Genomic DNA, 57,671 nt, shown 5'->3' on the forward strand with positions numbered 1-57,671 from the left:
TCTCTCTCTCTCTCTCTCTCTCTCTCTCTCTCTCTCTCTAGTAAAATAATGCTAACCCCCAAATGTTCAGGAGAAAAAATGTAGTGGTGTATTGCATTATTTTGAATGTAAAGCATGACTGTTTTGTTTGTCTGGAGAGTGCATATAAATCCCCCTTTTATAGCATAATTGAACTATAATTCGATTCTTGTCCTTCTTATCTTTATTTCTACTTTTATCTTTTATGTGAACAAAGGAAATTGATATTGGTTAAAGAATCACACATAATTGATAGAATGTTTTATAAAAATCGTACATTCGATCGGATAAATGTCTTGGAGTCGTGCATTGTTGCGATGATAATGTGTACCGATAAGAACAAGTTGCATTATGAGGTATAAAATTGTATTTCTAAAATCATATAATGCGATATTTTTGCTTTTTCCCTTAATTGGTCCTCTGATAATATCAAAAAAATAAGCCACAGAAATTTACCTCTGTGGCTTTTATAAATGTGAGTGTTTAGTTTTTTTTGCAACGGACAGAATAAAGACGGTATTTACCAATAGCATTATAACGGGTTATTTTTGCTTGGTCATAAAATATCCCTCGCATCCATGCAGCTCCGGTCGTAGGATTAAAAATACTAGCTGTCCAAAAATAAGTGTTTTTGCCGTAGAGACTGCTTTGATTATCATAAACATCCCCTGTTATATACACATCGAAGCCCCCTTCTTGTGCTTTCTTCGAATTGGCATAGCTTAATGTGGAACTAGAAAGTTCTACCAGAGTTTTCGACTTCATGACAGTAGCAATGTTAGTTCCTTGATTCATAGCTGTTTCATCGCCGGGAGTCCAACTTCCGTTAGCCGTAACGGGACTTTGTGTAAGACTGGCTGCATTCTCGACTAAATATTTCTCTAGCTCATTCCATTCTCTGTCGCTGGGTAAATGCCAACCACTGGGGCAAATTCCTTGAACGCGGCCATTTGGCTCTGTGGTTTCAATTTCATTTTCTCCTATTGGTTCTCCAAAATTGGAGGACTGACCTTGGTTTACCCCTCTGTTGCAATTATCTGAACCGACAGCTGTATCCCAATTATATAATAATCCGACCTCCTTTCCTGCCGCAATATTCATATCATAAGTTCCTGACGAACCGGCTATGGTAGAGGAAATTGGGTAAGTGTAGACAACATTTGGGGTAAGATCTATTTCTACCATTTTTGATTTGTTTTTTAAAACATTACCATCAGAGGTAACTCTGGTTGCCAGATTCTGTGTCATCCATATTCCGGCTTCGCCGAATTCGGCATAGTAATAGGTTTTATTTTCAATATGGTCTATTCCATTATCATAGGACATGGTGAAGGTACCGACCGTACGCCCGCCAACCACTGTTGTTCCATTGTCGATAATTGTGCGGACATCCTTTTTTTCCTGAATTTCTTTTTTACGCCAAATGGCCATCCATTCTTCTCCATTCCAAGTATATACCCCCGGATACATTATTTTTCCATCTACACAACCATTGCTGATACTATATACAGTTAACCCTGTGTGTGCAGCCCATGTTCCGGCCGGGTTGTCGGCAATGATATTTGTACCCATTGTCAGTGAATTCAGATCTTTCAATTCTACCCGGGGAAGCCCCAACCCTTTTACAGATGTTTTTATATTAGTTGACTCATCTTCTTTCAGATCAAGTAATGCACCCAAATTGGGATCTTTGTCGCTGCCGATAGTTACTTGCGCGGAAACAAAGGAAGGAGCCACTATGCATAAGCACATGAAGCCATAAGTTAAAATCTTTTTCATAGGTTTTATAATTTTGTATGTTTGTTTTGTGGTAAGCCGTTTGATGGATAGGTAGATAGAAAGAGATACCTTATTTCCACCCATAAAAAATTCTAGAGCCCGTTTTCTCAAACAATTTGGCAGGGAATGAAGACAAATAATGCTATCTCCCAAATAATCAGGAGAAAAAATGTGGTTGTACGTTGCATTAATTTGCCCGTGAAGCATGATTATTCTGTTTATCTGAAAAGCAGACAAAGTTCCTTCTATGTAGAAGAATATTTGAACTATAAATCTATTTCTGTCTTTCTCTTATCTTTTATACTAACAAAGGAAATTGATACTAATCAAAGATTTGTACATAAATAGTAGGGTGTTTTCATAAAAATCGTATATATGATCTATAATTTCTGTTGAATTATGGGTAGAAAGGAGCTTTTTTTGATTTTTGGCAAAAAAGACTTTATGGGATGTCATAATGTTATTCTATAAAAGTCAGATAATACGATATTTTAGTTTTGTGTTCTTTTAGTTTTGATGAGAAAATTATCAAAAGAATTTCATTTCATCGATTCCTGTCGATTCGATATTTTATAGTGTAGCAGGTGTGTTAAAGCCCTGATTAGTGTCAATATCCTTATTTCATCTTACTGAATAAAAAATCCCCCGGAAATAATTGAAGTTCCAGGGGATTTAAAAACTTTATCGTTTATCTACTCTATTTTGAGCTAAAATAAGCTGTTTATTTGGGGCGTACATATACCCATACTGTTTGTCCTCCCACACAGCCGTTAGTCATCTCAAATTCTACATAATATGAAACAGGCATATTAGTAGTGGTGGTGTTGATATATGTATGATTGACGATATAACCGGAACCGCTTGCCGCAGGATATTCAGGATGCTGAGATATAGCTGAACGTTCCCATTTGATTGATCCGGGCTTAACCAGCGAATCTGGTACGTTAAACTTAGCGGCAAACGAAAACGATTGACCACTATTTATATAAAACGGATTCTGCCAGTCGTAATTGGTGAGACTAAGTACCGATACCAAAGTTAGATTTAGTTTCTGAGTATTGGTACATCCGGTAGCACGATCTTTAAGTGTTACTGTATATGTTACAGTAATAGGCACTGTTTCACTATGAGACTCAGACATTGCATTATATATATATTCTGTGATCTCGTCACCGGTACCGCTAGCTGGACCGGTATCAGTGGTTCCTGCCTTTTTAACATAAGGAGGTAATGCTTCACGAGACCAGGTGATATCACAAGGAGTATCAGTTGTTAGCCTATATTCAAACCACGAATCCGTGCAGGAGGTTACATCTGTTTTACTGGTTAGCTTAGGCAAAGGATTAATAGTAACAACTACGGCCCTACGCGGCCCTTCACAATTTTCCGCCGAAGTCAGAGATGCATGGTAAGTTCCGCTTGTATTTATAGCTGTTGTACTTGCTAATGGAGATCCCCCTGAAGCTGCCGCATACCATTTCACAGTCCCGGTTCCTGTAGCCACCAGCGATGCTACCGTTGTGCTGCCACAGAAACTTTGTGCAGAAGCTGTTGGTGCTGCCGGTATTGTATTGATGGTAACTGCTACTGCCCTACGTGCACTTTCGCATCCCGCTGCCGATGTCTGACTTGCATAATATGTCCCGCTTGCCGTTATAGCTGTTGTTGTCGCTAAAGCTGTACCTCCGTTGGCTGTTGTATACCACTTGATATTGGTACCGGTAGCAATCAGGCTGGCTATAGTGGTCGGGCCACAGAAGCTTTGCGTAGAAGCCGTTGGTGCAGTTGGCACTGTATTTATAATAACTGATACCGGAGTACGTGCACTTTCGCATCCCGCTGCCGATGTCTGACTTGCATAATATGTCCCGCTTGCCGTTATGGCTGTTGTTGTCGCTAAAGCTGTACCTCCGTTGGCTGTTGTATACCACTTGATATTGGTACCGGTAGCAATCAGGCTGGCTATAGTGGTCGGGCCACAGAAGCTTTGCGTAGAAGCCGTTGGTGCAGTTGGCACTGTATTTATAATAACTGATACCGGAGTACGTGCACTTTCGCATCCCGCTGCCGATGTCTGACTTGCATAATATGTCCCGCTTGCCGTTATGGCTGTTGTTGTCGCTAAAGCTGTACCTCCGTTGGCTGTTGTATACCACTTGATATTGGTACCGGTAGCAATCAGGCTGGCTATAGTGGTCGGGCCACAGAAGCTTTGCGTAGAAGCCGTTGGTGCAGTTGGCACTGTATTTATAATAACTGATACCGGAGTACGTGCACTTTCGCATCCCGCTGCCGATGTCTGACTTGCATAATATGTCCCGCTTGCCGTTATGGCTGTTGTTGTCGCTAAAGCTGTACCTCCGTTGGCTGTTGTATACCACTTGATATTGGTACCGGTAGCAATCAGGCTGGCTATAGTGGTCGGGCCACAGAAGCTTTGCGTAGAAGCCGTTGGTGCAGTTGGCACTGTATTTATAATAACTGATACCGGAGTACGTGCACTTTCGCATCCCGCTGCCGATGTCTGACTTGCATAATATGTCCCGCTTGCCGTTATGGCTGTTGTTGTCGCTAAAGCTGTACCTCCGTTGGCTGTTGTATACCACTTGATATTGGTACCGGTAGCAATCAGGCTGGCTATAGTGGTCGGGCCACAGAAGCTTTGCGTAGAAGCCGTTGGTGCAGTTGGCACTGTATTTATAATAACTGATACCGGAGTACGTGCACTTTCGCATCCCGCTGCCGATGTCTGACTTGCATAATATGTCCCGCTTGCCATTATAGCTGTTGTTGTCGCTAAAGCTGTGCCTCCGTTGGTTGTTGTATACCACTTGATATTGGTACCGGTAGCAATCAGGCTGGCTATAGTGGTCGGGCCACAGAAACTTTGCGCAGAAGCTGTTGGTGCTGCTACATCGGCAGCTACATTTACTGTTACTGTAACGGAAGCTGGTGAGTAGCAAGCCATCGAATAATCCTTAGCATAGTACTTGCCTTCACCTGCTTGAGTGATGGCGGTACCGGTAATATTGGCATTGGTCGTTGCATTATACCATTTAAGGTTGCTAGTAGCTGATGATACAAGATCATTGAGATTGGTAGTTTTGCCATAACACAAGTTTACGGTATTGCTTATTAATGTAGGTTGAGTAAGGTCTACTACAGCTACTATTACTTCGGTACGGTTCGATATACCACAGCTGAGACCTGATTTATGTTCTAAAGCAAGGTAATAACTTTTGTTGGCATTCAGAATACCGGTATTCAGGCTTGTACCCGTTGTGGCAGTTCCCCCACTCGGCTGATCATACCATTTGACCTCATACTCAGGGTCATCTGGAGTATAAGTTAAGGTGGTTGAAGTCCCTATACAGATTTGTTGTCCTCCAAGAATGGGATTAGCCGGCTTATAGATTGGCGGCAATGCGCCTATAGGTTCCCATTTGGAACCATTCCATACAAAAACACCCTTGCCAAATGGTTCGCAAGGATTCACGTTATAGACTGTTAAACCTATATGAGTGGAATTAAGTGTGAGATCGGTATAGTTATCAGGAAACATGGGGTAGAGTCTGCTTTCGTTTGTCAGGTTGACACGAGGAAGCGCAAGTCCCCGGGTTGAGTTGGCATTTACGGACGACTCCTCTTTTAAATCCAAAATCGATCCTTTATTGGGAGGAACATTGGAGCCGACAGTAACCTGTGCATTAATATTTAAGGTTAAGATAAGTAGTATAAGAAAATATAATACTTTTAGTTTTGTTCGTTTGTTAATTTTCATAAATGTTAATATTTGATATTAGGTTGTTGTTACAGTTGTGATAAGCATCTTTAATTTTCGATATATCTGACAAATAATTTTTGATCTTTTCTATATAAAGAAGAACAATGCCAATTAGGGATCCCACACTATATTGTAACAGCTTACTATCTACGATTTTCCCAAACTGTAGAGTAAAAGGTGAAGACAAAACAAGACCAAATAAATACTGACAATATTGAATCCCTAATGGCTTTGTGTAATTTATTTTTCTGGGTAATCTATAACAGTAGACAATTTGTTTATTAGTATATACAATGGAAAAACAATAATCTTTTATGTAAGAATATGGCCTTATAAGCAGATGTGCGAGATGAATAAACACCTGTAAATAAGCAGCTATCGTAAATATAATTAAAAGTCGAAAATATAAAAGAATAGCATAATCGACAAAATCAGATACATATAGCCTTAATGCCACTTGTCTGATAAATTCATGTTGTATAAATAATAGTATAGCAAAGAATAACAATTTTTGATAAGGTCTTTTCATTTTTAAATAAATAGTTTATTCGATATCTGTCTTCTGATACGAACTTCGGTCAAAATTAGTTTTCTTCGACATAGAAAGGTTTACTTATCTGCAAAACATTGTATCAAATCCGCAAAAAAAACAATGCGAATGTTTTGCAATAAGCTGTAGGATAGCTAATTGAAAGGTGTTGCTTGTGATGTAATCTTAATAGGTTATTTGGGGGATGATGGATTATAGTTTAATGCTATTTTGCGAAACTCTTTAGGTGTTAAATCATATTTTTGTTTAAACAGGCGATAAAAGGTAGTCTTATTATTGTATCCGGCATTTATGTATATATCTTCTATGGATAGATCTGTTTTCTGGCTTAATAAATGACAGGAGTAGTTGAGTCTGAAATCGTTAATATATTCCATAAATGTCATATTCTTACCAGCTTGTATCGCTTCGGTCAGGTATTGCCTGTTAGTCCCTATTTGCGCAGCAACAAACTCCCGGCTTATGGAAGGGTCCAGGTAGGCTTGCGACTCGTTCAGATAAAGCTCTATCTTATCAAATAAAGCTAGATGTGATCTTTCTTTTTCGTTGTATATAATGATATTTTTAAGGCCTTCTTTCTGTTTATCCTGCTCTTTATATTGCAGGAATAGTTTTTTGTTTTTACGCTTTAATATAGCCGAATACCTTATTACGATGATGGCCGTGATGAGTAACAGAAGGCAGGTAATTACCAGCGAGATAATGATATTATGCGTATTTTTTAATTTCAGCGCGTCTTGCTCCGCTTTGCTTCTCAGGCGATCTGTCTGGTATATTGTTTGTAGTTCGTTCAGTTGCTGATGCGCATCCACGATGGCCAGCGAATCGGAATAAGTAGAAATTTTAGCCTTTAGCTCGTAAGCATCCTTGAAGTTTTGTATGCCGGTCAGTATCAATATCTTTTGATCCTGAGATTTCACATAATTGGGGATGTTGGATGTCTCCCGGAAATAGGTTATAGTGGGCTCAATACGATCGAGGGCTTTCTGGTAATTTTTGGTGATGTAATAGTATTTGGCCCATATACCTTCTATATAGTAATAATAGCCATTAGATTTGTCTCCTTCGATAATAACATCAAGTGAGTCCAATGCTGCCTTGGCTTCATCTAACCTTTCCAAGCCTATAAAATTGTTTGCTTTATTAAGGTTTAATAATATCAGTAATGCTTGGTTGGTATCACTATTGTAATACTCTTTTATATAGGTCTGGGCAGAATCGCAATACGCCAGCGATTGTTCATATTTTTGGAGATCGGTAGTCATCTGGGCACCTCTCAGGAATATATAAGGCAGTTGTCCTTTTAGCTGAATATCATATTCACATTTTATCTGCATCATTTTATTAAAAGCAGACTCGGCCTCTTCCATCCGTCCCATAATATTGTAGATATTGGATATCAGTTCGTATGTATAAAGTTCATTCAGCTTATTATCATCTATCTTTTCCAGGAGCTCCGTAGCTTTGTCCAAAGCTGTCTGCTTACTTTTATATTGCATCTCCCATTCTATAAGAGCTATATCCACATTGAAAGACTGATCTTCTTCATCCGTTTTTCCAAAGTGGTATTTTGCTTTTTCTGCAAAAATATATATACTATCCTCCTGTAGCGTGTTCATGGCTGTCAACATCATGTACTTATAGGCAAAGCCTATATAGAGATCATTATCATGACTTTCAGCTTCTTTTTTGAGCAAGTATGACTCTTCAAAACCTTTAGAAGTGAACAGAGAATTTCTACAAACATTCTGGAGCGAGTCTAAGGTAATATTATTAGATTCTCTTGTTTGAACTTTTTTGTGATCACAACAGAAAAAAGTATAGCACATACAAAGTATGCAAATGTATTTGTAAAGTGTCATATAAGAATTAGGCTTCTACACCTCAACGTGGTGCCGATTTGTATTAGTTTGTCTTTATTCTACGAAGATAAAAAAAATAATCAGAATATAGCCGTTAAGTTTTTTATATGAAGCAAATTCATTGGAATTAACTTCCGATAAAGATTCTTATCGGGTTAGAACTACCGGTGTCGTCTATGTTGTAGCTGAAGAGTCATATCGTTTCATTCGAAATTGGCGAAAATGAATCAAAATATTCATACTTATATAAGTTATTATAGGGGTAAGGGAGCTATGGATATGATAAAAAACATAAACTCTTTAACGAATTTGCTCTCTTTATCACTCTATAAAGAAATACTAAAAAAAGCGTTACCTTCGTTTTTTATATAAAATAGGATATTTAATGAGGCATCTTTATCTGTTTATTTTATTTATGATAAGTCTCTCCTCCCTTGCTCAGACAGGAAAGAAGGAGGTCAGGGGCTATGTACAAGGTGCCATATTAGACCAGAAAACGAAGGAGCCGATTGCATCTGCAACCATACGTTTGCTGAATCAGAGTGATAGTGTTTATATTCAGGGTGTTGCATCGGATGATAAAGGCAAGTTCAGACTTTCGGCCTCTCCTCATAAATATATACTTGAAGTTTCATTTATAGGATATAAGAGTTTTTTACAAAATTTTAATACTACAGCAGAGAATCCTAACTATTCAGCAGGGGATATCTATTTGGAGGAGAATACGATTGAATTGGGTGCTGCTGTAGTGGAAGCGCAGGTACCCAGTATCCTGGTGAGAGGTGATACCATCGAATACAATGCAGGTTCATATTCATCGCAGGAAAGTGATATGCTACAGGATATGTTAAAGAATATCCCCGGGGTAGAGGTGGATGCGAATGGTAATATTACAGCTAACGGGAAGGCTATAAGTAAGATATTGGTGGATGGTAAAGAATTTTTCGGGAATGATATACCAATGGCTCTCGCCAATCTGCCAGCCAATATGATAAAGAAACTACAGCTATACAAGGAACAATCCGAGACGGCGAAAGTGACAGGATTTAGGGATAAAGACCCCGAACAGGTACTGAATCTGGTTGTAAAAGAAGAATTGAAGCAAAGTACTTTCGGCGATGTCAAAGGCGGGTATGGTACAGACGACAAATATGCCAATAAGATATTGGTAAATCACATGCGTGGCGATAATCAATTATCTTTTGTAGGAGACATGAATAATGTGAGTGATGATGAGTATATGTCGGGGATGGATAATGGTATAGATAAGAATAAGAATGTGGGTATGAATGCTTACATGCAAGTGTCGGAGAAATTTAAAATAGGGGGAAATGTAAGGTACTCTGACAATGAGAACCTGATGGAAACCAAAACAAATACCCAGACATTCCTCTCTACGGGTGATCGTTTGTCAAGGCAGGATATGTCGTCGACCAACAAAAGGGATAATATGAATGTGGGAATGAATATACAGTGGAGACCCGATACTCTGACCACTATTTTTGCCCGTTCGTATGTTAGCTTTAACAATACGGAGAGTGATCAAACGTCGACAAACTTCTCTTATGTGGCAGAAAAGGATACAACTTCCGGGCAATCCGCCAATCGGTCGAAAGGAGACGGATACAGTATAAATAATTACTTTACCATTGGCCGTAAGCTAAATAATAAAGGGCGGACTGTCAGTTTGTCCTTTAACAACACCTTGCGAAAAGAGAATAGTAAAGGAACCAATTATTCTTATACTACTTATACGGGAGATGCGGGAGATAAGGTAATAGACCAGCGTACCAATACTGACAATAATACCAATAGCTACAATGTATCTATGTCCTATGTAGAGCCGCTTGGAAAAGACTATCGTTTACAATTATCCTACTCTTACGGATCAAATGATTCCGAACGGATACGGGATGTACGAAAAAGAGATGCTGAAGGTAACTATACTCTTATAGATTCGGCTTATGCGCGAAATACGAAGAATACATATATCAATCAGAACATCAGCCTCAATTTTCAGGCTACAAAAGAGAAATACAGATATACAATTGGTTTCAGTGTAGATCCTTCACATTCCCGCAGTAAGATCAGCCTTGGCGATTCTATTATTGATACCCTGAGGCAAAGCGTGGTAAATTTTTCTCCCAGCCTCAATTTTTCTTATACTCCGAACGAGAGGACAAATATAGATTTCAATTATTCGGGTTCGACAAGCCAGCCCGGAATCAGTCAGCTTTCTGCCGATACGGTTATTGTAAATGCCTTGTCGAAATATTACGGGAATCCGAATCTGAAGCCAAGCTATAGCAACAACTTCAATGTCTTTTATCAGAAATCGGATTATGAGTCAAGCCGCTTCCTGATGCTTATGGCGGGATTCAATTATACATTCAACAATATTGTAGACTATACATTGATAGATGAACAGGGGAATAGCATTAATACATACAGGAATGTGAGTGGAAATATGGGGGCAAACATAAATTTCATGTATAATACGCCCTTGAAGAACAAGAAATTCACTGTAACCAATAATTCGACGGGGAATTATTATAAGAATATAGGTTACACCAATGGCGAAAAAGCAATAACGCATAATGTAGTACTTGCAGAACAGGTGTCTGTCAGATTTAAGAACGATAAGTTTGAAACCAATCTGCGGGCAGGCGTGTCATATAATATGACAAGGAATAATCTTACCGATTTACAGGATAGGAATACAACGAACTATACGCTCAATCATTTTGCCCTGTGGAGGCTTCCGTACGACTTTATTCTTACCAGTAGTATCAATTACTCTTATTATTCGGGATACGAAGATGACTTCAAAAATAGTGAGATGTTATGGAATGCATCCATCGCGAAACAATTACTGAAAAAGAAAAGGGGTACGATAAAAGCACAGGTTTTCGATATATTAAACGACAGGAATAATATTACCCGTTATGTAAGTGGTAACTATATGTCCGATTCACGCTCGAATACGATAAACCAGTATTTCTTGCTGACCTTCTCTTATAAATTCAATATAATCAAGGGGAAGAAGGGAGGAGATGAAGTGGACGAAGTATATGAGGGTGGATATTATTAAGGCTGAGCAATAGAGTGGATATACAAAAGCCTCCCCTAATGTCTTTACACTAGAGGAGCCTCCTTATATTAGATTTTTTAGAAATCAACATGATCGGGATCCGGGCCGATGCGTTTATTCTTATTTAATGAATTGATTATTCCAATCTCCTCTTCTGTCAGTTTAAAGTCGAATATATCGAGGTTTTGAGCCATTCTTTTTTCGTTGGCAGATTTTGGTATGGTTACCACCCCTCTTTGATAGTCCCAGCGAAGGATGATCTGGGCAGGAGATTTTGAATATTTTACAGCTAGATCTGTTAGTATCTTTTCTTCGAATAAACCGGTCTGATTTGCAGCAAACTGACTCCATGCCTCTGCCTGGATACCTGCTTTTTTGCAGAAGTCCAGATCGTTTTGCTGTGTGAGGTATGGGTGCAATTCTATTTGATTTACAGCAGGTACTATTGCTGTCTCTTTTAGTAAAGTTTCGAGATGATGTTGCTTGAAATTACTTACCCCGATAGCTTTTACTTTGCCGCTCTGGTAAATTTCTTCGAATTTCTTCCATGTTTCAACAAATTTACCCTCTACCGGCCAGTGTATCAGGTACAAATCCAGATAGTCCAGATTGAGCCTTTTCAGGCTGGCTTCGAATGCTTCCTTTACTTTTCCATTCCGTTGGTCGGCGTTCCACATTTTAGTGGTGACGAAGATTTCTTCCCGTGGAATACCTGAATTTTTGATTGCTTTGCCTACTGCTTCTTCGTTGTGATAATACATAGCCGTGTCAATATGCCTGTATCCTACCTTTAGCGCGGTTTCTACTACTCTTTGTGCCTCGTTGTTGTCTTCGATGCGGAATACGCCCAGGCCAATCCATGGCATTTGTATACCATTATTCAGTTTTACTTTTTCCATTGTTTTTAACTTTATAGATCATTGATCGTGATAGTAATTTAACAATTGAAACTCCGATTAAGTTTAGATAATTTTATCTATGCAGATATGGCTTTTAGCTCTTTGACGTCTTGGAATAAGCAATAAGCAGACAGGTAAGTTGGTGCGAGTTTTTAGTTGTAAAGGTGTTATCTTCCCGATTCTATCATGTTCACGGGATAAAAAGAATATTAACAAAAAGATAGCAGAATTCTCTTATTTTGTAAATTTTCATTATCTAACTCGCAATCCTGTTGCTTATTGAATAATTATTTATATCTTGCATAATCTATTTTAACATACTATATAAACTAATATCATGTCAGACAATTCTGCTAAAATCAAATTCTACGGTGGAGAAGATATCCCACTGGAGTTGCACAAAGTGCGTGTAGTACAGAAATTACATTTAGTTCCCATCGAACGTCGTTTGGAAGCATTATACGAAGCCGGATTCAATACATTCAGGCTCGATACAAAGGATGTATTCCTTGATATGCTTACCGATAGCGGAACAAACGCGATGAGCGACCGCCAAATGGGAGCCATGATGATTGCCGACGATGCTTATGCTGGTTCGCAGAGCTTTGTCCGCTATCAAAAAGCCGTTGAAGATGTTCTCGGCAAGAAGTACTTATTGCCGGTGCATCAGGGACGTGCAGCCGAAAACATTATTTCCAATGCTTTTATCCGTAAGGGTAGTATTGTGCCTATGAACTACCACTTTACAACGGCGATGGCGCACATTACCCAATATGGAGGCAAGATAGAAGAATTGTTGTATGACGAAGCCTACGTAATAAACAGCAAACACCCTTTCAAAGGGAATATGAATCTGGAAAAGCTGGAGAAGTGTATTACAAAACATGGCGCGGCAAATATACCATACATCCGTATGGAGGCCTCCACAAACCTGATTGGTGGGCAACCTTTTTCTATAGAGAATCTACGGGGAGTTCGCGCTATTGCCGATAAATACGGGATCAAACTTGTATTGGATGCCAGCTTACTTGGCGAAAACGCATGGTTGGTAAAACAGCGGGAAGAAGAATTTAAGAGTAGTTCGATGGCTGAAATTATACTTTGTATGACAGGCCTTGCTGATCTCGTTTACTTTTCGGCCCGTAAATTAAGCTCATCCCGCGGAGGTGGTATTTGTACTAATAATCATGCGATATTCAAAGAATTGGAACCACTTGTTCCTCTCTTCGAAGGATTCCTTACCTATGGCGGTATGTCGGTCCGGGAAATAGAAGCAATAGCAGTGGGTTTGTACGAAACACTGGATGAAAGTATGATTTGCCAAAGCCCTCAATTTATCGCCTATTTAGTGAATGCGCTCGATGCCAAGGGTATCCCTGTGGTGACTCCTGCGGGAGTACTTGGCTGCCATGTGAATGCTATGGAAATCTGCTCCCATATTCCCCAAACGGAGTATCCGGCAGGGTCGCTTGCGGCTGCATTCTTCCTTATTTCGGGAATTCGTGGTATGGAACGGGGGTCAGTTTCTAATCAGCGCGATGAATATGGCAATGAGACATATGCCGATATGGAATTGCTGCGTCTGGCTATTCCCCGCCGTGTATTTACCCTTTCCCAAATCAAATATGTGGAAGACCGCATGACCTGGCTCTATGAGAACCGCCATCTGATAGGAGGCCTTAGATTTGTGTACGAACCGCCTGTTCTCCGTTTCTTTATGGGTGGGCTTGAACCGGTGAGCGATTGGCCACAAAAACTATTGCAAAAATTTAAGGAGGATTTCGGAGATAGTTTATAGATATATATATAGGAAAGGATTCGATAATTTTCGGATCCTTTTTTTAATTACTGACAATTTGATGCTAATAAACCTTAAATTAATGAAAGTGTAAATAGAAGTGTAAAATCCGGATATATTTTTTGTTCTAAAACAAGCGCTGAGACACTATTTAAACGAAGTAAATAATCCTTAATAATCCTTACACATAGAGTCATTTTTTTTAACGCGGATTAACAGCGGCTAATCTGAAATCAGATATACATTTGTTCCGTATTTAAACAACATGTTTAACTTTTTTAATTGACAAAAAATTATGAAAAAGATTATTCTTTCAGGTGTTATGGCAATTGCATTAATTGCGTCTACTAGTGTTATGGCTCAAAATGTTACTCCAAAATCGGAAGCATCTAAAGTGAAAAAAGAAGCTAAGGCCGATGTGAAAGCTGCAGAAAAAACTGCACAAAAAGAAACTAAAGTTCTAAAAAACGATGCAAAGGCTGCAAAAGCTGATGTGAAATCAGAAGCAAAAGCTGTTAAATCAGAAGTTAAATCAGAAGCAAAAAAAGTAAAAAGTGAAGTAAAAAAATAAACGAAAGAATACTTACATATTATAATAATACCTCACTAGTATACGCAAGGAAACGGCCTCAATCAATTGAGGCCGTTTTTATGTTTTAATATATTACTTTGCTTTATGTTTGTTGCGTCTGCGGTCATCGTAGACCGAGATCATCCAGAATACACTGCAAACAGAAGAAATTAGTATCACCGGAATATAAAAGGTGGTCGAGCTTAATGCACTCTGTCCTGCTGTTGTGTACAGAGCCAGTCCCACTATGGCGATGAGTCCATACATAACACCGAAAGTGGTGAGCATATTTTTTATGACGGGACGCGCACTGATATTCTTTTTAGGGATCAGAGCCTTTTCCGTTTCTATCTGTTGCATGATTCTGTATTTCAGGCTCTCTCCGGCTTTCATCTTTGTGCCCGACAGAAGTTCCTTTATCTTGTCATCTTGCATATCGTTGTTTTTATTTATTCAAATATATAAAAAATTTTCTTAGGCACATTCATGCCTCATTAGTAGGTTTATGGTGTCGGCAAATCGTTTTCTTGCCCGGTGCAGCTTTACTTTAATATTTGCATCAGTCAGCCCCGTTATCTGTACAATGTCCTTTACCGAGTTGTCTTCAAGATAGTATAGGGTTAGTATCACAGCTTCATCTTTAGGCATGCGCTCCATTGCTCTATCGATAAGCTCTTTTCGTTCGTTTTCTTCTACCTGAGCCATGGTGTCCATGTCGGAGTACGACCCGGTCATGTCTATTTGTTTATAATCGACAAACTCAGTGTTGTGCACATTACCTCTCGTTTCGGTTATTGCGGTGTTATATACAATACGGTAAAACCATGTAGAGAATTTACTGTCGGCCCTGAATGTATGCAAATTGTGAAAAGCTTTGACAAAGGCGTTTTGCACTATATCTTCCGCATCCTGCTTGTTTCCGCAGACACGGAAGGCTATAGTGATAGCCATATCCTGATATGTATCCACAAAGTAGCCGAAGGCGGAAGTATCCCCCTTCAGTACCTTGTATATCTCTTGCTTTTCGTTCATTTATTCAGCGTCGTCGTCAAATTCCTTTTTATCTTTTACCAGCGCATAGAATGTCACATAGGCAATTCCGAGGAATAATAGGATTCCGGAGGCAACTACCCAGAACGCTTCGTCTTCTCCAAGCTCCATAACCCGCGATATGATCAGGGCTATAATCAATCCCAGGGCAATGCCCACACAAAGGATACCATTCCGTAATGATCTGTATTTGTTCGGGGTCGGCTTTGTTTGATCCGGCGGGATGATACCCTGCTTTATTAATTCCATACGTTCCTTGTGCTTCGAAGCGATTGATTTCAGGCCAAGGAACATGCCGAAGCCTATAGGGAGTGCTACTGAAGAAAGGATAGCTACAATTGGTATAATGTTGTGCATAAAGTCCATAATTTCTAATTTTTATATTGTTAATTAATCTGTTTCCGAATATATGACTATACAGTATTACATTCGGTTACAGATTTTAGAAGATTTTTTTTAGTGAAACTTATATTTTTTAGTAATTAATTGATTTATAGTGTTTTTTTTTTGTTCGGATTTTAAAGATATGTTTATTAGTTGTCAAAACCTGACGGATTTGACACTTTTTTCGCTTTTACTTTTCCATAATATTGTCCACTCTGTCAGTAAATGTTTATTGAATATAAATATAGGCAGGCATATGAATCCTGTTGAAAGTGCAAGTATAGTCCAGCCGATATTTCTCTGGGGCTTTTCAGCTAGTTTTTCACCGAATTTATCCCTCCATATCTGAATATAAGGAAAGAAAATATACACCATTCTATAAGGATAACAGGAATGAAAGCCCGTTTTTCGATCAGTTTTCCGAAGGAAAGTGCAACGATTATATTTATAAGAATAATAATAATGAAAGGAGATAAGATGACAATATTCCTGTACTTCTTATTCAGGCTTATATTGTTGTTTTCCATATCGTATCGCAATTGTAATGCACGAAGTTATGAAAATTCGATTTGTATTTAGAACCTGTTTAAATTAGTTTTCCTTCCTCTCTCGAGAGTCCGTCACGAGAGAAAGGCTAAAAAAACTAAACGAATGATTCGTATAAATAGTCTTACTTAAGCACTTTAGGTCTTATATTTTCCTGCGATGTAGAAGGCTTATTATCTTTTTTACCTGTGAAGAAGTTTTTTACTTTAGAGAAGAAACCGGTAACTTTCTTCGCAAAATTTTGCTTTTTCTGGGATACACCCACAGACTCCACAACGGCAGGCTGTAGTATTTGCCAAAAATAATTGAATGTTGAATGATAAGGGTCTCTTTCTATATAGAGGTAGGGTTCACGGGGTTTTGAATTCTCTTTGTTCGGATTGTTTGACCGCAGGAATGCATTTGCGATATTAGTGACAAATTTATTTGAAGACTCCGCGTCATCGCCTTTTAGTATATTTATTCTTAAATCATTGTAGAGGAATTTCATCCCTACAGATGCATTCATACTTGAGGCTTCTGTCCTAAAAGTCAGGTATTTGAGTGTGCCACTCTTTATTTCCGCTTTAGCCAATGGGGTTATAATCCGGTTTAGGTCACGTAAATCGAAGCGATGCAAATGTGCATCCAAAACAAAGCAGTCATAATCGGGGCTGACAGACATATCCCATTTTGCAGTAAAATAGCCTGTCCCCATAAGGTTGCCGTTTGCATCGAGATGCATGTATTGCTGAGGATGTGAAGCTATGTTCGTCAGTCCGTCTATACGAGCATTCATACCCATGAATGAAATTTGTCCCGGTACTGTTCCATTCTTAGGTAATTCTTCATATATAACAGAGAAATTAGAAACATCGGTTGTATCTATAGATATCCGGAACGGAAGATCATATAATTTTGTATAAATAAGAGGTTGGAGTTTAGGCGGTGTATATATCTTTTTATTTTTCAGGTTTTGAAGCATAACGTCTTTCACTACAAGTCGTTTGGCATCCAGTATATTATCAGAGAAATAGCGTTGGTAATCGACGCCCGAAAGGCTGATATTCCCTGTTGTGACATCGAACCAATCCATATGTGTCGGATGCTTATAAGCAAAGTCCATTTTGGGGTAAACAGATGTCATTTTTATACCCGAAAGAGCCAGACTCGCATTTTTCTTGTTTATATCTATCTCTCCTACATCAATTGTATAGAAGCCATCCATAATGGGGAAGTGGAGGTTATTCGTATTAAAGCGGATATCTTCCATGTCTACTTTCCGTGCATCGGCATCGATGAAGAATCCCGACAGGACAAGATTCGTTGTATTTACTGTTTGTTGGTTTTGTTGCTTTCCATCCGGAGAATGCTCATAGTTTATATGTGCGTCTGCCAGATTGAATTTCTTAATTGATAATTTATTTATATACGGGCGCAATGAACAATACAGGTCGGTGCTTGAAGAGTCTTTTTTCTGTGCCTGAATAGTATCGGCGGAATTACTCTTTCTTATATCCACGGTCGGCTTTGTTATGTTGACAGAAGCCATGTCCAGGAATGATTTTCCAGTCACGTGATTCCAATCAATACCGGACAAATTAAAATCCTCCAATTCGGCTTTGAAATTGATTTCCGGCTTTTGGATATTAAATGCTCCATTGGAAAGTGTGAACGTTCCTATAGTTACTTTTTTTCCAAAGATTTTTAATAATTCGTCTATATCCCCACGATTACCTTTCGCTTGCAGATTGTTTTCCGAGGGACTACTTATCTGTTTCGCAATATAGTCTACTTTGGGAGACTCTAGAATAAACTTATCTATTCTGAAATCCTTGTTTAAATCCCATTGTAACGAATGTAGCTGTAAAGCCTGTAATGTCGTTTGCAGGCTATCGTGAGATACCCGGTTGATATAAGATACTTGCACATTCTTTAGGTCTATATTATCTGCAACAAGACTTTTGATAACAGAAATTGTTTTATCGGAAGAAGTTTCATTATCCTTATTTATTGCTGAATTGGCGGTTTTAATGATCTGTATTCGTGGTGAATTAACTTCAAGGGATTTTATCTTCGCTTTTTCTTTATTCAGATAGCTGTCGTTGTCGAACCCTTTCACTCTTATCAGTGGGATATCGATATCATAATACGTTGCCGGAGCTTTATTCCATGTATTTTCCTGAGGGATCAGTTTTACATCCCGCAAAAGTAATAGTCCCGTTAAGGTTGAAATATTAGTATCCTTTATCTTTAACCTGTAATGCTTTCCCGGCAGAATGTTATCGAAATCTTTAAATGAAAGCCCGATATCGTCGCAGGTGAATAAGTATTTTTCTGTCTTTCGGGTTTCTTCATCGATGAGGAATTTTACCGCATAGAAATTCAGTTTCTGCAAGCGGAAATTATCTTTAGAGCCTAAATCATGTATAATAATATTCGCATTTGCCAGATTTATGTTTTTCACAGATAAATAATTCGCATAAGGATTGAATATATCCAGAGCATCATCGGATATTTCTATTTCGTCTTTTTTCGATGAATCCGGCTTACTCTTCTTTTTTACTTTAAAATACCTGATATTGGGCGATTCTATTTTGAGTTGCTCTGCCGAAACGCCTGTATCGTAATTCAGACCATCTATCAGGATTGATTTTATATTACCCGAAAAATAATCTTTTCGCGCATTTACGGTTGATATCGGATTAACTCTTATGTCAGAGATATTGAAGTGTTTACTTTCCGTGTTGAGCGTTAGGGTTGCTATATTGACATTTGAATTATTGCTGGCAATCAGTCCCTTTATATTGGTTGCCTCCATGGCAAAATTATCGACATACCAGAATCTTTTTTGCTTTTCAGATAAGGAATCGATAACAAAATTCTTTGCGTGGAAATCAAATTGCTCTAAAGAATATTCGTCAGACCTGCCGTCTTGGGTAAACGTATAATGGAACTTGGTTTTTTCAATCCCGATTTTCCCTATAGATATGCTTTGGAGGATGGGAGATGTAATACTGTATAAAGACCATGTCTGATCATTATCTGCATTATTTTGCTTCAAAGAATCTCCATCCTGAGCGGTAGATTTATCTTTCACACTATAATATTGAATATCGGTGGAAGAAATATCGAAAGAGTCGGCATTCAGATAATTCAATGCCTTTTCCCGTTTAAATTTAACTCCTTTAATAAATACCGATTTTATAGTTGCATCCAGATACGCACCGGCTTTCTCCGTCCTACCGGCCCAGAAATCATCGGTCGGATGCAAGTGCACGCCTTCTATCTGTACCAGTTCGTCGATTGTGCTCAGTTTAATGTTCCTTGTATTCAGGATAAGCTGGTTGCTGTATAATAATTGCTGAGGTTTGTCTGCCGTAAATTCAAAGTTATCACAATAGAGTAATTTCCCCGATGAATACGAATCCTTATCCAGCCTAAATCCGTAGGCGTTGAAGTTTGCATCGCTAAGTGCGTATTGAACCGGAGAAATGGAGTCTTCAACGATATAATAGATATTAGCATTTCCCAGATTTATTTGCTTCACAGTCAGAACATCTATATATGTCGAAATCATCTGGTATAATGTTTCCCGCTCTTTATTTTGTTGCCCATCCAACGATGATTTGAGAGAAGAATGTAATTGAGGCTGAAAGACTTTTATGTCAGGGGCTTTAAGTTCGAACAGGCTAAAATCCAGGTTTTTATAATTTTTGCGCCATGTAAGGTTTATACCTTTGAAGTGAATCTTATCTATTTTTACTTTGTAGTAGAGGTCGGGCAGACTGTCCCCGTTTTTCCATTTTTCGAAAACAACTGAGTCGGGAATGAGTTCAACTCCGTTAATTATAAGTTCCCCGCTAAAGAATCCGACAGAAAGGTGATCGTATGAAAAACTGTAGAAGCCATTTGTCGCTTTCGAAACCTCTTCCCTGAATTTTTGCCTCAGGCTGTCTTCCAACTGATAGGTCAGATACCAGTTAAGACCAAAACCCCCTGCAATGAGTAATGCAAGTGTGATAAGTATGATCCTTAGTCTCTTCTTCCCTTTTTTAGTCATTAAACAATGCCGTTTTGTTTAGTTATCTTATTATCAACAAATACAGGGAGGATTTGTTTTCCGATTACCGGTCGGATAAAAGTTTAGAGGAAGGTTTCGTCTATAATATCGGAAGCGACGTCTTTCTTCGATTTCAAGCCAAAGTCTTTGCGTTGGCCATTACGGTTAAGTATTGCTATTTTGTTTGTATCGTATTTGAATCCTGCTCCTGCATCATTTAAAGAGTTAAGTACAATGAAGTCAAGGTTTTTCTTCACAATTTTTTTTAAGGCATTGTTTTCCTCGTCATTCGTCTCCAAAGCAAATCCGACAAGAAGCTGGTTCGCCTTTTTCATTTTACCCAACGATGCCGCAATATCTTTGTTCGGAACAAGTGAAATATTAAGTATATCACCGCTCCTTTTTACTTTCTCCGCATACTGTTCTTCGGGGCGGAAATCGGCAACCGCGGCGCATAATATAGCAGCATCCATTGCAGGAAATGCTTTCACGGATGCATTATACATTTCCTCCGCAGATTCTACGTCTATTTGTGTAATATTAGGATGAGTCGCTTTTAACGAAACCGGTCCAGCTACCAAGATAACTTCAGCACCACGACCTGCGCATTCTTCGGCCAGGGCAAAACCCATCTTCCCCGATGAATAGTTGCCGATAAAGCGAACCGGGTCTATCCGTTCATAAGTCGGTCCGGCTGTTATCAGTATTTTTTTTTTTGAAAGAGTTTCCTGCTTTGTAAAGAAATCCTCGACAGCCCCAAGAATTCTTTCAGGTTCTTCCATTCTTCCCTTGCCTATCAGATGGCTTGCGAGTTCTCCGGAAGCAGGTTCGATAATAATATTTCCGTACGAGCGCAGTATTTCAAGGTTGCGGGTTGTCGCGGGATGGGCAAACATATCCAAGTCCATGGCAGGCGCAATCATTACAGGCGATTTCATTGACATATATGTAGTAATCAGCATATTGTCTGCTACTCCATTAGCCATTTTACCCAGGGTAGAGGCTGTTGCAGGGGCAATAAGCATGAGGTCTGCCCATTGGCCAAGATCTACATGGCTATGCCAGGTGCCGTCGTTAGCGGTAAAAAACTCACTGACAACAGGTTTCCCTGTAAGTGCCGACAGTGTGACAGGGGTAATAAACTCTTTCCCGGACGGGGTGATTACTATCTGCACTTCCGCGCCGGCCTTAATCAAAAGACGGGCCAGTGATGCTGCTTTGTATGCCGCGATGCTGCCTGTAATACCTAATACGATATGTTTATCTTTCAGTGTCATATTTCCGATACATTTTAAAAGCAAAGATACGGTTAATAGAAATATGAGTGTTCAAATGGATATAAAATTTATTTAAATCTTAGGGTTGCTGACCTATTTGTTGCTTTTATAGCTTTAACAGGAGTCACCAATTGCTATTAGATAATATCGCGTTAAATATTTCTTTAATCTATTTAACGTATCAAATAGCTATGTTTTAGGGTAGCAAACTATACTTTTCTAATTCTTTTACATACTTTTGCCTAGCAAAAATTTAAAACAATCACTTAATCAAGCAAAAAATGACCGAAATACTAAGACAAAAACTAAGCGACTCGAAGGCAGCCCGATTTACTGTTCTGGGTGTTGTAGCGCTAACCATGTTTTGCGGCTACTTCATAACAGATGTTATGGCTCCGTTGAAACCTTTACTGGAAAGTGAATTTGGATGGCAAAGTTCCGATTACGGATTTTTTACCAGTGCTTATGGCTGGTTCAATGTATTTCTTCTTATGCTTATTTTTGGAGGGATTATTCTCGATAAAATGGGTGTTCGTTTTACAGGCTTAGGTGCATGTATTCTGATGGTTGCAGGATGCTCGTTGAAATATTACTCCGTTGCTTACGGCTCTACTTTCGAGGGAACTCTTTTAGGTGTAAACTCACAGGTTATGCTCGCCAGTATCGGATTCGCTATTTTTGGTATGGGTGTTGAAATTGCCGGCATTACAGTAACGAAAGTTATTGTAAGATGGTTTAAAGGACATGAAATGGCTCTGGCTATGGGGTTGCAAGTCTCGGTTGCCCGTATTGGTACAACACTGGCTTTGTCGGCTGCATTTCCAATGGCAAAATACTTCGGTAATATCTCTGCTCCTATATTATTCGGATTGGTTTTGCTTTGCGTAGGGCTGATTTCTTATCTTGTGTTCTGTGTTATGGATAAGAAACTTGATAAATCTCTCACTGAGACAAATGAAGAGCCGTCAGAACCATTTAAAGTATCGGATATTCTCTTCATCGTCAAAAATAAAGGTTTTTGGTTGATTGCCTTTTTATGTGTATTGTTCTATTCAGCTGTATTTCCATTTTTGAAATATGCAGTGGATTTAATGATTAATAAATATAATGTAGAACCTGAATTTGCTGGTAATATTCCAGCAATACTTCCTTTCGGAGCAATACTTCTTACTCCGCTTTTTGGTGGGATATATGATAAAAAAGGTAAGGGTGCTACTATTATGATTATCGGGGCATTATTATTGATTGTGGTGCATTCTTTATTTGCTGCTCCCATCCTTAATGTATGGTGGTTTGCTACGGCCCTGATGGTGCTTCTGGGAATTGGTTTTTCTTTGGTTCCTTCGGCGATGTGGCCTTCTGTACCGAAAATTATCCCTGAAAATAAATTAGGAACAGCGTATGCTCTTATTTTCTGGGTTCAGAACTGGGGGTTGATGGGTGTTCCGTATGTGATAGGCATTGTGTTGGAAAAATATTGCATTACAGGTCAGCGTATAGTTGATGGAAAAACAGTAAATCTGTATGACTACACTCTCCCCATGATTATCTTCACCTGCTTCGGAATACTCGCCCTCATAGTCGCTTTCCTGCTGAAACGCGAGGACAAGAAAAAAGGCTACGGGCTGGAATTACCAAACATAAAGAAATAAAACAAAAAGTCCGGTTCCTCAAAACAACCGGATTTTTTATTTTGCCGATTTTGAATAGAATAACTTTATATAAATGACTCCCGAAATAGAAACAACTCCAAAAGGACTATACCTGATCTTCGCCACCGAAATGTGGGAACGGTTCAGCTATTATGGAATGAGGGCTCTCTTTGTACTGTATATGACAAAGGCGCTGCTTTTCGATAAAGCGTATGGTGCGCAGGTCTACGGCAGCTATACAGGCCTTGTATACCTCACTCCGCTGATTGGCGGATATATCGCCGATCGCTATTGGGGAAACCGCCGCTCCATCATCGCGGGTGCGTTACTCATGGCAATGGGACAATTCCTTATGTTTCTTTCCGGCTGTTATTTCGAGAATGTGGAGTTGGCTACCACACTGATGTTTTCGGGGTTGGGATTCCTTATATTCGGCAATGGCTTCTTCAAACCTAATATTTCCACCATGGTGGGGCAATTGTACAAGCCGGATGATAAACGGAAGGACTCGGCCTATACGATTTTCTATATGGGAGTGAATACCGGATCGTTCTTTGCACCCATTGTTTGTGGTGTCTTGGGAGATACGGGACATCCGGCCGACTTTAAGTGGGGATTCCTTGCCGCCTGCATCGGTATGTTGCTCGGTGTTGTTGTTTTTATATTCTTAAAAGATAAATACCTCCGAACCCCGGAGGGAGATGCGATAGGTGTCATTCCTAATAGCCGTGACACACGACGTATGGAAGCAGAGAAGAAACCCGAAGGGGACACTCCGGTAGCCGCAGAGGGTAAGTCAACAATCAAACTGGCCATTATATGGAGCGCTGTCTGGATTGGTTTATTTGTTTTGCTTTATACGGTGCTGAATACCGATATCATCGGATCTATTATATTCTCTCTCGCTATTGCGGCACCCGGATATGTAATATCGGACCCGTCACTGACCAAAATAGAGAGGTCGCGTATCTGGGTAATTTATATTATCGCCTTTTTTGTGATATTCTTCTGGTCGGCATTCGAGCAGGCCGGGGCATCGTTGACCTATTTTGCAGAAGAGCAGACCGACAGGTATGTGGAGTTGTTTGACTGGACTATACCGACATCTTATTTTCAGTCGGTGAATGCTGTCGCCATTATCATCTTCGCACCTGTCTTTGTCGCTATCTGGACAAAGCTGAGCAAGAAAGGGAAAGAGCCTGCCTCCCCTTATAAACAATCAATAGGCTTGTTTCTGCTGGCAATCGGCTACCTGATTATCGCCTTTGGTGTGAAAGGTCTTGCTCCGGGTATAAAAGTGAGCATGCTCTGGCTGATAAGCCTTTACACCATACATACATTCGGCGAACTCTGTTTATCCCCGATAGGATTGTCGATGGTGAATAAGCTGGCCCCGATACGGTTTGCCTCTCTGCTGATGGCTATCTGGTATATGAGTACATCGGCTGCCAATAAATTTTCGGGCACATTGAGCAGCTATTATCCCGAGCCGCTTATCGAACTGGCGGCAGTGCAATCGGTGGAAAAAGAAAATACCTTAACCTTGTTACCCGAAGAATTTGAGAAGGATATTACCGAAAAAGACGGGGCAAAAGTCATTCCTTTCGACCGGATAATGTTCTATAAAATAAAGAATAAAACCTTGAAGGCTGAAATACAAAATTCATTGGAAAAACAACAGTTGGAGAATCCGAAAGTATTTATGGGATACAGAATCTCTAACCTTTATGATTTCTTCATGCTCTTTGTATTTATGGCGGGGGCGGCGTCAGTCATTCTGTTCTTTTTGTCAAAGCGTTTGATGAAAATGATGCATGGGATAAAATGACGAGTTTCAGTTAACAGTTATCGGTCAACAGTTAACAAGGAATTGAAATATTAAACTACTTGTAACTCGTAATTGTGAATTGAGTCTAGTAACTTGCAACTAAAAGGATGAGAAAAATAGCTTTTGAGCCAATAGTCAACGAAAAATCGCGGGTATTAATCCTGGGGACGATGCCCAGCGAAGAGTCTTTGCGTAAACAGGAACGTTACGGGCATAAAAGCAACCAGTTTTGGAAGATCATTTTCACTTTATTTGACAAGCCGTTGCCGGACAGCTATGCAGAAAAAAATGCTTTGCTTGAAGAGAATAATATCGCTATCTGGGATGTTATTGAATCATGCGAAGGAACAGGAAGCCTCGATAGCAGTATTAAGAATGAAAAGCCGAACGATTTCAAAAAGTTTTTCAGGAAATATCCTCAGATCAAACATATCTTTTTTACAAGCAAGAAGGCTGAAGAATTTTATAGAAGATATGTCGGCTTCGATGAAAACAGGGCGTTTATAACACTACCTTCTCCCAGCCCTGCTAATGCACGGATGACGCTTGCCGAAAAGATTGAAAAGTGGCAGGTCTTTATTGATACCGTAAAGTCAATAAGAGCGACGGAGCTATGATAAGGTGATAACCTGGTCGCAGACCTATTAATTACTTTGATAATTATAAAAGCTAAAGGTTCTTAGTAAATAAACAGCAGCGTCTTAGTATAGATAAATTAGTTTCAAAATCATAAATCAGATGCAGCTAATTCGTTTTTCACTTATTTTATATACTTTTGTAGCCTTGATTTAAACTATAAGATATGTCTCAGAAAGTACGGGTACGCTTTGCACCCAGCCCTACAGGCCCATTGCATATTGGAGGTGTACGCACGGCATTATACAATTACCTGTTTGCTAAAAAGCACGGCGGAGACTTTGTTCTCCGCATCGAAGATACCGATTCGCAACGTTTTGTTCCCGGAGCCGAAGAGTATATAATAGAGGCTCTTACATGGCTCGGGCTGAAGTTCGATGAGGGTACGCATGTTGGCGGGGCTTATGCTCCATACCGCCAGTCGGACAGGAAAGAGATATATCGTAAATATGTCGATGTATTATTGGATAAGGGGGCTGCCTATATTGCTTTTGATACACCAGAGGAATTAGAGGCTAAACGCGCTGCCGTAGCAAATTTCCAATATGATGCATCTACTCGTGGCGAAATGCGGAACTCTTTGACATTAAGCAGCGAAGAAGTACAGGCTCTGATCGATGCCGGTAATCAGTATGTTGTCCGTTTCAAAATAGAAGCTAATCAGGAAGTATTAGTAAATGATGTTATCCGTGGTGAAGTAAAATATAATTCTTCGGTGCTCGACGATAAAGTATTATTTAAGTCGGCCGATAACCTGCCTACATATCATCTGGCAAATATTGTCGATGATCATCTGATGGAAATCACCCACGTTATCCGTGGTGAAGAATGGTTGCCGTCGGCCCCTTTGCATGTACTTTTATATAACGCTTTCGGATGGGAGGCTACCATGCCGCAATTTGCGCATCTGCCACTATTGCTTAAACCCGAAGGAAATGGTAAATTGAGTAAGCGCGACGGAGATCGTTTGGGATTTCCTGTATTTCCATTGGAATGGAAAGATCCGAAAACGGGAGAGATTTCATCCGGCTACCGTGAGAGCGGTTATTTGCCCGAAGCTGTTATCAACTTCCTTGCGCTCTTAGGCTGGAATCCGGGTAATGATCAGGAGATTATGTCTATGGATGAACTTGTACAGCTATTCTCTCTTGAAAAATGTAGTAAGAGTGGAGCTAAATTCGATTATGAAAAAGGCAAATGGTTCAATCATCAGTATATACAATTGCGCCCGAATGCCGAAATTGCTAATATATATTATCCCCTTCTTGAGGAAAAAGGAGTGGATGTTACTCTCGACTATGTGGAAACAGTCGTGGGACTTGTTAAAGAGCGGGTAAGCTTTGTAAAAGAATTATGGGATCAATCGTTTTTCTTCTTCGTTGCACCTGTTTCATACGATGAAAAGGTAGTAAAAAAACGTTGGAAAGAGGACTCTCCTGCGCAAATGTCAGAATTGATCACTGTGTTGAAGGATATAGACGATTTTTCTGCGCACAATCAGGAAGAAATTGTAAAAGCATGGATAGAATCGAAAGGTTATCATCTGGGGAATATCATGAATGCTTTTCGTCTGGCTATTGTCGGCGAATCGAAGGGTCCGCATATGTTCGATATAACGGCTGTTATCGGCAAAGGTGAGACTGTTGTCCGTTTGCAGAAAGCCATTGAGGAAATCAAAATTTCGTAACCATGTTTTTTTATAATTTCGCCATATATCTGTATGCATTTATCGTTCGCATCATTTCTCCTTTCCACAAGAAGGCGAGAAAGATGATAATCGGGCATAAACAAACCTACAAAATACTCAAGGAAAAGGTTGACCCTAAGGCAAAATATATATGGTTTCATGCTGCTTCGCTCGGTGAGTTTGAGCAGGGCCGCCCGATAATAGAAGAAGTAAAGCGCAAGAATCCCGAATATAAAATATTACTTACATTCTTTTCCCCGTCGGGATATGACGTTCGCAAAGATTATCCATTGGCCGATATCGTTTGTTATCTGCCATTCGATAAGAGACGTAATGTGAAGAAGTTCCTGAAACTGGTGAAGCCTGAAATGGCGATTTTTATCAAATACGAGTTTTGGTATAATTTTGTGAATACCTTACACAAGCAGGGAATACCTATCTATATGGTTTCGGCTATCTTCCGTTCTTCACAGATTTTCTTCAAATGGTATGGAATGGATATGCGCAAGTTGCTGAAAAAATATACGTGCATCTGTGTGCAGGATACCAATTCGGCTGAATTGTTGCGGGATATAAAAGTAACAAATGTCGAAGTATGTGGCGATACCCGTTTCGACAGGGTGCTCGATATAAAGCAACAGGCTAAACAGCTAAATGTTGTTGAGGCATTTGCAAAAAAGGCCACTGCCGAAGGAGAAAAAATATTGGTAGTGGGTAGTTCGTGGCCAAAAGATGAAGATGTGATAATGTCATACTTCAATATGACCACTGACCTGAAGATGATAATTGCACCGCACGAAATAAATGAAGCCCACCTGAAATATATAGAGAGCAATCTTCAACGGCCCTACATCCGTTACTCGAATGCTATACCAGAGATGATGACCGATTACGATTGTCTTATTATCGACTGCATAGGCCTTTTGTCGTCTATTTATCGGTATGGGCAGATCGCGTATGTGGGTGGTGGGTTTGGAGTAGGTATACACAACGTGCTTGAAGCTGCTGTATATGAAATTCCTGTGATATTTGGACCCAACTTCAAGAAATTTCGGGAAGCTCAGGGACTCCGCGAACAGGGAGGAGGGTATTCTATCGCTGATACCCAATCATTCAGAGGCTTGATGGACGAATTTCTCCAATATGACGAAACCCTCAAAGCCGCGGGAAAACACGCGGGCGATTATGTCCGTTCCAATAGTGGAGTCGTAGACAGGGTGATGGATGTACTGAAACTGTGAACTCTTCGTTTTCGGGTATATTTTTCTTCTAATAAAAAATATTCTTGTAGATTTGTATTCTAAACCATAGTGTTATGGCGCAAATAAATAAGATATTCAATTCCACGATTAAGATACCTACCCCGGTTTTTTTTATAGTGACTATTCTGGTCATTTGGTATTTTCTGCCCCGTGAAGGCAAATATAAGTATTCATACACCGAGAACAGGCCTTGGCAATATGGTTTGCTGACTGCTCCGTTCAATTTTCATATCCATAAATCCGATAAGCAGGTACAAGCAGAAAAAGACAGCATAATGCGGTCTTATCAGCCATATTATTATACCGACCTTACCATATCAAAGAAGACAGTATCTCAGTTTTCGCAGGATGCTTTAGCAAAGAGCATCCCTTCAGAGTATATAAGCTATGTGAACCGCAAACTCAACGAGGTATATAAGGCCGGTATAATATCGGCTGAGGATTATGATAAAGTTCAGCAACTGAACAAAAAGCAACTTCAACTGGTAAATGATAATAATGTTGCCAGTACCCGCCATCTGGCGTCTTTCTATACACCTAAGCAGGCTTATGAGAAAATAATAAGCGATGCGCCATCCAGTGTCGATATTAGTCATTTGCGAGCTATCAACTTGAATGACTACCTGAATGTAAACGTGCTGTATGACGAAAAGATGTCGTCTAACGAGAAGGAAGAACTGCTCAAGCAGGTAGCATTATACGAGGGAGAAGTCCAATCAGGCGAAAAAATAATAGACCGGGGCGAGATCGTCGATGCCCGTACAAAGAATATACTCGACTCTTACAACCGGGAGGTAGAAAGCAAAGTAGGCACAAAATCCAAGCCCGGCTGGCTGATGTTCGGAGAGCTTGTCATGCTCTCTTTGCTGTTGATGTCGCTGATGGTGTATCTTAAGTTTTACAGATTGCATGAGTATAACAACCGGAAGAACATCATTTTTATACTTATAATGGTCGGGATATTTCCTATTATCACCGGGCTGATGGCCGACACTAAGATGTTTAGCCTGATGTATCTGGTTCCCTTTGCCATACCTACTATACTGATCCGGACATTTATAGATTCGCGGACAGCTATGACCACACATATGATAACTGTACTCATCTGCGCTTTGATGCTTCCATTGGCTCAGATGGCCCAGTTTATTGTCATTCAGGTAATGATAGGATATATGTGTATATTCAGCCTGAGAAATCTTTCGGAGCGCTCTCAGCTCGTATATTGCTCCATTCTCATTTTGCTGACCTATGTGATTACGTACACGGCCTGGATTCTCTGTACAGAAGGAGACCCGTCACTTCTGATAGAGAATGGAAGAATGTATATTTATTTCTGTATCAACTTTGTATTTGTATCTTTTGCATATTTACTGGTCTATATGTGTGAGCGGGTTTTCGGCTTCATCTCCGAAGTGAGCATGATAGAACTATCGAATACCAACAGGCCATTGCTGCAGGAGTTGTCAGAAGTAGCCCCCGGAACATTCCAGCACTCGATGCAGGTATCCACATTGGTGGTGTCGGCGGCACACCGTATAGGGGCGAATGCTACCCTTGTCCGTACAGGGGCGCTTTATCACGATATAGGGAAGATGGTAAATCCTATTTTCTTTACCGAAAATCAGGTAGAAGGTATAGATCCGCATGCCGGACTTACAGAGAAGGAAAGTGCCCGCATTATCATCGGACATGTTGCAGAAGGAGTGAAGATTGCAAAAAAATATAATCTGCCGCAGCAGATTATCGATTTTATACAGACACACCACGGAAAAGGGAAAGCAAAGTATTTCTATAATTCATATGTAAATAGCCATCCGGATGAAGAGGTGGATGAGGCCGATTTTACTTATCCGGGTCCTAATCCGTTTACCCGTGAAACCGCTTTGTTGATGATGGCCGATACTATAGAGGCCGCATCGCGTAGCCTGAAAGATAACAGTAAAGAAGCAATAAGCGGGCTAGTCAACAGACTTGTAGATTCGCAGGTGGCCGACGGGCTTTTCAAGAATGCGCCGATTACATTTAAAGATATAGAGTTAGCGAAAGAAGTGTTTTCCGAAAAACTGGTAAGTATGCGCCATATGCGTGTAGCCTATCCCGAATTGAAGAAGCAGAATGATGAGACATTGATAGAACAATAAGGATTTTAATACTGTAAAAACTAAAATATAGATGAAAAAATTAGTAGTGTTATCAGCATTTATTTTGCTGACATTGGGTATAAGTGCTCAAAGTGCGGGAAGCGGTTATCAGTTTTCGGTTGTAAAAGAAAATCCGATTACCTCTATCAAGAACCAGGGAAACAGTGGTACTTGCTGGAGTTTTTCAGGACTGGGTTTCCTCGAATCGGAAGTTATCCGTATGGGTAAAGGTGAGCATGATCTGTCGGAAATGTATATTGTACGCCGCAATTATGCAGATAAAGCGGATAAGTTTGTAAGAGTAGGGGGTAACCTTAATTTTGCTCAGGGAGGCTCTTTTGCTGATGTGGTTGAAACGTTAAACGAGTATGGAGTTTTGCCTAACGAAGTTTACACAGGTCTTAACTATGGTGAGACAACACATAAGCACGGCGAAGTTGAGGCCGGACTAGCCGGATATGTGAAAGGAATTAATGAGAATAAGAACAAACGCATCTCTCCTGTATGGAAACAAGGATTGAATGGTATTCTGGATGCTTATTTTGGAATTCTTCCTCAAAACTTTCAATATCAGGGTAAATCTTATACGGCAGAGTCGTTGCGTCAGTCTTTAGGCTTAGATGCTAATAATTATATTTCCTTGACTTCGTATACACATCATCCGTTCTATGCTCCGTTTGCTTTGGAGATTCCTGACAACTGGCGTTGGTCTCTGTCTTACAACCTGCCGATAGATGAGCTGATGCAGACTATCGATGATGCGTTGAATAATGGCTATACAATAGCTTGGGCTTCCGATGTGAGCGAGATAGGTTTTACCCGCAACGGGTTGGCTGTTATTCCTGACGACGAAGCTCCTGAAAATGTAGGTTCGGATCAGGCTCATTGGTTAGGCCTTTCTCAAACAGAGAAAAACAATCGTATAAAATCTAAGATAGAAGAAGGACCTGTGAAGGAAAAAGCGATTACACAGGAGATGCGTCAGATAGCATATGATAATCAGGAAACTACCGACGATCATGGTATGCAGATATATGGTATTGCTAAAGATCAGAATGGAAGCAAGTATTATCTGGTAAAAAACTCTTGGGGTGAAGCTGGTGCATATAAAGGTATCTGGTATGCTTCGGAAGCATTTGTCAAATACAAAACTATGAGCATAATGATACATAAGGATGCTCTACCAAAAGGAATAGCTAAGAAACTTACTCTAAAATAATATGATAATAAGAATAATAGGATTTCTGTTTATATCTTCTCTGTTTAGTGCATGTAACGGGTCTAAGCCGGAGAAGGAGGTAAGCGAAAACATAGTCGTTGAACAATCCGAAATTTCAGCAAAACTTAAAAAAGGGAATATACGGCATACAGTCATGTTTAATCTGAAATATGATGCGGATGCTCCTGAAACCGACAAGTTTTTACAGGACGGACAACGTATTTTAAGTGCTCTTCCTATGGTGAAAAATTTCGAAGTTTCGCGTCAGGTAAGCAGTAAGAATGAATATAAGTTCTATTTTTCGATGGTTTTCGATAATCAGGAAGCCTATACCGCTTATAATGAACATCCTGAGCACGTGAAATTTGTAAAGGAACGTTGGGAGACCGAAGTCACAAATTTTCTGGAGGCGGATTTCATTGCTGTCGAATAATCGGTTATTATATATAATATAGTTTAAAGAGGATGGATATATATTCATCCTCTTTTTTGTGAGAATCTTTTTAACCTTTTTGCTCCGTATTAAAAAATACACTAAAATATTTTGCACATTCAAATAAAAATATTTTCTTTGCAAATATTTCGTAATAGCAAATAAATAGAATGGAACCAATTTGTAAATTAAAAGATATATATAAAGCATTATACAACTTTGAAAAACGTTTTGCGGAAGCTAATGGTATCACTATCAACGAAGGGATGCTTCTTTGCTGCCTCAAAGACGGTAAGCCAAGGTCGGCAAACGAGTTGTGTGACTTTGTGGGATTATCTAATTCGCGTGTTTCACGTGTTATTACCACCGTAGAGGACAAGGGATTTATAGTCCGTGAAATGGGAACTGCCGATAAACGCCAGATGATTTTCACTTTGACGGAATCAGGAAAACAGAAAACAAAAGAAATGCAGGCGCAGGGAATGGATTTTTCCGAACTGACTTCTTTAATTTCAAAGTTGCAGGAATAAAAAATTTAACCAATTAATTGCTAATAGCAAATATTTACATCATAAATTATGAAAGTACTAATAATCGGAGGAGTTGCCGGAGGGGCGACAGCGGCAGCAAGACTCAGGCGTATGAATGAGGATGCGGAAATTATATTATTCGAACGGGGAGAGTATGTATCCTATGCCAATTGCGGGCTGCCATATCATATCGGCGGAACGATAAGCGAGCGCGACAGGTTGTTTGTGCAAACTGTAGATGGATTTACCGACAGGTTTAATATAGATATACGTGTAAAGTCGGAGGTGACAGGCATCAATACTAAAAGCAAAACAGTGACGGTGCATAATCAGACCACGGAAGATACCTATATTGAAAGCTACGATAAACTCATCGTATCTACAGGAGCCGAACCTATAAAGCCGCCTCTGACAGGGAGCGATGACGATCGGATATTCTCCTTACGTAATGTTCCCGATATGGATAAGATAAAACGATATATAGACCAGCACAAACCTAAGACGGCCGTCGTCATTGGTGGCGGCTTTATCGGTTTGGAAATGGTGGAAAACCTACAGGATGCAGGGATAAAGGTGTCTGTTGTAGAACGAGGCAATCAGGTGATGGCTCCTCTCGATTTTGCAATGGCAACTATTGTTCATCAGCATCTGACACAAAAAGGAGTATCGCTATATTTCGAGGAAGGAGTCACCGGTTTTGAATCCGAAGGAGATAAACTGAGCGTATTATTGGAAAAAAGTCCCGCGTTGGATGCCGATATGGTTATCCTTAGTATCGGTGTCCGCCCTGAAACAAAGCTTGCACGGGAAGCCGGACTCGAACTCGGCTCGTTAGGCGGTATCAAGGTGAATGATTATATGCAGACGTCGGATAAGGATGTGTATGCCTTAGGGGATGCAGTAGAAGTGTTCAATCCGGTGATCGGCAAGCATGCTCTTATTCCCCTTGCAGGCCCAGCCAATAAGCAAGCACGTATAGTAGCAGACAATATTCTCGAAAATAATAAATATAAGTATGCGGGCACAATAGGTACATCTATAGCCAAGGTATTCGACCTTACGGTTGCCGCCACAGGGGCTTCCTCCAAACTATTGGACAGGGAAAATATACCTCATATAACTTCCTATACACATGGGAGTTCGCATGCAGGGTATTATCCCGATGCTTTGCCGCTGTCCGTGAAAATCAATTTTTCACCTGCTGACGGAAAGTTATTAGGGGCTCAGGTCGTAGGCTTCGACGGTGTGGATAAGCGAATCGACCTGTTTGCACAAGTGATAAAAAAGGGTGGTAGTATTTACGATCTGCAGGAAGTGGAACATGCTTATGCACCGCCTTATTCCTCAGCGAAAGACCCTGTTAATATGGCAGGTTTTGTGGCTGATAATATATTGAGAAAAAAAGTAAATATAATTCAGTGGCACGAATTGCAGAAGCTGAACAAATCGGAAATATTTGTTATCGACACCCGCACCGCCGAAGAACATCAGTTTGGACACATCGCAGATTCGGTGAATATCCCTGTGGACGAGATGCGGAGTCGTCTGCCGGAGATACCGGAAGATAAGAAGATCGTATTATACTGTGCTGTCGGACTGAGAGGGTATATTGCTTATCGTATTCTGGCGCAACACGGATATAAAGACATTTTCAACCTGTCGGGAGGGTATAAGACTTATTCCTGCGCCACAGAAGACTATTCAGCTCTACACACAGCTAATATATCCGGTAAAGAAGAAAATAAACCAGCAATACAACAATTCACCAATATGAAAACGATCGCGATAGATGCCTGTGGGCTGCAATGCCCCGGCCCGATAATGCAACTGAAAAAGAATTATGACCAGATAGAAGCGGGTGACCGCCTCGAAATAAAAGTGACCGACCAGGCTTTCGGTGAAGACCTTAATGGATGGAGCCGTATGGTGGGGGCTAAAGTTCTCGGCATGGAAAATTCAGGAGGAGTGATTACTGCTGTTGTGGAGAAACAGTCCGTAGGCGAAAAGTCTGAAAAGTCGGTTGTTCGCGGAGATAATAAAACACTCATTGTTTTCAGTGATGATCTCGACCGTGCATTAGCCTCTTTTGTCATAGCCAACGGAGCGGCGGCTTCGGGGAAGAAGGTAAGTATATTCTTTACATTCTGGGGACTGAATGTGATAAAGAAGCTCGAAAAACCTGCTGTAAAGAAAGACTTTATGGGTAAGATGTTTGGCCTGATGTTGCCGTCGAGCAGTAAAAAATTAAGTCTTTCAAAGATGAATATGGGCGGAATGGGCAGCAAAATGATGCGTATGATAATGAAAGATAAGCGTATCGACAGCCTCGAAAGCCTGATGCAACAGGCAAAAGATAATGGAGTGGAATTTATCGCCTGTTCCATGTCGATGGATGTAATGGGAATAAAGAAAGAGGAACTGATGGACGATATTACCATCGGTGGTGTGGCTGCCTATCTCGACAGGGCTGAGAATGCTAATGTGAATCTGTTTATTTGAGGAATATTAAATTATCTTTGAACAATGGAAAAATTAATAACCATATTGAAACGAAACTGGACATATGTCGTCGGAGCCGCTTCCGGATCCGTCACAGGTTATCTGTACTGGTACTTTATCGGATGCAGCAGCGGCACATGTCCTATTACGGCTTCGCCAGTAAACAGTATCATCTGGGGAGCAGTGATGGGGGGCTTATTGTTCAGCCTTTTCAAAAAAGAAACAAAGAATGAGCAAGATACTTAATAAATGGAGTATGCTGCCTGTCTATATTAAGGGCATGGTATTTGCAATGCTTATAATATACTTTTTATCATCGTGTTGTGTTACAGGATACTGCCAGATGAGCACTACCGATTATAAACAGGCAACAGAAGAAACAAACAAAAAATAACAGTAGGAAGTTATGAAACATATTTTATTGATGCTGTTTATAGCCGGACTGACATTCAGTTCTTGTAACGGGCAAACAAAAAACAATCAACCAAAAGAACAAATTAAAAAGGATACAAAAATGAAAACAATACATTTAAATAAAATAGACTTTTTGAAAAAAGTAGCGAACTATGAGGCTAATCCGGGTGAATTCAAATATCTGGGAGACAAACCCGCACTGATAGATTTTTATGCCGACTGGTGTGGCCCATGTAAAGCCATTGCTCCCGTACTGGAAGAACTGGCAGCCGAATATGACGGCGAAATTTATATCTATAAGATAAATACGGAGGAAGAACAGGAGCTTGCTGCTTTGTTCGGAATCAGAAGTATCCCGAGCCTGTTGTTTGTGCCTATGGGGGAGGAACAACCTCAGATGGCACAGGGCGCATTACCTAAGCCTGCATTGAAAGAGGCGATAGATAAGGTGTTGTTGAAGAAATGATGTATTTGGGAAATTAGTAATTGAATAATTTAATTCAACAACTGATTCGAATTAATAAAGAGAAGATCCCGTATTTCAAATGAAGTACGGGTTTTTTTATTTTATTGCTGCAAGCTGTCCAGCAGCGCATTGATATTTGCAGTAAATAATCTTACGGCGATTGCCATAACTATGACCCCGAAAAATTTGCGCAAGACGTATACTCCGCCTATACCCAGGATCTTTTCCACAACATTGAGGTATCTAAGCACAAGGAATACGATTATCATATTCAGGAACAATGCAATAATAATATTCGATACATCATATTCTGCGCGCATAGACAATAATACGGTAAATGTACCGGGACCGGCAATCAAGGGGAAAACAATAGGTACAAGTGTCTTAGATCCGCCGGGAGCATCATTTTTGAATACTTCCACACCGAATATCATCTCTATAGATATGATGAATATAACCAGTGCTCCGGCAACGGCAAAGGATGAAACATCGACATTGAATAATTTCAATACCCAGTTTCCGATAAACAGGAAAGCTGTCATTATGATAAATGAGTAGATAGCTGCCTGTAATGGGTTAACATCCCGTCCTTCTCCCTTGAAACTTAAAAATATAGGGATAGAGCCCGATACGTCGATTAAAACGAACAAGACAACAAATGCACTTAATATTTGCGTTAAACTGATATCGAATCCCATAATATTTACTTTTTTTAAGATATAACAAAGGTATATATTTTTGGTTCAAATGCATGAAGTTTTATTCTTTTTGTAGAAGTTTATCTATGTATATAGCCGACAGCTTTTAGCTGTTAGCCGATAGCTCTTTGAAATAATTAATTAGCAGATTTGTAAATTAGCAAATGAATGAAAAAGTGTAACCTTTTAGTCTCTCCAACCTCCCCTAAGGGCAGGACTGTTAAGTTCTCTACTTTGTTCTGTTATTTTCTGCTGTCATCCTGAGTGGAACGAAGGATCTCGACCCTGAGAAACGAGATGTTTCACTCCGTTCAACATGACACAGGGGGTATAAAAAATTAGAACTTAACAGCCCTGCCCCATGAGAGGCTACAGAGAGCGTAAAAGCTAATTATTAATTGCTCTTTGTGTAAGCTTTACATACGCTTTGCTCCTGTGACCGTTGGTTGTTACCTTTTGAAAAAAGATACAAGTTGTTAACTGTTGACTGTTTACTGTAAAAGTTGTTACATGTGTTACCTTTTCGGAAGCTGTAGGGGCAATCCCTTGTGGTTGCCCGGTATTGGAAAAGGCAGGTACCCACAAGGGTACCCCTACGAAAAATAGCAAAAGGTGTTACATGTGTTACTTTTTAACAATTGAGAGTTGCAGCCAGATGAGATACGAGTAGATAAGACGCGAGATACAAGTTGCTAACTGATGACTGTTAACTAAAACACTGTAACCTTTGTTACTTTTTGTGCCTTGGCATCTTTGCGGATGGTCTTTTAATTACAGAGTATGTGTAGTGACGAAGACTTATTGAAAAAAGTAGCAGATGAAAAATCTGTAAAAAGTGTCAACTTTGTCAACTTTTTTGAAAGAGTTATAAGTAAACAAGATCTAAGTTGCTAATGTCTATTGGTTAAAAGCTAAAGAAACTAATAAACAACATAAAAAAACTTTTGTAAGTTTGTGATTGTAAAAATACATTACTTATATGAATAACTACGGATTTGTCCGCGTTGCGGCAGCCAGCCCTTCGCTAAAGGTTGCTGATTGTGATTATAATACAGACGAGATACTTAAACAAATAAATGAAGCGCAGAGTAAGGGTGTTTCGGTCATTGTATTTCCCGAACTGGGTATCACCGCCTATACTTGCGGCGACCTGTTCCTGCAAAGGCTGCTCCTCGAAGAAGCGGAGAAATCGCTGCAACGGATATGTGATGCTACACGCGACTTGCCGGTGACAGTCATTGTCGGTGCGCCTGTCGAAATATCGGGCAGGCTTTATAATATGGCAGTAGTTGTCGCTGCCGGGTATATTCATGGAGCAGTACCGAAAACTTTCCTTCCCAATTATAATGAGTTTTACGAAAAACGTTGGTTCTCGTCCTCAGAGGAATTGAAAGCGCAGTCGGTATCCCTCTGCGGACAGTGCGTGCCTCTCGGTATTAATTTGATATTCAAGATGTCCGGATTCAGCTTTGCAATAGAAATATGTGAAGACTTGTGGACACCGATTCCTCCATCATGCGCGGCAGCGTTGAGCGGGGCAGAACTTATATTTAACCTGTCGGCCAGTAATGAGACTACAGGTAAGCATGGTTATCGCAAAGCTCTGGTGAGTCAGCAATCGGCTCGTTGCATTGCCGGATATGTGTATGCGGCAGCCGGAGCGGGAGAATCTACTACCGATATTATTTTTGCAGGTAGTAGTCTTATTGCCGAGAACGGATCTTTGCTTGCCGAAGCAGAGCGTTTTTCGTTCGACAGTCAGCTCATAACGGCAGATATAGATGTAGAACGGTTGAGGAATGACAGGCTGAGAAACAAGTCGTTCTCTTTGTCTGAATACAGTGTATTGGATAATATACAATTCGGAGAGATCGACATAGATATGAATAAGGAGGGAAAAGAATTTGCACTTAACCGCTATATTTCTCCGACTCCATTTGTGCCTACGCTGGATGCAACACTCAACGAGCGTTGTGATGAGATCTTCTCTATACAAGTGGGTGGTTTGGCAAAAAGAATGCTCCATGTGAATAGTAAGACTGCTGTGATAGGCGTATCGGGCGGACTCGATTCTACCCTTGCCTTACTGGTATTGGTGAAGACATTTGATAAACTGAACTTGTCCCGCGAAGGTATCTATGGTATCACGATGCCTGGTTTCGGAACTACCGACCGTACTTACACTAATGCCATAAAGCTGATGCAGTCGTTAGGTGTTACTATTAAAGAGATATCGATTAAAGATGCGGTTGTTCAGCATTTCAAAGATATAGAGCATGATGCAGGTGTACATGATATAACGTACGAAAATTCACAGGCGCGGGAACGTACACAGATACTGATGGATTATGCCAATAAGGTGAATGGTTTGGTTATCGGTACAGGCGACCTCTCTGAACTCGCCCTGGGCTGGTGTACTTACAATGGAGACCATATGTCTATGTATGCTGTAAATACAGGTGTTCCGAAAACACTGGTGCGTACTCTGGTATCATGGGTTGCTGAAACACAAATGGATAGAGGTTCGAAAATAATTTTGGAAGATGTGGTGGATACACCTGTCAGTCCCGAATTGCTGCCTGCGGCGGCGGATGGAACAATAGTACAGAAAACAGAAGATGTGGTAGGGCCTTATATTCTGCACGATTTCTTTTTGTATTATGTACTTCGTTTCGGATTTTCACCGGCTAAGATCTATTATCTTGCAAAGCATGCTTTCGAGGGACAGTATGATAATGAAGTGATACTGAAATGGCTCCGGACATTTTTCTGGCGGTTCTTCTCCCAGCAATTTAAACGCTCGTGCCTGCCCGATGGGCCAAAAGTGGGTTCGGTAAACCTATCGCCTCGTGGCGACTGGCGTATGCCGAGCGATGCCGCAGTGACTTTGTGGATGAAGCAGTTGGATACATTGCGTTGATTTGTTCGCGTATTTATGATAAAGACCTTAAAATAAAACTACCATGATTGATTTGAAAAAAGTATTTCCCCGATTGAAGGAAACGTACTCCAATGATGATCCTGTAACATTAGAAATGCAGGACGGCAAAACCATTACACTCACGGAGGAAGATAGTCCGGTAATGAAGCCCTTTGCGCAAAACCTCACTATATCCTATGCTTTGGATATGGGTACACATTACCAGTTTGTACCTAATCGTGATTTGTCTGAAGAACTGACTATAGAGATGTTGCATGAAGCCGCATTAGAGAATATGATAGACGAGATCGCCGATAATATTCAGGCGCACGGTGAACCTGCCGATGTGCTGATGATAACAAACGGAGGTAACTATGAAGCGGCAATGCTGATATGGAATGATATATGGTCGCAAATAGAGTCGGTAGTGGGAGGAGAGCTTTATGTAGCTGTGCCTGCCCGTGATGTACTTTATGTTGCCCCTAAGAGTAATCCGGATGCTATAGAACGCTTGAGCAATCTGATAAAAAGATTGTTTGATGAAGATGAAAATGCGCAGGGACTTATGGTGAGGCATATCTATAAGCGGGGAGAGAGCGGCTGGGAGGTAGTTGCTTCTGCGTAGGATCGGTAAAGGTTTGCCAATGAAGAATATAAGCAAGGTTTACAGGTAATGCAAAATTTTTAATCAAATATTCCATTGAAGATAACACTATTGAAAAAAAATGTATATTTGTAGAAGGAGAACTTCGCATTCTAATTCTAAAAAAAATCACACATGGAACTGGAAAACAGAAATGAAAAGAATAAGGTTGTCATTCTATTGGCACACCCTGACTGGAACGAATCGGAAGCAAATAAAGCCTTGCTGGATGCCGTTTATAACCCTGTCGATGTAGATCTGTACAACTTATATGGCGATAAGGAATATACAGTTACGGATTGGGCGAATATCATGGCCAAAGCATCATTTGTCATTTTTCAATTTCCTTTCTATTGGATGTCTGCGCCCGCCAAACTAAAAGAGTGGCAAGACGAAGTGATGAATTCTTTAGCCAAGACTCCTGCTATTGCGGGTAAACCGTTTATGGTAGTCACTACGACCGGATGGAATCAGGAGGCGTACAGGAGCGGAGGCAAAATAGGTTTTTCCGTCGATGAGCTTTTGCGCCCCTATCAGGCTGGGGCTACATATGCAGGCATGGTATGGAAGACGCCTCTGGTTGTATATGGAATAGGGACGCCTAACTCTGCTAAGAATATTTCCATCGGAGTAGAGCAATATAAGACTATCGTGAATCAATTTATACAGACCTCGCAGGAGATCTGGTGATCTGGATAAGAAAAACGGCTGTTCAATCTGAACAGCCGTTTAGATATAATATATGAATCTTTTATTTCAGGTATTTTTTCAGTGTCGCTGCGGACAATAGGATCAGGGCTTTTGTTTCCGGCGTATCGGCTAATCCGTTGAGCATGCCCCAGTCATGGATCGCACTATTGAACCTTACGGTGGTTACATCCACTCCGGCTTCATCGAGTTTCCGCCCATAGGCTTCACCTTCATCCCTCAGTATATCGTTTTCGGCGACTTCTATGAGGGTAGGTGGCAAGCCTTTAAGTTGTTCTATCGATGCTAATAGCGGTGACATATAGATACTCTTGGCATCTTCAGGTTTTGAGATATACTGCCCTGCCATCCAGTCGAGGAGGGATGTTGTGAGGAACCTCTCTTTACCATACAGTTTGAATGACTCATAATCGGTGCTTGCATCGGTGACAGGCCATAGAAGTATCTGTACTTTGATATGGGGTTCGTTATTCTCTTTAGCCTTGATGGTTGTCACAGTAGCCATGTTTCCTCCGGCACTGTTCCCTACCACAGCCAGTCGTTTTCCGTCTACATTAATTTCATCGCCGTGGGTTGCAACCCACTTTGTTGCAGCATACACTTCGTTGACTGCCTGCGGAAATTTAGCTTCTGGTGATAGTGAATAGTTTACAAAGACGGAAGCGTATCCTGATTCTACCACCAAATCGCGTACCAGGCGCTGGTGTGTCGGATAATCGCCTAATACCCATCCTCCGCCATGAATAAAGATGAACACGGGCAGCTTATCCTTTACTCCCTTTGGACGTACGATGTTCAACTTGATCGTGTATCCGTCGGCTGTGATTGTCTTTTCCGATTCGTCGGTTCCCGACAAGTCTACCTTTACAGAAGCCTGTGCTTGTACCAGTACATTGCGGGCATCGGGTACAGGTAGCGATTCTACTGGCTTGTCGGCAGCATTCAATACTTTAAGAAAAGCTTTGGTTTTCTTACTAAGGTGTGGGTCCTCCAGATAGTTAAGAGGCTTTTTTATATCATTACTCATAGCCAATATAATTAAGGGGTTAATTATGTGAAGTAAACTTTTGTATTCAATTACAACATTTACTTGCGACTATTAGTTTTATGATTCCGCTAAAGAGACGATTTAATTACGTTAATTTAACGGACAGATAATGTGATGTTTATTTATTGTAAATCATTCCTATTTATATAATTATGTGACAGTTGAAATTGTAGTTATCTATATTCAATATCAAGATGCTTAATAGATGACGGATGAGATAAGCTTCAAACGATTATTCTTTCACGCCCTTTGTTGAATGCCCCAGTGTTTTTATTGCTGGTACGAAACTGGCTATTACGCCAATGGCAAGTGTTGCCACCCCTGCTATGATGAACGCATTGAGTAAGCCTATTCTTTCGGCGATGAATCCGGTGGCAAGCAATCCCGGTATAGTTGGTAACAGGCTCACACTGTCATATATGGAAAATACACGACCCAGTGCGGCCGGATCTATTTTAGTTTGCAGGATTACCGTAAAGGAGCTCCAGTATATGGAGCCTGCTATCCCGCTGAGGGCAGTTAGTATGACAAATAAGGCAAAGCCTGATGTAGGCAATATACCCATAGCCCAGTATGTTATACCCAGCCCCATAGCTACAATGTTCATACTTAAAACCTTATTTGCGGTTTTCATAAATTTGAGGCTGAGAACTGCTCCCCCTACCAGCATGCCGATACCCCATGCTGTTTCTACCAGTCCCATCTGGTAGGCATTTCCACCGAAGTAACTCGTTGTCATTAATGGATAAAGAGCGGCGATAGGTACTATAAAGAATGTAATTCCTATTACCGAAACCATAAGATAGGTGATTCCCCTGTTCATGAACAGGTGTCTGATTCCCTCTTTCACTTCCAGCCATACATTAGGTTCGATGTCTTCTTTCTTTTCAGGATTCGGTATTTTGACAAATAGTAATGATGTACAAGCTATTGCCGCACCTAAGACATCAAACATCATTACATAAGTCATGCTGAGGAATGATATAAGTACAGCTCCCAGTGCCGGGCCTGCAATATTGCTGATAGACTGTATCATCTGATTTATCCCCGCAATGCGCATCAATTCGCTTTCGGGAGCCAACAATGGGACGGATGCCTGCATGGCGGGCATATGGAAGGCGCTACCTGCCGAACGTAATGCCAGCAGAAGATAGATGAGCCACAACGGGGTCATTTCCAGATAAAAAAGGACGCCTAATGCTGCCGAACAGAGAGCGACGAAGCTATCTGCTAGTATCATTGTGCGTTTTCTGTCCCAGCGGTCTACATATACCCCTGTGAACAAGCCGAGGATAATAAAAGGGAGCAGCACGGCAATCATGGCAGAGGCCAGGACTTCGGGTGAACCTGTTTTTATACTAAGCCAGAAAACAACTGCGAAGCCTACTATAGAACTGGTCAGTGTAGAGAAAAACTGTCCCGACCATATGATAATGAATGTTCTTTTCCAATTATTCATAAATATATTTGCTCTGATATAAAGAGCTGTGTGTTAAACAAACCGGTGTATATCTGCGATTTGTTGTATATTAAACAAATGTATGTGAAAATGGATTTTGCCTTAATTAAAATTAAGGATTGCGAGGAATGAGGAATCCCTCAGTGATAGAGAATGGTGAAAAGACGTACGAGTCTCATTGTAGTATTTTTTTAGTGTTGCAAAGGTACATTTTTTTCTTGAATGTAAATGTTATTGAGTCAAGATATTAGATATCTAATATAGTTGCATAGACAACAAATATTTGATTATCAGTAAGATAAAGTTGTATTTTTAACGTAGTTTCTTTTGAAACTAATATAATACTCATATCTTTGTCCCCTCATTTAACTAATTTTATTAATAATGAACAAAAAATCTCTACTGATAACCATTTTATCTCTATGTCAGGCCTCTTTTATTTTTGCAGGAGGTATATTGACTAATACCAATCAAAGTGCCCACTTTATCAGAATGGTTGCCCGTGATGCATCACTTCAGATTGATGCTGCATATACAAATCCCGCTGGTTTGGTGAAGCTAAATGACGGATTCCATTTTTCATTTACTAATCAAAGTGCTTTCCAGACCAGAACTATTACTTCTACCTTTGCGCCTTTCGCCGGTTTTGGCGGCAGTGCAACAAAAGAATTTGAAGGTACAGCATCAGCGCCTATCATACCAAGTATACAGGCTGCCTATAAAACAGGTAAATGGGTGCTTTCCGGAAATATCGCGGTTACCGGTGGTGGTGGTAAAGCCACATTTGACAGAGGCCTTCCTTCTTTCGAAGCGCAGCTGGCTGTATTGCCCGGGGCTGTTAATCAGTTGGGAGCCGTAGTGGGGCAGGTAATGCCTGGTGCTACGTTGACTGCGAATCAGTATTCCGTAGATGCATATATGAGAGGCTCGTCATTTATATATGGTGCGCAAATCGGAGGATCTTACGAAATAAACGATATGTTTTCTGCATATGCAGGTTTTCGTCTTAATATTGTGAATAACAAATATGAAGGACATTTGAGGAATATTATGATAAATCCTACATCCAATGTTCCTGCTTTGGGAACAGGTGCGATGGTTTCTGCACCCGAGTATTTTAACGGGCTGGCACAGAATCCTGCCCTTCCGGCACAGTATAAACCAACGCTGGAAGGCCTTGCTGCCAAAACTTCTGATATGTACCTTGAATCTTCCCAGTCGGGTTGGGGAATATCTCCGATATTAGGATTTAACTTCAACTATAAGAATCTGAATATTGGTATGAAGTATGAGTTCAAAACTGCACTTAATGTAGAAAATAAAACAAAACGTGATGATACCGGACAGTTTAAGGATGGGGTAAATACAGCTCATGACATACCTGCGCTATATACAGTAGGGGTTTCGTATCAGATAACACCGAAGCTATTGGCGAGTGTGGGTTATCACCATTTCTTCGATTCGGATGCAGGTATGGCAACAGTTACAAATCCTGCAAATACGTCGGAAAAAATTGAAAAGCAAAACTTTATTAATGGAGGGACAAATGAATATCTTGCCGGTATTGAGTATCAGATAGACCGCATGTTTCTGGTTAGTGCCGGAGGACAAATAACCCGTTATGGTGTAACTGACGGATACCAGACAGACCTGAGCTTCTCTTGTAACTCTTATTCTATTGGTTTAGGTGGAGCGGTTAACGTAGCTAAGAACGTGAAGATTAATGTCGGTTATTTCTGGACTACATACTCTGATTATGAGAAAAATTGGGATAATTATAATTATCTGAATGAAGGCGTCGGTAAGGATGTATTCGCGCGTACCAATAAGGTGTTTGCTGCAGGAGTGGATATTTCATTTTAAGGTAAGACATATATCGAAATAATATATTAATAATATAGGAGCAGGAAGGATTTTGATCTTTCCTGCTTTTTTTATATTGACTATAGCAGATAAATCAACTTAATAAAATAATCGGAACGGAAATGAATTAAAGGGGGATAACTAATTCGCTGAGACTAATAAGTTTATTCATTGGTATTTTCTTATTTTTTTTTGTAATTATTTGTGTATCTTACTGATTATGTCTACATTTGCAACCCGAATAAAGCGTGAAAAGAGGCTTGTTTTGGTGGCAAATATTTGATTGTCATTGAAATAGCTTCTGTTTATTGTATTGTTCGATAAAGTAAAATGTATAATAAAAATTGAATTTAAAGTTCTAAAGATTAAAACAAGATGCCTACGATTCAACAATTAGTAAGAAAAGGACGTACTGTTTTGGTTGAAAAGAGTAAATCCCGTGCATTGGATTCTTGCCCTCAACGCAGAGGTGTTTGTATCCGTGTGTACACAACTACTCCTAAGAAACCTAACTCAGCGATGCGTAAAGTGGCACGTGTGCGCTTAACAAACACAAAAGAGGTGAATGCTTATATTCCTGGAGAAGGACATAACTTGCAGGAGCACTCGATTGTACTTGTTAGAGGTGGCCGTGTGAAAGACCTTCCGGGTGTTCGTTATCACATTGTTCGCGGAACATTGGATACAGCCGGTGTTAACGGTCGTACACAACGTCGCTCTAAGTACGGAGCAAAACGTCCTAAACCGGGAGCAGCGCCAGCTAAAGGTGCACCAGCTAAAGGGGGTAAGAAAAAATAATCCCTTGAGGCAATCCCTTTAACCGAGATTTTTAATTAAGTATTAAAACGGTTTAAGTTTATTGGATAGGCTATACATGGGTTGAGTAAATGGTTCGGCGGAACCGTTGAAGACATCAGAAAATTGGCAACCAAAAACAAAAACAAAATTTTTTAAGTAAACAATGAGAAAGGCAAAACCAAAGAAAAGACAGATCCTCCCGGATCCTGTTTTCGGTGATGTAAAGGTTACAAAGTTTGTTAACCACTTGATGTACGATGGTAAAAAATCGACTGCGTTCGATATTTTCTATACAGCATTAGAAATTGTAAAGAAAAAATTACCAAACGAAGAAAAGTCTGCTCTTGAGATATGGAAAGCAGCATTAGATAATGTAACTCCGCAAGTAGAAGTGAAGTCTCGCCGTGTAGGTGGTGCAACATTTCAGGTTCCTACCGAAATTCGCCCTGACCGCAAAGAATCAATCTGTATGAAAAATCTTATCCTGTATGCTCGCAAGAGAGGTGGAAAGACTATGGCTGATAAATTAGGCGCTGAAATTACAGATGCATTCAATGGCCAAGGAGGCGCATATAAAAGAAAAGAGGATATGCACAAAATGGCTGAGGCTAACCGTGCTTTCGCTCATTTCAGATTTTAACAAAAAGGAAAGAGCTATAAACCGATGGCAAAAATTATCGACAATTTAAGAAATACAAGAAATATAGGCATCATGGCTCACATTGATGCCGGTAAAACCACTACCTCCGAACGTATTTTGTTCTACACAGGTCTTACTCATAAGATTGGTGAGGTGCATGATGGCGCTGCCACTATGGACTGGATGGAGCAAGAACAGGAGCGTGGTATCACCATCACATCTGCTGCTACTACAGCGAGCTGGAAGTATAACAATGAGGTGTTTAAAATCAACCTTATAGATACTCCCGGACACGTTGACTTTACAGTAGAGGTAGAACGTTCACTTCGTATCCTTGACGGAGCTATTGCTGCTTACGATGCCGTAAGTGGGGTGGAGCCTCAATCGGAAACAGTGTGGCGTCAGGCTGACAAATACGATGTGCCTCGTATGTGTTATGTGAACAAGATGGACCGTTCAGGTGCAGACTTTTTTGAAGTAGTTCGCCAGATAAAAGAAATGCTGAACGGAAATCCATGTCCGGTACAGATACCTATCGGTGCAGAAGAAAACTTCAAAGGAATCGTCGACTTAGTGAAAATGAAGGCGATGTACTGGCACGACGAAACTATGGGTGCTGACTACGAACTGGATGAAATTCCGGCAGAGTACTTGGCTGAAGCTCAGGAGTGGAGAGAAAAAATGTTGGAAAAAGCTGCCGAATGTGATGAAACGTTGATGGAGAAATTCTTCGATGATCCTTCTTCTATTACTGAAGATGAAATCCTTGCAGCACTTCGTATCGGAACTCTTTCTATGCAGATCAACCCGATGTTTTGCGGTTCTTCATTTAAGAATAAAGGTGTACAACCATTATTGGACGGCGTATGTAAATTCCTTCCTAGCCCTATCGATACATTAGCTATCGAAGGTACAGACCCTAGAAACGGAAATACAATCGTACGTCACCCTAGTCCGGACGAACCTATGTGTGCCTTAGCATTTAAGATCGCTACTGACCCGTTTGTAGGCCGTTTGTGCTTCTTCCGTGTATACTCGGGAGAGTTAGCTGCCGGTTCTTATGTATATAATACCCGTTCTGAGAAAAAAGAACGTATTTCACGTCTGTTCCAGATGCACTCAAACAAACAAAATCCTAAGGATGTAATTGGTTGTGGTGATATAGGCGCAGGTGTAGGGTTTAAAGATATCCGTACAGGTGATACATTGTGTGATGAAAATAACCCGATTGTTCTGGAGTCTATGGACTTCCCAGAGCCGGTTATCGGAATCGCAATCGAACCTATCACTCAAAAGGATGTGGATAAGCTTTCTAATGGTCTAGCTAAACTATCAGAAGAAGATCCGACATTCCGTGTACATACCGATGAAGACTCAGGTCAGACAATCATCGAAGGTATGGGTGAGCTTCACCTGGAAATCATCATTGACCGTCTGAAACGTGAGTTCAAGGTAGAATGTAACCAGGGACGCCCTCAGGTATCTTATAAAGAAGCAATCTCTCAGACAGTAGAACTTCGCGAAGTTTATAAGAAACAATCCGGAGGTCGTGGTAAGTTTGCCGATATCATTGTTAAAGTTGGTCCTACAGATGCAGGCTTCGAAGGTGAACTACAATTCATCGATGAAGTGAAGGGTGGTAACGTTCCTAAAGAATTTATCCCTTCTGTACAAAAAGGTTTCCTTGCAGCTATGAAGAATGGTGTACTTGCCGGATATGCTCTTGATAAACTGAAAGTAGTCCTTGTAGACGGTTCATACCACACAGTGGACTCTGACCAGTTGTCATTCGAACTTTGTGCTAAGTTTGCATTCAAGAATGCTTGTGAAAAAGCAGCTCCGGTATTACAAGAGCCTATTATGAAACTGGAGGTTGTAACTCCGGAAGAAAGTATGGGTGATGTGATTTCCGACTTGAACAAGCGCCGCGGACAAGTAGAAGGTATGGAATCGAGCCGTTCGGGTGCACGTATCGTGAAAGCGAAAGTGCCTTTGGCAGAAATGTTTGGTTATGTAACATCATTGAGAACAATTACATCAGGTAGAGCAACATCAGCAATGACATTCTCTCACTACGAAGTAGTATCTCCTTCGATTGCACGCCAGGTATTGACCGATGTTAAAGGACGTGTCGATCTGATTAAATAATAAAATGCAGACTGCGATTAGTAAATGACTCTTAATCGCAGTCTGAATCTATTTTATATAATAAATTTTTGAATAACTAATTAAAAACAGACAATGAGTCAAAAAATTAGAATTAAACTAAAATCTTACGATTACATGCTGGTAGATAAATCTGCCGAGAAAATCGTTAAAACAGTAAAAGCAACAGGTGCAGTAGTAAGCGGTCCAATTCCGTTACCAACTCACAAACGTATATTTACTGTGAACCGTTCAACTTTCGTTAACAAGAAGTCTCGCGAGCAATTCGAACTGTCTTCTTATAAAAGACTGATCGACATCTACAGCTCAACAGCTAAAACAGTAGATGCGCTAATGAAACTTGAGTTGCCAAGTGGCGTTGAAGTTGAAATCAAAGTTTGATGAATTTTTATACTAGTTTAAATAAATAATTTAGAGAAATGCCAGGATTATTAGGAAAAAAAATCGGAATGACATCCGTTTTCAGTGCCGAGGGAAAAAATATTCCATGCACTGTTATCGAAGTGGGTCCTTGTGTTGTTACTCAGGTTAAAGAGACCGAGAAAGATGGCTATGAGGCTGTGCAGATAGGCTTTGTCGAAAAGAAAGACAAACATACAGCTAAGCCGCAAGCAGGTCACTTTAAAAAAGCTGGAGTAGCTCCTCAAAGACACTTGGCCGAGTTCAAGTACGAAGAGAAGTACAAATTGGGAGACGTTATAACTGTGGACGGGATGTTCTCATTAGACGATCCTTTTGTGGATGTAATTGGAGTATCGAAAGGTAAAGGATTCCAAGGGGTTGTTAAACGCCACAATTTCGGTGGGGTCGGACAGGCTACTTTGGGACAACATAACCGTCTTCGCGCTCCGGGTTCTATCGGTGCATGTTCGTATCCTGCGAAAGTATTCAAAGGAACTCGCATGGGAGGACAGATGGGTAACAAGCAAGTTACAGTACAAAACCTCGTGATTATAAAGATAATCCCAGAACACAATCTTTTATTAGTAAAAGGTTCGATTCCGGGAAGTAAAGGTTCAATCGTTAGAATAGAAAGATAATGGAACTGAGTATATTAGATAAAAACGGTAAAGATACCGGCAAAAAAATAGCGTTGAACGATGCTATTTATGGCATTGAACCTAACGAACACGTTCTTTGGTTAGATGTGAAACAATACCTGGCAAACCAACGTCAGGGTACTCACAAGTCTAAAGAAAGAAGTGAAATGTCGGGAAGTACGCGCAAATTGATCCGCCAGAAAGGTGGAGGTGGTGCACGTCGCGGTGATATCAACTCTCCGATATTGGTTGGTGGTGCTCGTGTATTCGGCCCAAAGCCAAGAGATTACAGCTTCAAATTAAATAAGAAAGTAAAACAACTTGCACGTAAATCTGCTCTTGCTACCAAAGCAAAAGAAAACCAGATCGTAGTAGTTGAAGACTTCTCTTTCGATGCTCCTAAGACTAAGGATTTCGTAGCATTGACTAAAAATTTGCAAGTGGCTGATAAAAAGATACTTCTAGTTTTGCCAGACCAAAATAAAAACGTATATTTGTCGGCTCGTAATTTGGAAAGAGTAAAAGTTGTAAAAGCTTCTGATTTAAATACTTACTCAATACTTAACTGTTCAAGTCTGGTATTGGCTGAGTCATCGGTTGCTGTTATAGATAACCTTTTAAAAGCATAAGGAGGATACTATGGGAATTATAATTAAACCAATATTAACAGAAAAACAAACTGCGATTTCGGAGAAATTCCCGAATCGTTATGGTTTTCGTGTTGCTCCAGATGCAAACAAAGTGGAGATTAAGAAAGCGATAGAAGAACTTTACGGCGTAACGGTTGAGTCAGTGAACACAATCAAATACGACGGAAAACGTAAAAGCCGCTACACTAAAGCAGGTGTAATCAGTGGTAAAACTTCAGCTTTCAAGAAAGCGATAATCACCCTTAAACAAGGTGAGAGTATAGACTTTTTTAGTAATATCTAAATAAAAAATGGCAGTACGTAAATTAAAGCCCACAACACCGGGGCAAAGACACAAAATTATTGGTACATTCGAAGAAATCACTGCAAGTGTACCAGAAAAATCCCTTGTAGTCGGTAAAAAAGCGTCAGGTGGCCGTAACAACCAAGGAAAGATGACAATGCGTTATCTTGGTGGTGGTCACAAAAGACAATTGAGGCTAATCGACTTCAAGAGAACAAAAGACGGAATACCAGCCACTGTAAAATCGATAGAATACGATCCGAACCGTTCGGCTCGTATCGCATTGTTATATTACGCTGACGGAGCAAAAACATATATTCTGGCTCCTCAGGGATTGGTAGTAGGTCAGACAGTGATGTCAGGAGCCGAAGCTGCTCCTGAAGTTGGAAATACATTGCCGCTGGCAAAGATTCCAATTGGTACAGTTATTCATAACATTGAATTACGTCCCGGACAAGGAGCTAAAATGGTTCGTTCGGCAGGTGGATTTGCACAGTTAACTTCTCGCGAAGGAGACTATGCTATCATCAGAATGCCTTCGGGCGAAACACGCAAAATCCTATTGGCTTGTAAAGCTACTATAGGTAGTGTAGGTAATTCAGATCATGCTCTTGAAAAATCAGGTAAAGCCGGACGCTCTCGCTGGCTTGGACGTCGCCCTCGCAACCGTGGTGTTGTAATGAACCCAGTCGATCACCCAATGGGTGGTGGTGAAGGTCGCGCTTCGGGAGGACACCCAAGATCACGTAAAGGATTGTATTCTAAGGGTCTTAAGACTAGAGCTCCTAAGAAACATTCTTCTAAGTACATAATCGAAAGAAGAAAGAAATAATAACCTGATTAATTAAGAAATTATGAGTCGTTCGTTAAAAAAAGGCCCGTATATTAATGTTAAGCTTGAGAAAAAAGTCTTGGCCATGAATGAGTCAGGTAAAAAAGCTGTAGTTAAGACATGGGCAAGGGCTTCAATGATCTCTCCTGACTTTGTAGGTCACACTATTGCTGTTCACAACGGAAACAAATTCATTCCGGTATATGTGACAGAAAATATGGTAGGACATAAATTAGGAGAATTCTCCCTCACACGTACATTCCGTGGACACGGAGGTAACAAGAAAAAATAATTGGAGCAGAAGCCAATAAATTAATTAAAAGAAAACATTAAAATAATGGGTGCTAGAAAAAGAATAACAGCTGAAAAAAGAAAGGAAGCTCAAAAAACCATTTCTTTTGCCAAGTTGAACGATGTACCGACTTCACCACGTAAAATGCGCCTTGTGGCTGACATGATTCGTGGAATGGAGGCATTCAGAGCGCTTGGTGTATTGAAATACTCAAATAAAGAAGCTGCTGCCAGATTAGAAAAACTATTGCGTTCAGCTATCGCAAACTGGGAAGCTAAAAATGAACGTAAAGCAGAAAATGGTGAGCTATTTGTATCATTGATAAACGTAGATGGTGGCGCAATGCTGAAAAGAATGCGTCCTGCTCCACAGGGAAGAGGTTACAGAATACGTAAGCGTTCAAACCATGTGACCCTTCACGTAGATACACTAAATAAAGAAAATCAAAATTAATAGCAGATGGGACAAAAAGTAAATCCAATAGCAAATCGTTTAGGAATCATCAGAGGATGGGACTCTAACTGGTATGGAGGCAAAAATTACGGCAACACACTGTTGGAAGACAGCAAAATCCGTAAATATCTGAATGCCCGTCTAGCTAAAGCTAGTGTATCGCGTATCGTTATCGAAAGAACACTAAAACTTGTAACTATTACAGTTTGTACAGCACGTCCGGGTATCATTATCGGTAAAGGCGGACAGGAAGTAGACAAACTGAAAGAAGAGTTGAAGAAAATTACAGATAAAGATATTCAAATCAATATTTTCGAAATCAAAAAACCTGAACTGGATGCAGTTATCGTAGCTAACAACGTAGCACGTCAGGTGGAAGGCAAAATCGCTTACCGCCGTGCTATTAAAATGGCTATCGCTTCTACAATCAGAATGGGTGCCGAAGGCATCAAAATACAGATATCAGGCCGTTTGAACGGAGCGGAAATGGCTCGTTCTGAAATGTATAAAGAAGGACGTACTCCACTTCATACATTCCGTGCCGATATCGACTATGCACATGCCGAAGCATTGACAAAAGTTGGTTTGATAGGTATCAAAGTATGGATTTGCCGTGGAGAAGTTTACGGCAAGAAAGACCTTGCACCTTCATTTGTTGCGTCTAAAGATGGTGGCCACTCTAACAACAGAGGTGGCGGTGACCGTCGTAACGATAGAGGCGACAGAGAACAGGGAAAAGGTTTCAAGAGAAATAAGAGAAAGTAATTAAAAAAACGTTTGAAGTAAAATGTTACAACCGAAGAAAACAAAATTCAGAAGACAGCAAAAAGGTCGTATGAAAGGTAATGCTCAGAGAGGGCATGAACTGGCTTTCGGTTCGTTTGGCATCAAAACCCTGGAAAACAAATGGATTACAGGGCGCCAGATAGAAGCGGCTCGTATTGCAGTAACTCGTTACATGCAGCGTCAAGGACAAGTTTGGGTTAGAATTTTCCCTGACAAACCAATCACTAAGAAACCTGCCGAAGTCCGCATGGGTAAAGGTAAGGGATCTCCTGAAGGGTTCGTTGCACCGGTTACACCTGGTAGAATACTATTCGAAATCGAAGGAGTATCTTATGATGTGGCAAAAGAAGCATTGCGCCTTGCAGCACAAAAGCTTCCTGTGACTACTAAATTTATAGTTCGCAGAGATTATGACTTAACTCAAAACGCTTAAGAAGTATGAAAATTGCAGAAGTAAGAGAACTTTCGGACAAAGAATTGAAAGAAAGATTAGATGCTGAAAGAATAGCATTAAACCAATTGGTGTTAAACCACAGTGTATCTCCATTGGATGCTCCGACTAAGATTAAAGAAAAACGTCGCGATATCGCACGTTTCTTAACAGAGATCCGCCACAGAGAACTAAAAAATAAATAAGAGCTGATGGAAACGAGAAATTTAAGAAAAGAAAGATTCGGGGTCGTTTTCAGCAACAAGATGGACAAAACCATCACAGTAGCTGTAAAATGGAAAGAAAAACACCCTATTTATGGAAAATTCGTTAACAAAACGAAGAAATATCATGCTCACGACGAAAAGAACGAGTGTAACATCGGCGACACAGTGCGCATCATGGAAACTCGTCCGTTGAGTAAAACTAAAAGATGGAGATTAATCGAAATAATCGAAAGGGCTAAATAATTATGATACAACAAGAATCAAGACTAGTAGTTACTGATAACAGTGGAGCTAGAGAATGCTTATGTATCCGCGTATTAGGCGGTACAAGAAGACGTTATGCGTCTGTAGGGGATGTGATTGTGGTTGCTATCAAGAATGTAATCCCTTCGAGTGATATTAAGAAAGGTGCTGTAACAAAAGCTATCATCGTGCGTACAAAAAAAGAAATCCGCCGTGTAGACGGTTCTTATATCCGTTTCGATGACAATGCTTGTGTATTGCTAAACGCAGCAGGTGAAATCAGAGGAAGCCGTATTTTCGGACCAGTTGCCCGCGAACTCCGCGCAACTAATATGAAAATCGTTTCGTTGGCACCAGAGGTACTATAATCCATAAAACTAAAAAAGCAATGAGTAAATTACATATCAAAAAAGGCGATATAGTTTATGTGAATACCGGTGTCGACAAAGGTAAAACCGGCCGCGTGCTGAAAGTGTTGGTTGAAAAGAACCGCGCTATCGTTGAAGGCCTGAACATGGTATCCAAATCTACTAAGCCTAACGCTAAAAGCCCTCAGGGGGGAATAGAGAAAAAAGAAGCTGCTATTCATATCTCAAACCTTAACGTAGTAGATCCTAAATCGGGAAAACCTACACGTATTGGTCGTAAAGAAGTGAATGGAAAGCTAGTACGTTACGCTAAAAAATCAGGGGAGGAAATTAAATAATGAGCAATACAACAACTCTTAGAACAGATTATAAAGACCGTATTGTAGCTTCTTTGATGAAAGAATTCGGTTATAAATCATCAATGCAGGTTCCTGTATTGAAGAAAATAGTAATCAACCAGGGTCTTGGTATAGCAGTTGCCGATAAGAAAATAATCGAAACAGCGATTAACGAAATCACAACTATCACCGGACAAAAAGCAGTAGCGACATACTCTAAGAAAGACATCTCAAACTTCAAGTTGCGTAAGAAAATGCCTATCGGTGTGATGGTTACACTTCGCCACGACAGAATGTATGAGTTTCTTGAAAGACTTGTACGTGTAGCATTGCCTCGTATCCGCGACTTCAAAGGTATCGAAAGCAAGCTTGATGGAAGAGGAAATTATACATTAGGTATCCAGGAGCAAATCATCTTCCCTGAAATTAATATCGACAATATTAGTCGTATTTTGGGAATGAATATTACCTTTGTAACTTCCGCGAAAACGGATGAAGAAGGGTATGCCCTGCTGAGAGAGTTCGGATTACCATTTAAGAACGCAAAAAAAGAATTGATATAAGATGGCAAAAGAATCAATGAAAGCTCGTGAGGTGAAAAGAGCTAAGATGGTTGCTAAATATGCAGCTAAGAGAGCGCAACTCAAAGCCGAAGGCGATTACGAAGCGCTGCAAGCTCTACCTAAGAATGCTTCACCAGTACGCCTGCACAACCGTTGCAGCCTCACTGGTCGTCCGAAAGGCTTTATCCGCCAGTTCGGAATTTCCCGTATCCAATTCAGGGAAATGGCTTCTAAAGGTTTGATACCGGGAGTGAAAAAAGCAAGTTGGTAAAAAGACAAAGAATGATAAATGAAGAATTATGAATTGATGCGTTCATTCTTCATTTTTCACTCTTTTATTATAAAAACAGTTTTTAAATATTGTCCCGACAGTCGGGATTAATTTAAATCAATTTAATCATGACAGATCCAATAGCAGATTATTTGACGCGTGTAAGAAACGCCATCATGGCTGGACACAGAGTTGTAGAAATTCCGGCGTCAAATTTGAAAAAAGAGATTACAAAAATTCTCTTGGAAAAAGGCTACATACTTAACTATAAGTTTGTAGAAGAAGGACCTCAAGGCTCTATCAAAATAGCTTTGAAATACGATCCTGTAAATAAAGTGAACGCGATTAAGAAATTAATCCGTGTTTCGTCTCCAGGTCTTCGTAAATATGTAGGGTATAAAGATTTGCCTCGTGTCCTTAACGGACTGGGTATAGCTGTAGTATCTACCTCAAAAGGAGTGATGACAGACAAAGAAGCTCGCGAGCTGAAAGTCGGCGGCGAAGTAATGTGTTATGTTTATTAATTAAGGGGAGGATAGTAAAGTTATGTCAAGAATAGGAAAATTACCCATAAATCTTCCGGCCGGAGTAAACATTACTGTTGGCAAGGATAATTTAGTTACAGTAAAAGGACCAAAAGGAGAACTATCGCAAGAAGTTAATCCGGATATCAAAGTCTCTGTTGAAAATGGTGTGTTGTCAGTAACACGTCCATCTGATGAAAAAGCTCACCGTTCTTTACATGGATTGTACAGATCGTTGATCAACAACATGATTGTTGGAGTTTCTGAAGGATATCGCAAAGAATTGGAATTAGTAGGGGTTGGTTACCGTGCGTCAAACAACGGTCAGATCTTGGAACTTTCATTAGGTTATACTCACAACATCTTTTTGATGTTGCCGAAAGAAGTAAGCCTTGAAACAAAATCGGAGAGAAACAAGAACCCGCTAATCATTTTAGAATCTTGTGATAAACAACTGATCGGTCAGGTTTGCTCGAAAATTCGCTCATTCCGTAAACCGGAACCTTATAAAGGTAAAGGTATACGCTTTGTAGGTGAAGTTATCCGTCGCAAGTCTGGTAAAACCGCAGGTAAATAAATCATAAACTGTAGTAATCATGGCAACAAAGACAGATAAAAGAAATAAAATAAAATTACGCGTACGCGGAAAGATCTCAGGAACTACCGAACGTCCGCGTCTGACAGTGTTCAGAAGCAACAAGCAAATATATGCGCAAGTTATCGACGATCTTACAGGTAAGACTTTGGCAGCAGCTTCGTCTCTTAAAATAGCAGACAAAGCTCCTAAAAAAGAAATAGCTGCGAAAGTTGGCGAACTAATTGCTAAGAGTGCTCAGGAAGCTGGTGTAACAACTGTGGTATTTGACCGTAACGGTTACCTGTACCATGGTAGAATTAAAGAATTGGCAGATGCTGCCCGTAACGGTGGACTTAAATTTTAATAGACATGGCAGGAGTTAACAATAGAGTAAAATCGACCAACGATATCGAATTAAAAGACAGGCTAGTTG

General features: G+C 40.3%; 55 protein-coding genes (1 of these 55 running past the window's edge). 42 read left to right on the plus strand and 13 right to left on the minus strand.

Translation table 11 applies throughout. The annotated features are described in order from the left end of the window. Window positions 1-501: 501 nt before the first annotated feature. The 3 genes from QZL88_RS12650 to QZL88_RS12660 form a co-directional block, all read right to left on the minus strand. Entirely contained in the window at window positions 502-1,797 is a 1,296-nt protein-coding gene (locus tag QZL88_RS12650; RefSeq protein ID WP_296941664.1) for an FISUMP domain-containing protein, read from the minus strand. A 721-nt stretch (window positions 1,798-2,518) separates the two neighbouring features. Further along, complete coding sequence (locus QZL88_RS12655) at window positions 2,519-5,578, minus strand: hypothetical protein (RefSeq protein ID WP_296941666.1); 3,060 nt, start codon at window positions 5,576-5,578, stop codon at window positions 2,519-2,521. A 726-nt stretch (window positions 5,579-6,304) separates the two neighbouring features. After that, window positions 6,305-7,828, minus strand: coding sequence for a helix-turn-helix domain-containing protein (locus tag QZL88_RS12660; RefSeq protein WP_296941668.1), 1,524 nt, complete (start codon window positions 7,826-7,828; stop codon window positions 6,305-6,307). Between the two features lie 550 nt (window positions 7,829-8,378). Between QZL88_RS12660 and QZL88_RS12665 the strand changes: the two genes are divergently transcribed. Continuing rightward, window positions 8,379-11,084: a TonB-dependent receptor gene (locus QZL88_RS12665; protein WP_296941671.1), complete on the plus strand. Its 2,706-nt coding sequence runs from the start codon at window positions 8,379-8,381 to the stop codon at window positions 11,082-11,084. Window positions 11,085-11,161: 77 nt separating this feature from the next. Here QZL88_RS12665 and QZL88_RS12670 read toward each other — a convergent pair whose 3' ends face one another. Then, window positions 11,162-11,983, minus strand: coding sequence for an aldo/keto reductase (locus QZL88_RS12670; protein WP_296941673.1), 822 nt, complete (start codon window positions 11,981-11,983; stop codon window positions 11,162-11,164). A 337-nt stretch (window positions 11,984-12,320) separates the two neighbouring features. Between QZL88_RS12670 and QZL88_RS12675 the strand changes: the two genes are divergently transcribed. Next, window positions 12,321-13,781 (plus strand): tryptophanase, encoded by a 1,461-nt coding sequence (locus tag QZL88_RS12675; RefSeq protein WP_296941675.1) that lies wholly within the window; start codon window positions 12,321-12,323, stop codon window positions 13,779-13,781. A 295-nt stretch (window positions 13,782-14,076) separates the two neighbouring features. Next, entirely contained in the window at window positions 14,077-14,352 is a 276-nt protein-coding gene (locus QZL88_RS12680) for a hypothetical protein (protein WP_296941677.1), read from the plus strand. Between the two features lie 93 nt (window positions 14,353-14,445). On the opposite strand, the gene QZL88_RS12685 is transcribed toward QZL88_RS12680, so the two are convergent. From QZL88_RS12685 to coaBC, 6 genes are all read right to left on the minus strand, one after another. Continuing rightward, entirely contained in the window at window positions 14,446-14,787 is a 342-nt protein-coding gene (locus QZL88_RS12685) for a hypothetical protein (protein WP_296941679.1), read from the minus strand. 39 nt (window positions 14,788-14,826) lie between these two features. After that, a complete protein-coding gene (locus tag QZL88_RS12690) occupies window positions 14,827-15,384 on the minus strand; it encodes a sigma-70 family RNA polymerase sigma factor (RefSeq protein ID WP_296941681.1) in 558 nt (185 codons plus the stop codon). After that, window positions 15,385-15,768 (minus strand): DUF6249 domain-containing protein, encoded by a 384-nt coding sequence (locus QZL88_RS12695; protein ID WP_296941683.1) that lies wholly within the window; start codon window positions 15,766-15,768, stop codon window positions 15,385-15,387. Window positions 15,769-16,100: 332 nt separating this feature from the next. Further along, window positions 16,101-16,313, minus strand: a complete 213-nt coding sequence (locus QZL88_RS12700; RefSeq protein ID WP_296941685.1) for a hypothetical protein — start codon at window positions 16,311-16,313, stop codon at window positions 16,101-16,103. A 143-nt stretch (window positions 16,314-16,456) separates the two neighbouring features. Further along, window positions 16,457-20,374, minus strand: a complete 3,918-nt coding sequence (locus QZL88_RS12705; protein ID WP_296941688.1) for a hypothetical protein — start codon at window positions 20,372-20,374, stop codon at window positions 16,457-16,459. An 83-nt stretch (window positions 20,375-20,457) separates the two neighbouring features. After that, window positions 20,458-21,651 (minus strand): bifunctional phosphopantothenoylcysteine decarboxylase/phosphopantothenate--cysteine ligase CoaBC, encoded by a 1,194-nt coding sequence (gene coaBC, locus QZL88_RS12710; RefSeq protein ID WP_296941690.1) that lies wholly within the window; start codon window positions 21,649-21,651, stop codon window positions 20,458-20,460. 281 nt (window positions 21,652-21,932) lie between these two features. Here coaBC and QZL88_RS12715 point away from each other — a divergent pair, with 281 nt between their 5' ends. From QZL88_RS12715 to trxA, 13 genes are all read left to right on the plus strand, one after another. Beyond that, entirely contained in the window at window positions 21,933-23,303 is a 1,371-nt protein-coding gene (locus QZL88_RS12715; RefSeq protein WP_296941692.1) for an MFS transporter, read from the plus strand. 73 nt (window positions 23,304-23,376) lie between these two features. Next, window positions 23,377-25,131, plus strand: a complete 1,755-nt coding sequence (locus QZL88_RS12720; protein ID WP_296941694.1) for a peptide MFS transporter — start codon at window positions 23,377-23,379, stop codon at window positions 25,129-25,131. Window positions 25,132-25,238: 107 nt separating this feature from the next. Further along, on the plus strand, window positions 25,239-25,748 hold the full coding sequence (locus QZL88_RS12725) for a DNA-deoxyinosine glycosylase (protein WP_296941696.1): 510 nt from the start codon (window positions 25,239-25,241) through the stop codon (window positions 25,746-25,748). A gap of 185 nt (window positions 25,749-25,933) precedes the next feature. Continuing rightward, window positions 25,934-27,454 carry a glutamate--tRNA ligase gene (gene gltX / locus QZL88_RS12730; RefSeq protein WP_296941698.1) on the plus strand — a complete coding sequence of 507 codons (1,521 nt, stop codon included), beginning with the start codon at window positions 25,934-25,936 and terminating at the stop codon, window positions 27,452-27,454. A gap of 2 nt (window positions 27,455-27,456) precedes the next feature. Then, window positions 27,457-28,695 carry a glycosyltransferase N-terminal domain-containing protein gene (locus QZL88_RS12735; RefSeq protein WP_296941700.1) on the plus strand — a complete coding sequence of 413 codons (1,239 nt, stop codon included), beginning with the start codon at window positions 27,457-27,459 and terminating at the stop codon, window positions 28,693-28,695. A 74-nt stretch (window positions 28,696-28,769) separates the two neighbouring features. Next, complete coding sequence (locus tag QZL88_RS12740; RefSeq protein ID WP_296941701.1) at window positions 28,770-30,857, plus strand: HDIG domain-containing metalloprotein; 2,088 nt, start codon at window positions 28,770-28,772, stop codon at window positions 30,855-30,857. Between the two features lie 31 nt (window positions 30,858-30,888). Then, entirely contained in the window at window positions 30,889-32,076 is a 1,188-nt protein-coding gene (locus QZL88_RS12745; RefSeq protein WP_296941703.1) for a C1 family peptidase, read from the plus strand. Between the two features lies 1 nt (window position 32,077). Continuing rightward, window positions 32,078-32,509 carry a Dabb family protein gene (locus tag QZL88_RS12750; RefSeq protein ID WP_296941705.1) on the plus strand — a complete coding sequence of 144 codons (432 nt, stop codon included), beginning with the start codon at window positions 32,078-32,080 and terminating at the stop codon, window positions 32,507-32,509. Window positions 32,510-32,679: 170 nt separating this feature from the next. Continuing rightward, a complete protein-coding gene (locus QZL88_RS12755; RefSeq protein ID WP_296941707.1) occupies window positions 32,680-33,039 on the plus strand; it encodes a winged helix DNA-binding protein in 360 nt (119 codons plus the stop codon). Window positions 33,040-33,087: 48 nt separating this feature from the next. Continuing rightward, window positions 33,088-35,538 (plus strand): FAD-dependent oxidoreductase, encoded by a 2,451-nt coding sequence (locus QZL88_RS12760; protein WP_296941709.1) that lies wholly within the window; start codon window positions 33,088-33,090, stop codon window positions 35,536-35,538. Window positions 35,539-35,562: 24 nt separating this feature from the next. Next, entirely contained in the window at window positions 35,563-35,784 is a 222-nt protein-coding gene (locus tag QZL88_RS12765) for a DUF6132 family protein (protein ID WP_296941711.1), read from the plus strand. Continuing rightward, window positions 35,768-35,932 (plus strand): hypothetical protein, encoded by a 165-nt coding sequence (locus QZL88_RS12770; protein ID WP_296941713.1) that lies wholly within the window; start codon window positions 35,768-35,770, stop codon window positions 35,930-35,932. The genes QZL88_RS12765 and QZL88_RS12770 overlap by 17 nt, the downstream gene beginning before the upstream one ends. A 12-nt stretch (window positions 35,933-35,944) precedes the next feature. Further along, window positions 35,945-36,418 carry a thioredoxin gene (trxA, locus tag QZL88_RS12775; protein WP_296941715.1) on the plus strand — a complete coding sequence of 158 codons (474 nt, stop codon included), beginning with the start codon at window positions 35,945-35,947 and terminating at the stop codon, window positions 36,416-36,418. Window positions 36,419-36,519: 101 nt separating this feature from the next. On the opposite strand, the gene QZL88_RS12780 is transcribed toward trxA, so the two are convergent. Continuing rightward, window positions 36,520-37,116 carry a MarC family protein gene (locus QZL88_RS12780; protein WP_006800272.1) on the minus strand — a complete coding sequence of 199 codons (597 nt, stop codon included), beginning with the start codon at window positions 37,114-37,116 and terminating at the stop codon, window positions 36,520-36,522. Window positions 37,117-38,095: 979 nt separating this feature from the next. Here QZL88_RS12780 and QZL88_RS12785 point away from each other — a divergent pair. From QZL88_RS12785 to QZL88_RS12795, 3 genes are all read left to right on the plus strand, one after another. Continuing rightward, the gene (locus tag QZL88_RS12785) at window positions 38,096-40,036 is read left to right on the plus strand and encodes an NAD(+) synthase (protein WP_296941718.1); all 1,941 of its coding nucleotides are present in this window, start codon (window positions 38,096-38,098) and stop codon (window positions 40,034-40,036) included. Window positions 40,037-40,079: 43 nt separating this feature from the next. Continuing rightward, window positions 40,080-40,661, plus strand: coding sequence for a DUF1444 family protein (locus QZL88_RS12790; RefSeq protein WP_296941720.1), 582 nt, complete (start codon window positions 40,080-40,082; stop codon window positions 40,659-40,661). A gap of 153 nt (window positions 40,662-40,814) precedes the next feature. Then, a complete protein-coding gene (locus tag QZL88_RS12795; protein ID WP_006800269.1) occupies window positions 40,815-41,369 on the plus strand; it encodes an NAD(P)H-dependent oxidoreductase in 555 nt (184 codons plus the stop codon). Between the two features lie 61 nt (window positions 41,370-41,430). On the opposite strand, the gene QZL88_RS12800 is transcribed toward QZL88_RS12795, so the two are convergent. Together QZL88_RS12800 and QZL88_RS12805 are read right to left on the minus strand one after the other, a co-directional pair. After that, the gene (locus QZL88_RS12800; protein WP_296941723.1) at window positions 41,431-42,414 is read right to left on the minus strand and encodes an alpha/beta hydrolase; all 984 of its coding nucleotides are present in this window, start codon (window positions 42,412-42,414) and stop codon (window positions 41,431-41,433) included. A 253-nt stretch (window positions 42,415-42,667) separates the two neighbouring features. Further along, complete coding sequence (locus QZL88_RS12805) at window positions 42,668-43,894, minus strand: MFS transporter (RefSeq protein WP_296941725.1); 1,227 nt, start codon at window positions 43,892-43,894, stop codon at window positions 42,668-42,670. A 384-nt stretch (window positions 43,895-44,278) separates the two neighbouring features. Between QZL88_RS12805 and QZL88_RS12810 the strand changes: the two genes are divergently transcribed. The 23 genes from QZL88_RS12810 to rpsE all read left to right on the plus strand — a co-directional run. Continuing rightward, entirely contained in the window at window positions 44,279-45,757 is a 1,479-nt protein-coding gene (locus QZL88_RS12810) for an aromatic hydrocarbon degradation protein (protein WP_296941726.1), read from the plus strand. A gap of 375 nt (window positions 45,758-46,132) precedes the next feature. Next, complete coding sequence (gene rpsL, locus QZL88_RS12815; protein ID WP_006800265.1) at window positions 46,133-46,555, plus strand: 30S ribosomal protein S12; 423 nt, start codon at window positions 46,133-46,135, stop codon at window positions 46,553-46,555. Window positions 46,556-46,718: 163 nt separating this feature from the next. Continuing rightward, a complete protein-coding gene (gene rpsG, locus QZL88_RS12820) occupies window positions 46,719-47,195 on the plus strand; it encodes a 30S ribosomal protein S7 (protein ID WP_006800264.1) in 477 nt (158 codons plus the stop codon). 24 nt (window positions 47,196-47,219) lie between these two features. Beyond that, entirely contained in the window at window positions 47,220-49,343 is a 2,124-nt protein-coding gene (gene fusA / locus QZL88_RS12825; RefSeq protein WP_296941727.1) for an elongation factor G, read from the plus strand. Between the two features lie 93 nt (window positions 49,344-49,436). Next, a complete protein-coding gene (gene rpsJ / locus QZL88_RS12830) occupies window positions 49,437-49,742 on the plus strand; it encodes a 30S ribosomal protein S10 (protein WP_006800262.1) in 306 nt (101 codons plus the stop codon). A 38-nt stretch (window positions 49,743-49,780) separates the two neighbouring features. Further along, window positions 49,781-50,401, plus strand: coding sequence for a 50S ribosomal protein L3 (rplC, locus tag QZL88_RS12835; RefSeq protein ID WP_296941730.1), 621 nt, complete (start codon window positions 49,781-49,783; stop codon window positions 50,399-50,401). Then, window positions 50,401-51,030: a 50S ribosomal protein L4 gene (gene rplD / locus QZL88_RS12840; protein ID WP_296941733.1), complete on the plus strand. Its 630-nt coding sequence runs from the start codon at window positions 50,401-50,403 to the stop codon at window positions 51,028-51,030. Before rplC ends, rplD begins: the two co-directional genes overlap by 1 nt. 10 nt (window positions 51,031-51,040) lie before the next feature. Then, a complete protein-coding gene (rplW, locus tag QZL88_RS12845; RefSeq protein WP_006800259.1) occupies window positions 51,041-51,334 on the plus strand; it encodes a 50S ribosomal protein L23 in 294 nt (97 codons plus the stop codon). A 7-nt stretch (window positions 51,335-51,341) separates the two neighbouring features. Continuing rightward, window positions 51,342-52,166 (plus strand): 50S ribosomal protein L2, encoded by an 825-nt coding sequence (rplB, locus tag QZL88_RS12850; RefSeq protein ID WP_296941736.1) that lies wholly within the window; start codon window positions 51,342-51,344, stop codon window positions 52,164-52,166. Window positions 52,167-52,188: 22 nt separating this feature from the next. After that, window positions 52,189-52,458 (plus strand): 30S ribosomal protein S19, encoded by a 270-nt coding sequence (rpsS, locus tag QZL88_RS12855; protein WP_006800257.1) that lies wholly within the window; start codon window positions 52,189-52,191, stop codon window positions 52,456-52,458. A gap of 45 nt (window positions 52,459-52,503) precedes the next feature. Further along, window positions 52,504-52,911, plus strand: a complete 408-nt coding sequence (gene rplV, locus QZL88_RS12860; RefSeq protein ID WP_006800256.1) for a 50S ribosomal protein L22 — start codon at window positions 52,504-52,506, stop codon at window positions 52,909-52,911. Between the two features lie 6 nt (window positions 52,912-52,917). Then, a complete protein-coding gene (gene rpsC, locus QZL88_RS12865; protein WP_006800255.1) occupies window positions 52,918-53,676 on the plus strand; it encodes a 30S ribosomal protein S3 in 759 nt (252 codons plus the stop codon). A 22-nt stretch (window positions 53,677-53,698) separates the two neighbouring features. Then, on the plus strand, window positions 53,699-54,130 hold the full coding sequence (gene rplP, locus QZL88_RS12870) for a 50S ribosomal protein L16 (RefSeq protein WP_006800254.1): 432 nt from the start codon (window positions 53,699-53,701) through the stop codon (window positions 54,128-54,130). Window positions 54,131-54,135: 5 nt separating this feature from the next. After that, complete coding sequence (gene rpmC / locus QZL88_RS12875; protein WP_296941741.1) at window positions 54,136-54,333, plus strand: 50S ribosomal protein L29; 198 nt, start codon at window positions 54,136-54,138, stop codon at window positions 54,331-54,333. Window positions 54,334-54,339: 6 nt separating this feature from the next. Continuing rightward, window positions 54,340-54,597, plus strand: a complete 258-nt coding sequence (gene rpsQ, locus QZL88_RS12880; protein WP_006800252.1) for a 30S ribosomal protein S17 — start codon at window positions 54,340-54,342, stop codon at window positions 54,595-54,597. A gap of 2 nt (window positions 54,598-54,599) precedes the next feature. Further along, window positions 54,600-54,965 carry a 50S ribosomal protein L14 gene (gene rplN / locus QZL88_RS12885; RefSeq protein WP_006800251.1) on the plus strand — a complete coding sequence of 122 codons (366 nt, stop codon included), beginning with the start codon at window positions 54,600-54,602 and terminating at the stop codon, window positions 54,963-54,965. Between the two features lie 20 nt (window positions 54,966-54,985). After that, window positions 54,986-55,303 carry a 50S ribosomal protein L24 gene (rplX, locus tag QZL88_RS12890; RefSeq protein WP_006800250.1) on the plus strand — a complete coding sequence of 106 codons (318 nt, stop codon included), beginning with the start codon at window positions 54,986-54,988 and terminating at the stop codon, window positions 55,301-55,303. Then, window positions 55,303-55,866, plus strand: coding sequence for a 50S ribosomal protein L5 (gene rplE / locus QZL88_RS12895; RefSeq protein ID WP_006800249.1), 564 nt, complete (start codon window positions 55,303-55,305; stop codon window positions 55,864-55,866). The genes rplX and rplE overlap by 1 nt, the downstream gene beginning before the upstream one ends. 1 nt (window position 55,867) lies before the next feature. Next, window positions 55,868-56,137, plus strand: coding sequence for a 30S ribosomal protein S14 (gene rpsN, locus QZL88_RS12900; RefSeq protein ID WP_044216278.1), 270 nt, complete (start codon window positions 55,868-55,870; stop codon window positions 56,135-56,137). Between the two features lie 128 nt (window positions 56,138-56,265). Further along, window positions 56,266-56,661 carry a 30S ribosomal protein S8 gene (gene rpsH, locus QZL88_RS12905; RefSeq protein WP_006800247.1) on the plus strand — a complete coding sequence of 132 codons (396 nt, stop codon included), beginning with the start codon at window positions 56,266-56,268 and terminating at the stop codon, window positions 56,659-56,661. A gap of 22 nt (window positions 56,662-56,683) precedes the next feature. Continuing rightward, window positions 56,684-57,238 (plus strand): 50S ribosomal protein L6, encoded by a 555-nt coding sequence (gene rplF, locus QZL88_RS12910; protein WP_296941748.1) that lies wholly within the window; start codon window positions 56,684-56,686, stop codon window positions 57,236-57,238. 19 nt (window positions 57,239-57,257) lie between these two features. Further along, window positions 57,258-57,602, plus strand: a complete 345-nt coding sequence (gene rplR, locus QZL88_RS12915; protein WP_296941750.1) for a 50S ribosomal protein L18 — start codon at window positions 57,258-57,260, stop codon at window positions 57,600-57,602. Window positions 57,603-57,607: 5 nt separating this feature from the next. Further along, a protein-coding gene (gene rpsE / locus QZL88_RS12920) for a 30S ribosomal protein S5 (protein WP_006800244.1) crosses the window boundary here: on the plus strand, window positions 57,608-57,671 show its start. Its footprint extends 455 nt past the window's final position; 64 of the gene's 519 nt are visible here — the first part of the coding sequence; its start codon is at window positions 57,608-57,610; its stop codon lies beyond the right edge, outside the window.

Origin of the sequence: uncultured Dysgonomonas sp., assembly GCF_900079725.1 — a bacterium.
Taxonomy (GTDB): domain Bacteria; phylum Bacteroidota; class Bacteroidia; order Bacteroidales; family Dysgonomonadaceae; genus Dysgonomonas.

Excerpts from the sequence above, each read along its gene's own strand:
- rplX (WP_006800250.1), top strand. The coding sequence starts at position 54,986 with ATGAGTAAATTACATATCAAAAAAGGCGATATAGTTTATGTGAATACC.
- QZL88_RS12785 (WP_296941718.1), top strand. The coding sequence starts at position 38,096 with ATGAATAACTACGGATTTGTCCGCGTTGCGGCAGCCAGCCCTTCGCTA.
- rpsL (WP_006800265.1), top strand. The coding sequence starts at position 46,133 with ATGCCTACGATTCAACAATTAGTAAGAAAAGGACGTACTGTTTTGGTT.
- rpsG (WP_006800264.1), top strand. The coding sequence starts at position 46,719 with ATGAGAAAGGCAAAACCAAAGAAAAGACAGATCCTCCCGGATCCTGTT.
- gltX (WP_296941698.1), top strand. The coding sequence starts at position 25,934 with ATGTCTCAGAAAGTACGGGTACGCTTTGCACCCAGCCCTACAGGCCCA.
- rplB (WP_296941736.1), top strand. The coding sequence starts at position 51,342 with ATGGCAGTACGTAAATTAAAGCCCACAACACCGGGGCAAAGACACAAA.
- QZL88_RS12780 (WP_006800272.1), bottom strand. The coding sequence starts at position 37,116 with ATGGGATTCGATATCAGTTTAACGCAAATATTAAGTGCATTTGTTGTC.
- QZL88_RS12735 (WP_296941700.1), top strand. The coding sequence starts at position 27,457 with ATGTTTTTTTATAATTTCGCCATATATCTGTATGCATTTATCGTTCGC.
- fusA (WP_296941727.1), top strand. The coding sequence starts at position 47,220 with ATGGCAAAAATTATCGACAATTTAAGAAATACAAGAAATATAGGCATC.
- QZL88_RS12770 (WP_296941713.1), top strand. The coding sequence starts at position 35,768 with ATGAGCAAGATACTTAATAAATGGAGTATGCTGCCTGTCTATATTAAG.
- QZL88_RS12685 (WP_296941679.1), bottom strand. The coding sequence starts at position 14,787 with ATGCAAGATGACAAGATAAAGGAACTTCTGTCGGGCACAAAGATGAAA.
- QZL88_RS12665 (WP_296941671.1), top strand. The coding sequence starts at position 8,379 with ATGAGGCATCTTTATCTGTTTATTTTATTTATGATAAGTCTCTCCTCC.
- QZL88_RS12790 (WP_296941720.1), top strand. The coding sequence starts at position 40,080 with ATGATTGATTTGAAAAAAGTATTTCCCCGATTGAAGGAAACGTACTCC.
- trxA (WP_296941715.1), top strand. The coding sequence starts at position 35,945 with ATGAAACATATTTTATTGATGCTGTTTATAGCCGGACTGACATTCAGT.
- rpsC (WP_006800255.1), top strand. The coding sequence starts at position 52,918 with ATGGGACAAAAAGTAAATCCAATAGCAAATCGTTTAGGAATCATCAGA.
- QZL88_RS12695 (WP_296941683.1), bottom strand. The coding sequence starts at position 15,768 with ATGGACTTTATGCACAACATTATACCAATTGTAGCTATCCTTTCTTCA.
- rplD (WP_296941733.1), top strand. The coding sequence starts at position 50,401 with ATGGAACTGAGTATATTAGATAAAAACGGTAAAGATACCGGCAAAAAA.
- rpsH (WP_006800247.1), top strand. The coding sequence starts at position 56,266 with ATGACAGATCCAATAGCAGATTATTTGACGCGTGTAAGAAACGCCATC.
- QZL88_RS12700 (WP_296941685.1), bottom strand. The coding sequence starts at position 16,313 with ATGGAAAACAACAATATAAGCCTGAATAAGAAGTACAGGAATATTGTC.
- QZL88_RS12800 (WP_296941723.1), bottom strand. The coding sequence starts at position 42,414 with ATGAGTAATGATATAAAAAAGCCTCTTAACTATCTGGAGGACCCACAC.
- QZL88_RS12690 (WP_296941681.1), bottom strand. The coding sequence starts at position 15,384 with ATGAACGAAAAGCAAGAGATATACAAGGTACTGAAGGGGGATACTTCC.
- rplC (WP_296941730.1), top strand. The coding sequence starts at position 49,781 with ATGCCAGGATTATTAGGAAAAAAAATCGGAATGACATCCGTTTTCAGT.
- rpsS (WP_006800257.1), top strand. The coding sequence starts at position 52,189 with ATGAGTCGTTCGTTAAAAAAAGGCCCGTATATTAATGTTAAGCTTGAG.
- QZL88_RS12720 (WP_296941694.1), top strand. The coding sequence starts at position 23,377 with ATGACTCCCGAAATAGAAACAACTCCAAAAGGACTATACCTGATCTTC.
- rplN (WP_006800251.1), top strand. The coding sequence starts at position 54,600 with ATGATACAACAAGAATCAAGACTAGTAGTTACTGATAACAGTGGAGCT.
- rpsQ (WP_006800252.1), top strand. The coding sequence starts at position 54,340 with ATGGAAACGAGAAATTTAAGAAAAGAAAGATTCGGGGTCGTTTTCAGC.
- rpsJ (WP_006800262.1), top strand. The coding sequence starts at position 49,437 with ATGAGTCAAAAAATTAGAATTAAACTAAAATCTTACGATTACATGCTG.
- QZL88_RS12705 (WP_296941688.1), bottom strand. The coding sequence starts at position 20,374 with ATGACTAAAAAAGGGAAGAAGAGACTAAGGATCATACTTATCACACTT.
- QZL88_RS12750 (WP_296941705.1), top strand. The coding sequence starts at position 32,078 with ATGATAATAAGAATAATAGGATTTCTGTTTATATCTTCTCTGTTTAGT.
- rplV (WP_006800256.1), top strand. The coding sequence starts at position 52,504 with ATGGGTGCTAGAAAAAGAATAACAGCTGAAAAAAGAAAGGAAGCTCAA.
- QZL88_RS12765 (WP_296941711.1), top strand. The coding sequence starts at position 35,563 with ATGGAAAAATTAATAACCATATTGAAACGAAACTGGACATATGTCGTC.
- QZL88_RS12680 (WP_296941677.1), top strand. The coding sequence starts at position 14,077 with ATGAAAAAGATTATTCTTTCAGGTGTTATGGCAATTGCATTAATTGCG.
- QZL88_RS12670 (WP_296941673.1), bottom strand. The coding sequence starts at position 11,983 with ATGGAAAAAGTAAAACTGAATAATGGTATACAAATGCCATGGATTGGC.
- rplE (WP_006800249.1), top strand. The coding sequence starts at position 55,303 with ATGAGCAATACAACAACTCTTAGAACAGATTATAAAGACCGTATTGTA.
- QZL88_RS12650 (WP_296941664.1), bottom strand. The coding sequence starts at position 1,797 with ATGAAAAAGATTTTAACTTATGGCTTCATGTGCTTATGCATAGTGGCT.
- QZL88_RS12795 (WP_006800269.1), top strand. The coding sequence starts at position 40,815 with ATGGAACTGGAAAACAGAAATGAAAAGAATAAGGTTGTCATTCTATTG.
- QZL88_RS12655 (WP_296941666.1), bottom strand. The coding sequence starts at position 5,578 with ATGAAAATTAACAAACGAACAAAACTAAAAGTATTATATTTTCTTATA.
- rplR (WP_296941750.1), top strand. The coding sequence starts at position 57,258 with ATGGCAACAAAGACAGATAAAAGAAATAAAATAAAATTACGCGTACGC.
- rpmC (WP_296941741.1), top strand. The coding sequence starts at position 54,136 with ATGAAAATTGCAGAAGTAAGAGAACTTTCGGACAAAGAATTGAAAGAA.
- rplF (WP_296941748.1), top strand. The coding sequence starts at position 56,684 with ATGTCAAGAATAGGAAAATTACCCATAAATCTTCCGGCCGGAGTAAAC.
- QZL88_RS12725 (WP_296941696.1), top strand. The coding sequence starts at position 25,239 with ATGAGAAAAATAGCTTTTGAGCCAATAGTCAACGAAAAATCGCGGGTA.
- coaBC (WP_296941690.1), bottom strand. The coding sequence starts at position 21,651 with ATGACACTGAAAGATAAACATATCGTATTAGGTATTACAGGCAGCATC.
- rpsN (WP_044216278.1), top strand. The coding sequence starts at position 55,868 with ATGGCAAAAGAATCAATGAAAGCTCGTGAGGTGAAAAGAGCTAAGATG.
- QZL88_RS12740 (WP_296941701.1), top strand. The coding sequence starts at position 28,770 with ATGGCGCAAATAAATAAGATATTCAATTCCACGATTAAGATACCTACC.
- QZL88_RS12675 (WP_296941675.1), top strand. The coding sequence starts at position 12,321 with ATGTCAGACAATTCTGCTAAAATCAAATTCTACGGTGGAGAAGATATC.
- QZL88_RS12805 (WP_296941725.1), bottom strand. The coding sequence starts at position 43,894 with ATGAATAATTGGAAAAGAACATTCATTATCATATGGTCGGGACAGTTT.
- QZL88_RS12760 (WP_296941709.1), top strand. The coding sequence starts at position 33,088 with ATGAAAGTACTAATAATCGGAGGAGTTGCCGGAGGGGCGACAGCGGCA.
- QZL88_RS12715 (WP_296941692.1), top strand. The coding sequence starts at position 21,933 with ATGACCGAAATACTAAGACAAAAACTAAGCGACTCGAAGGCAGCCCGA.
- rplW (WP_006800259.1), top strand. The coding sequence starts at position 51,041 with ATGGGAATTATAATTAAACCAATATTAACAGAAAAACAAACTGCGATT.
- QZL88_RS12745 (WP_296941703.1), top strand. The coding sequence starts at position 30,889 with ATGAAAAAATTAGTAGTGTTATCAGCATTTATTTTGCTGACATTGGGT.
- rplP (WP_006800254.1), top strand. The coding sequence starts at position 53,699 with ATGTTACAACCGAAGAAAACAAAATTCAGAAGACAGCAAAAAGGTCGT.
- QZL88_RS12755 (WP_296941707.1), top strand. The coding sequence starts at position 32,680 with ATGGAACCAATTTGTAAATTAAAAGATATATATAAAGCATTATACAAC.
- QZL88_RS12810 (WP_296941726.1), top strand. The coding sequence starts at position 44,279 with ATGAACAAAAAATCTCTACTGATAACCATTTTATCTCTATGTCAGGCC.